The following is a 48,997-nucleotide window of genomic DNA, read 5'->3' as shown; positions in this document are numbered from 1 at the left end:
CTGTCGGGCATCCCGACCGGGCGCCGCCAGCCGGGCGCCGCCGGTAGGGCGCCCTGTCGGGCAGCCCTGTCGGGCGTCCCGGCCGACGGTGCCGCCGACCGGGGCACCGCCGACCGGGCGCCCGCGCCGCGCACCACGCAGCGCGAAGCGTGCCGCGCCGACCGGGCGCCCCCCGCGCTGCGCACCGCGACGTGCCGCGCTGACCGGGCGCCCGCGCCACGCACCGTCGTGCCGCCCCGACCGGGCGGCCCCGCTGCGCGCCGCGCCGGCGCGTCCGTCACAGCCAGCCGGAGCGTTGCGCCTGCAGGGCCAGTTGGAAGCGGTTTGCCGCGCCCAGGCGGGCCATCAGGATCTGGAGGCGGCGGAAGAGCGTGCGGCGGCTGATGGCCAGCTCGCGGGCGATGGTCTCGTCGCTCGCGCCGCCCGCGAGCAGCCACAGCAGCCGGCGGTCGGCGGGCGGCAGGCCGCCCGGGCGGGTCGTGCGGCCGTGGAACGGCAGGGCGTTCTGCCAGGACTGCTCGAACAGCGCCACGAGCGCCGACAGGAGACCGCACGGCTGCACGACCAGCGTGGTGTGGTGCACGTCCGCCTCCTTGATCGACAGCGACACGAGCGCGTACGCCTCGTCGATGATCACGAGCTTTACCGGGACCGACGGCAGCACCCTGGCCTGCTCGCCGGCCTCGACGCACGGTTCGATGGCCTCTTGCAGATGGCCGGGATACTCCAGCGCCGCCCGCGAGTAGATGACCCGCTGCGTCACCCCGCGGGCGAGCGTGGCCAGCGCGTCGTCCGTGGCACCGGGCAGGGGGAAGTACGGCGGCGACTCGAACTGCCGGATCTGCTCGCGGGCGCTCGCCCACGCGTGCCGCATCCTGGGGCCGACGGCGTCCCCGGTGACCACCTCGACGAGATGGTCGTCGTACGCGCCGAGCCGCTGCCGCCGGAACGACTCGAACGCGCCGCCGACCGCGATGCGCGACTCCTCCAGCTCGGCTGCCCGGTGCCGGGCGAGGATCTCCAGACCCGCGGCGGGCGGTACCGGGGCCACCACGTCCGCGCCCTCCTCCGCCGCACTGGCCAGACCGGCGTCGGCCAGCGCGCCGTATGCCGCGTCGAGCTCCGCGCCACCCAGACCGGCCGCCGACCCGATCGCGCTCAGCGGCGCGGGCGCCAGCTCGAGGAGCGCCAGATAGACCCGGACCGCAGCCTCGTCGACGCCAAGCAGCCGAAGGGCCTCGCCGAGTTTCGCGTTCGTCATGCCTCGCATTATCGACCGCCCGCGGCGGAGCGTGGCCGATCAGTGCCAGTGGCACTCCTCGGCACCCAGAGGCCGCCTCGCGGGCTACGGTCCACCGAGGAACCCACCGGGAGGAAGGGGCACGACGTGGCCAAGGGCCGAAAGAACGGGCTGTACGCGGGGATCTCCGAGGAACTGTCCGCACTCATGCGCACGGGGTGGGCGGACACCGAGCGGCACGACCTGGAGCTCGACGAGCAGGCTCCGTACGCGGCTCGCCGCCGCGCCGCGCTCTCCGCGCGCTTCCCCGGCGAACGCCTCGTGATCCCCTCGGGGAACCTCAAGGTCCGCTCGAACGACGACCACTACCCCTTCCGCCCGTACTCCGGCTATGTGCACATGACCGGAGACCAGGCCCGGGACGGCGCGCTCGTCCTCGAACCCCGCCCGGACGGCGGCCATGACGCCTACTGCTACCAGCTGCCCCGGGACGGCAGGGACGACGACGAGTTCTGGACGGGCGCCCACGCCGAGCTGTGGATGGGCCGGCGCCGCTCCCTCGCCGAGGCGGAACGTGTGCTCGGCCTGTCCTGCCGGGACGTCCGCACCGCCGCCCGCGACCTCGCCGCCCTCTCCGGCGTGCCCACCCGGATCGTCCGGGGCGTCGACCCGGCCCTGGAGGCCGCCGTCACCACCGACGAGGAGCGCGACGACGAACTGGAGGAGGCGCTCAGCGACCTCCGGCTCGTGAAGGACGCCTGGGAACTGACCGAGATGCGCAAGGCCGTCGACTCCACCGTGCGCGGCTTCACCGACGCGATCGGGGAGCTGTCCCGGGCGATCGCGTCGTCCGAGCGCTGGATCGAGGGCACCTTCTTCCGCCGGGCGCGCCTGGAGGGCAACTCCGTCGGCTACGGCACCATCTGCGCCGCCGGCGAGCACGCCACGATCATGCACTGGACGGACAACGACGGACCGGTGCGCCCGGGGGAGCTGCTCCTCCTCGACGCCGGTGTGGAGACCCGTAGCCTCTACACCGCCGACGTCACGCGCACCCTGCCCATCAGCGGCACCTTCACGCCCGTGCAGCGCAAGGTCTACGACGCCGTGTACGAGGCCCAGGAGGCGGGGTTCGCCGCGGTGAAGCCGGGCGCCGCGTACCGCGACTTCCACGAGGCCTGCCAGCGCCACATGGCGGCCCGCCTGGTCGAGTGGGGCTTCATCGAGGGACCCGCCGACCGTGCGTACGAACTCGGCCTCCAGCGCCGCTTCACGATGGCCGGCACCGGTCACATGCTCGGCCTGGACGTCCACGACTGCGCCCAGGCCCGGAACGCGGAGTACGTCGACGGGGTGCTGGAGCCCGGCATGGTGCTCACCGTCGAGCCCGGCCTCTACTTCCAGGCCGACGATCTCACCGTGCCCGAGGAATGGCGCGGCATCGGCGTCCGGATCGAGGACGACCTGGTCGTCACCGAGGACGGCCACGAGAACCTGTCGGCGGGCCTGCCGCGGTCCGCGGACGACGTCGAGGCGTGGATGGCCCGGGTCGCGGGCTGAGGAGCGAGCCCTGACAGGTCCCTCGGGAGTTGTCCACAGGTGAGGTGGGAGAGGCCTACGGTGTCGGTGGACGCCGTTAGGCTTCTCGAATGGCCCTTACGGACGCTTCCCCCACGATCTCCGACGACGCATCGCAGGTGCTGCACCGCGTCTTCGGTTACAGCTCCTTCCGCGGCGAGCAGCAGGAGATCGTCGAGCAGGTCGTCGGGGGTGGCGACGCCCTCGTCCTGATGCCGACCGGCGGCGGGAAGTCGCTCTGCTACCAGATCCCCGCGCTCGTCAGATCAGGCACGGGCGTCGTGATCTCGCCGCTCATCGCGCTGATGCAGGACCAGGTGGACGCGCTCACCGCCCTCGGCGTCCGCGCCGGGTTCCTCAACTCGACGCAGGATCCGTACGAGCGGCAGGCGGTCGAGCAGGCCTTCCTCGCCGACGAGCTGGACCTGCTCTACCTGGCTCCGGAGCGGCTGCGCACGGAAGGGACGCAGCGGCTGCTCGACCGGGGCACGGTGGCGCTCTTCGCGATCGACGAGGCGCACTGCGTCGCCCAGTGGGGTCACGACTTCCGGCCCGACTACCTCGCGCTCTCCATGCTGCACGAGCGCTGGCCGAAGGTGCCGCGGATCGCGCTGACGGCGACGGCCACCGAGGCCACCCACGCCGAGATCGCGGCGCGGCTCGGTCTGCAGGACGCCCGGCACTTCGTCGCGAGCTTCGACCGGCCGAACATCCAGTACCGCATCGTCCCGAAGAACAACCCGCTCAAGCAGGTCCACGAGCTGATCCGCACCGAGCACGACGGGGACGCCGGAGTCGTCTACTGCCTCTCCCGCGCCTCGGTCGAGAAGACCGCGGCCTTCCTGGTGGAGCAGGGCATCGACGCCCTGCCGTACCACGCGGGCATGGACGCCCGTGCGCGCGCGGCGAACCAGGCGCGCTTTCTGCGGGAGGACGGGGTCGTGATGGTGGCGACGATCGCCTTCGGCATGGGCATCGACAAGCCGGACGTACGTTTCGTGGCCCACCTCGACCTGCCGAAGTCCGTGGAGGGGTACTACCAGGAGACCGGCCGGGCCGGCCGCGACGGGGAGCCGGCCACGGCGTGGCTGGCGTACGGCCTCCAGGACGTGGTCCAGCAGCGCAAGCTCATCGACGGCTCGGAGGGCGACGAGGCGCACCGCCGCTCGCTCGCCGCCCACCTGGACGCCATGCTCGCGCTGTGCGAGACGGTCGACTGCCGCCGGGTGCGGCTGCTCGCGTACTTCGGGCAGTCGGGCGAACCGTGCGGCAACTGCGACACGTGTCTGACCCCGGCCGAGTCCTGGGACGGCACGGTCGCGGCGCAGAAGCTGCTGTCCACGGTGTGGCGCCTGGCGAAGGAACGGCGCCAGAAGTTCGGCGCCGGCCAGATCATCGACATTCTGCAGGGCAAGAGGACGGCCAAGGTCATCCAGTTCGACCATGACGCGCTGTCGGTGTTCGGCGTCGGGGCCGACCTGAGCACCGCGGAGTGGCGCGGGGTCGTGCGCCAGCTGCTCGCGCAGGGGCTGCTCGCGGTGGAGGGCGACTACGGGACGCTCGTCCTGACGGAGAGGAGCGGCGAGGTACTGGGAGGACGCCTCCCGGTCCCGCTGCGGAAGGAGAAGGCGGTCACCGGGCCGTCCCGGAAAGAGTCCGGTTCGCGCTCCGGGAAGGGCGCCCGCGTGCCGGTCGACCTGCCGGCCGCCGCGGTACCGGTGTTCGAGGCCCTTCGCGCCTGGCGGGCCGCGACGGCGCGCGAGCAGGGCGTCCCGGCGTACGTCGTCTTCCACGACGCGACGCTGCGGGAGATCGCGACCCGGTTCCCGGCCACGGTCCAGGAGTTGGGCACCATCGGCGGCGTGGGCGAGGCGAAGCTCGGCAAGTACGCCCAGGGCGTCCTCGACACCCTGACCGAGTGCAGCGCCCCTGAGCCGGCGCTGGCTGCCCCTCCGGCGCTCGACGAGGAGCCGCCGCTCGACCCGGACGAGGAGATCGAACCGCCCTGGGACGACTGGCAGTAGCGGCCCGTGGGCCCGTGGGGGATGTGTGCCATGGGCACGACAGCCCGGGCGGGTAGTCTCACCCCGGGCGAGCGCGCCGGCTTCGTCGTCCTCGCCTCCACGACCTTCGTGGACGGACGTGAGGCGACGGAGGGACGGAAGCTGTGAGCGGGCCGACGGACCCCCTGGACCCCGCGGTCCCGGCCCACGTTGGCAGGGGCCTTCCGGAGCCCTGGCGGGGCGGGCACGAACCCCGCCTGTGGACCGTGCGCGTGAGCGAGTTCGCGGCACGGGCCGGCGATCTGGCAGCCGTACTCGACGACGGTGAACGGACCCGACTCAGGGGCTTCGTCCGGGCCTCCGACCGCGACCGGTACCGGACCGCCCATGTCGCACTCCGCCAACTGCTCGGCGCCTACCTGGAACGGGACCCGGCGGAGGTGCGTCTCGTCCGCGAGCCGTGCCCCGGGTGCGGCGGACCGCACGGCCGCCCGGCCGTGGCCGCGGACGGTCCCGTACCGCTCCATTTCTCCCTCTCGCACTCCGGCGACGCCGTCCTCCTGGGCTTCGCCGACACAGCGGTGGGCGTCGACATCGAGGAGCGGCCGACCCTCCAGGCCGCGGCCGACGTGGGCGAGGTGCTCCACCCGGACGAGCGCGCCGAACTGGCGGCGCTGCCGCCGGGCGCCCGCCCCGCCGCTATGGGACGCTGCTGGGCCCGCAAGGAGGCGTACCTCAAGGGCGTGGGGATCGGACTCGGAGAACATCCGTCCGTCACCTATATGGGGACGGGGGACACTCCGGCAGCCGTTCCCGGGTGGTCGGTCCTGGACGTGCCGGCCTTCCCCGGCTACACGGCGGCCTGCGCCACGCGCACGACCGACTGACGAGCGGCCGAGAAAGGGGCGGGGCCGAGAGCCGGTACGGCTCCGGGTGGCCCGCCCCGTCCGAAAGGCCAGGCGGAGCCTCAGGCGCCGAGGAACTCCGGGAGGGGCTGAGCGAGCTCCTCGTCCGGGACCACCGTCGTGCCCGGACCGCCCTCGGTGAAGACGCCGCGCAGCAAGGAGTGCGGCACCCGGCCGTCCACGACATGGGCCTTGCGGACACCCCCGCGTACGGCGCGCAGACAGCCCTCCATCTTCGGGAGCATGCCGCTCGCGAGCCCCGGGAGCAGTACGTCCAGTTCACCGGCCGTGAGCCGGGCGATCACCTCGGTGCTGCGCGGCCAGTCCGCGTACAGCCCCTCGACGTCGGTCAGCACCACCAGCCGTTCCGCGCCGAGCGCGACGGCGAGCGCCGAGGCCGCGAGATCGGCGTTGACGTTGTAGACCTCACCGTCGGCGCCGCGCGCGATGGGCGACACGACAGGGATGCGGCCCCCGTCGAGCAGCGCACGGACGGTAGCGGGCTGCACGGCCATGACCTCGCCCACGAGACCGATGTCCACCGGCCGCCCGTCCACCCACGCCGGGCGCTGTACGGCCGTCATCGTGTGCGCGTCCTCGCCCGACATGCCCACCGCGAACGGGCCGTGGGCGTTGAGGGCGCCGACCAGATCCCGCTGGACCCGGCCGGTCAGCACCATGCGGACCACGTCCATCGTCTCGGGCGTCGTCACCCTCAGCCCCGCCTCGAAGCGGACCTCCAGATCCAGGCGGTCGAGCATCGCGCTGATCTGCGGTCCCCCGCCGTGCACGACGACCGGGCGCAGCCCCGCGTGCCACAGCTCCACGACGTCTTGGGCGAACGTCCGGTGCAGCGCGGGGTCCACCATCGCGTTGCCGCCGAACTTGACGACCACGGTGCGGCCCTGGAGCTCCTCCAGCCACGGCAGATCGGCGGACGTCAGGCCACCGGTCCGGTCGTCGGCCCCACCGTTCGCGGGGAATCCACGGTCAGCGGTCACACTCACGGAGCCACTCCATTCGTGGGCAGGCCCCAGCCGTTCCGGCAGGCCGAGGGCGAGATTCATGCACTGCACCGCGCCACCCGCTGTCCGTGTGGGGGGCTGCGGTCACAGGGTCGATGCCCAAGGTCGCCGTCAGGCGGACCCGGTCACGCGTTCCGGTGAACGGCTGGTGGCACGCCGTCGTGCACCGTCTTGCACGAGGCGGTGATGGCGTCAGTGCGCGGAACGGTGGCCGTGACGGGAGCACGAGGGCGCCGTGAGGAGCCGCCGGACCTGCTCCCCGGCCTCGGCCGCGTCCCGGGCCTCGGAGGGGAACAGGATGCGCAGGTCGCAGTGGCCTTCGTGGTACTCGCAGCGCAGGGTGATGCCGTACCGGTCGACGGCGAGCGGAAGGGCCCGCACCACTCCGAACGGAAGCCGTGACCCGGCGCGGACGACCAGGTCCGCCACCATGTCCTCGTGGGCGTCGGCGAGATGCGTGAGCATCGCGGCCTCCTCCACGGCGAGCGGGTCGGGCTCCGCGAGGGCGAACCGGTCGAGGTCGACGTCCTGGGTCCCGGCGGCGGTCCGCAGGGTGACGCGGGCCAGGTCGAGCCGCAGACCGCCGTCCCCGTCCTCCGGGCCGGCGGGTGTCAGCCACCCCGAGATGGTCACCCGGGCGCGCACCCGGTCCCGGAGGGGCGTCGGCGCGATGTCGGTGAACTCGAGGAGGGCGGCGAGGCTGCCGCGCGGGGCGGTGGCGACCTGGGCCGTCAGGGGGCTGTCGGCGTGCGGGGCGAGGAGGATCCGGCCCTTCCGGCCGACGGAGTGCATGCCGATCAGGTCGTAGCACTGCGCGTCCGTGGTGAGGGACAGCGAGACCGCCCGGGCCAGCACGGAGCGCACCTGCTCCGCGGCGGCCTGCTCGTGCGGGGCGTTGTCTGTGGCGGCGCTCAAGGGAACTCCTCGCGGGGTGGCTGCGGATAAGGTAAGGCTAACCTAAGCCACCCTGGAGGGTCCCGTCCAGCCCCAACGCCGCCCGGCCGGCAGGGAGTCCTTCAACGGGGCCAGGGCCCCCGAGTGTCGTGCCGGCGCGCGACGAGGCCGGCGGCCCCCGAGGGGACCGCCGGCCCGTGGGGCTAGAAGACGCTCACGCCGTACGCGCTGAGGGCTTCCGTCACCGGCTGGAAGAACGTGGTGCCACCGCTGGAGCAGTTGCCGCTGCCGCCGGAGGTGAGGCCGAGCGCGGTGCTGCCGGAGAACATCGCGCCGCCGCTGTCACCGGGTTCGGCGCAGACGTTGGTCTGGATCAGGCCGTAGACGATGTCGCCGCCGCCGTAGTTGACCGTGGCGTTGAGGCCGGTGACCGTTCCGCCGTGCAGGCCGGTCGTGCTGCCGCTGCGCTGCACCGACTGGCCCACGTAGGCGTTGCCGGCGCTCGTGATGTCACGGTAGGTGCCGTTGTAGAGGTAGACCCGGCCGTCCGCCGCCGAGGCGTTGGAGTGGCGGATGATGCCGTAGTCGTTGGTCGGGAAGCTGGTACCGGCCCGGGTGCCGAGCACCGTGGTGTTGGCCGAGTTGGTGTACCAGGTGCTGCCGATGTTGGTGCAGTGACCGGCCGTCAGGGCGTAGTAGGTCGAGCCGCTGCGGACGTTGAAGCCGAGCGAGCAGCGCCCGCCGCCCGCGTAGATGGCCTGGCCGCCCGCGATGAGCTTGTTGAACGTGCCGGGCGTCCGCTTGATCTCCAGGTTGGCGGCACGGTCGCCGGCCGCCTTCCTGATCTTGGCGATCTCGGCAGCGGAGACGGTCGAGTCGGCGGTGAGGACGATCTTTCCGGTCGCCTCGTCCGTGTACCACGCGGTGCCGGGCACGTCCGCTCCGCGTACGGCCCGGTCGGTGACGGCGAGTTGGGCGGCGGTGGCCCGGCCGTCCTCGGCAGTCGCCGCGGACGACATGGGGGAGGCAAGCGCTGAGGCGGCGAGCAGCGCTGAGGCCACGGCGATCAGCCGTGCGCCCTTGGCGACGCCGCCGAGGGGGGACAGACGCTTGAGGTTCCTGCATCCTCCTGTGGGGGAGTGGGGGGCTCGCTGGGTGGGCGTGCCCTTGAAGCGGAGCCCGACGGACCGGCGCGGAGGGTGATCCGAGCATGGACCTGTCAAGCTCGACAGGTTGAATCCTCGAATCCGAGCGGCCTCGGCGGCAAGAACGTCTTTCGGCCCATCTACGCGCGTTCATGTGGTTCGAAGCGCGGCCGGTGGCAAGGGCGTCCGGAAGGATCGCCCCGCAGATGGCGCGGTGCAAACGCTTGCGGCAGTTTGCTGACGTTCTTTCAGAAGGGTGCGGTCGGGGGTGTGATGGTGCCGGGATCGTGGGCCGAGGAAGCGGAACGGGCTGTCTCGTTTCTCCTGATCAACAGCCGGACGTACGAGGCTTCCCGCCGTCGGCCGGAACCCCGGCGGCCGGAGCCCCGGGCCCGCGCGGCGGAGGAGTAGCGGGCGCACAGATCCGGCCCCGCCCTCGGGTGGGGTCAGGGGCCCGGGCGGGGTCGAGTTCGGCGCGGACGGGGGGCGTCCACGGCCAGTGGTACAGGCGTGGGGGCCCTCAATGCCGTAATCGTTCCCTCCGTTCGGGCCGGCCGCGTGTCCGGTTCCGGTCGCAAGCCCGACGCCACCCTGCTGTAACGACGTGTCAGATCGCCCCGTACACCGCGTCGATCAAGGTCATCTTCCGCGGGTCGTCGGCGATGCGAGGGCCCATGCGGTTCATCACGTACCCCAGCGAGACCCCCGATTCCGGGTCCGCGAAGCCGCAGGATCCTCCGAAGCCGTCGTGGCCGAAGGCGCGCGGATTGGGGCCGTACGAGGCGTTGGGGCCGCTGAGCCAGAGGCCGAGGGCGCACTCCGTGTCATGGGCGAAGCCCGCGCCGAGCACCAGGTCCCGGCAGGCCCCCTGCCCCTCGCGGGCCCGTTCGGCGGCCGCTTCGGAGAGGAGCCGGTGGCCGCCGGACCGGCCGCGCCCGGCGAAGAAGCCGTACAGTTCGGCGACCGCTCGGGCCGTTCCGTGACCATTGGCCGCTGGGACCTCGGCGGCACGCCACTCGGCGCTGTTGGCCTGAGCGATTCCGACGGGCGGGTTGGCCAGAGCCGCCAGCGCCGCAGGCTCCAACTGGGCGAGGACCGCGGCCTGTTCGCTCGTGGACGCGGCCGGTGGGTGTACCAGCTCGGCTGCCCGGACCGCCTCCTTCTCCGGCAGGCCGATGGTGAAGTCGATGCCCAGCGGCCCGGTGATCTCCTCGTGGAGGAAGGCGCCCGGCAGTCGTCCGGTGATGCGCCGGATCACCTCGCCGACCAGGAAGCCGTACGTCAGAGCGTGGTAGCCGGACCGGGTGCCGGGCTCCCACCACGGCTCCATCGCGGCGAGTCGGCCGGTCGTCAGCTCCCAGTCGTAGAACTCCTCCAGGGTGAGCGGCTCGCGCAGGCCGCTCAGCCCCGCGCGGTGGGAGAGGAGATGGCGTACGGGGAGGGTCTCCTTGCCGGCCGCCGCGAACTCGGGCCAGTACGAGGCGACCGGCGCGTCGAGGTCGAGCAGCCCCCGGTCCGCGAGGAGATGGGCGCAGAGCGCGGTCACGCCCTTGGTCGTGGACCAGACGTTGACCACGGTGTCGCGTTCCCAGGGGCGCGTGCGGGCGGCGTCCGCCCAGCCGCCCCACAGGTCGACCACGGTCTCGCCGTGGATCTGGACCGTGACCGCGGCGCCGAGTTCGTCCCTCGTACGGAAGTTGGCCTCGAAGGCGTTCCGTACGGCGGCGAAGCGAGGGTCGCAGCGCCCTTCGATCGTGGGGGCGGGCGCGGGCGAACGGACCGGGTCGGGCTCGGGCATGACGTCCTCCAAGGGCGCTCGGCGGTTCAGGGCAACGTACCGACTGGTCGGATCGGTGGGAAGGGAGCGCGCACCGACCGCGAACCCGGACCGGGCCCGGCCCAGGCCCCCGCCCCGCCATCCCGGTTCGCCCAGCCGGCCGTGCCGTGTTGCCGAGGCGGACAGCGGCGGGTTGCGTGGGGCCGAGGAGTGGCACCGGAACCCCCGAGCCACGGCAGAAGCGAGGCCCCTCATGCCCGGCTACCCACCGATCGCCGACCACGGACTCATCGGCGATCTCCAGAGCGCCGCCCTGATCTCCGGCGGCGGCGCGGTCGACTGGTTCTGCGCACCCCGCTTCGACTCGCCGAGCATCTTCGCCTCCCTGCTCGACCAGGAGCGCGGCGGCCACTTCACCATCGCGCCCGCCCTGGACGACGTGACCGTCCGCCAGCTCTACCTGCCCGACACGGCCGTCCTGATCACGAGATTCCTCACCCCGGAGGGGGTGGGTGAGGTGGTCGACTTCATGCCGGTGAACGGTCGCCCGGACGTGGCCACCGACCGGCACCGCATGGTGCGGGCCCTGCGCGTGGTGCGCGGGACCCTCACCTTCGACGTCCAATGCAGCCCGCGCTTCGACTACGGCCGCGCACCGCACACGCTCACCCTCGACGGCGCCGCCGCCACCTTCCACGGCCCCGGCCTCGACGTCCACCTGCGGAGCACCGTCCCCCTGGACGCCGACGGCGAGGACGTCCGCGCCACCGTCACCCTCCGGCAGGGCCAGGTCGCGGGAATCGTTCTGGAGACCTCCTCCCCGGGCGCCGCCGCCCCCGCGCCGGTCACCGAGGAGTCACTGAGGGCGGAGATGCAGGAGACCCACGCCTTCTGGCACCGGTGGATCCGTCGCTGCCGTTACCGGGGCCGCTGGCAGCACATGGTCAACCGCTCGATCATCACCCTCAAACTGCTCATCTACGCCCCCACCGGCGCCCCGATCGCCGCCGCCACCATGGGACTCCCCGAACAGATCGGCGGAGAGCGGAACTGGGACTACCGCTACACCTGGATCCGCGACGCGTCCCTCTCCGTACGCGTCCTGCTCGACCTCGGCTACGTCGAGGAGGCCGACGCCTTCCGCCGCTGGCTCGGCGACCGCTTCCGCGCGCCCCGACCGCCCGGCAGCGAGCCGATGCAGATCATGTACCGGATCGACGGCGATCCCCACCTGTCCGAGGAGACCCTGGGGCACCTGTCCGGCTACCGCGACTCCGCGCCCGTGCGGGCCGGGAACGGGGCGGCCGACCAGCTGCAGCTCGACATCTACGGCGAGTTCGCCTACGCGATGACCTCCTCGCCGGATCTGGCCGAGCTCGCCGGCTACGAGGGGTGGAAGGGGTTCGCCGCGCTCCTCGACTGGCTCGCCGACAGCTGGGACCGTCCCGACGAGGGCATCTGGGAGACCCGCGGCGGCCGCCGGGACTTCACGTACAGCCGGGTGATGTGCTGGGTCGCCCTCGACCGCGGTATCCGTCTCGCCACCCAGTACGCCCGCCCCGCCGACCTGCCCCGCTGGACCGCGGCGCGTGACGCGGTCCTCGTCCAGGTGATGGAACGTGGCTGGAATCCCGAGCGCGGGGCCTTCGTCCAGCACTACGGCAGCGAGGTGCTCGACGCCTCCCTGCTGCTCATGCCGCTGGTCGGCTTCATCAGCCCGAAGGCACCCTCGTGGCTCGCCACCCTGGACGCCATGGACCGCGAACTCGTCACGGACAGCCTCGTCTACCGCTACAACCCCGAGGCCTCGCCCGACGGCCTGCGCGGCTCCGAGGGCACCTTCTCCCTCTGCAGCTTCCTCTACGTCGAGGCGCTCGCCCGGGCCGGCCGCCTCGACCAGGCGCGCTACGCGATGGACAAGATGCTGACGTACGCCAACCACGTCGGGCTCTTCGCCGAGGAGATCGGCCCGACCGGCGAACAGCTCGGCAACTTCCCGCAGGCCTTCACCCACCTCTCCCTGATCACGGCGGCCATCGCCCTCGACGAGGAACTCGACAAGGCCGCCGCCCGCGTCTGACCCGGACCACCCGCCCCTAGTCGGGTGAGGCGCGTCTCACCCGGGCGCTCACCCTTGTCTATGCAACGAGTTGCATAGAAGGATTCGGGTGTGGCGATCGAACACGCGATTCTTGTCTCCCTGCTGGAGAAGCCCGGTTCCGGCTACGAGCTGGCCCGGCGCTTCGAGCGGTCCATCGGATACTTCTGGACCGCCAGCCATCAGCAGATCTACCGCGTGCTGAAGCGGATGGAGAGCGAGGGCTGGGTCGACGTCCGGGACGTGCCGCAGCAGGGCCGCCCGGACAAGCGGGAGTACTCCGTCGCGGACCCCGGACGAGCCGCCCTGTCCACGTGGCTGCACGAGCCCATCGAGGCCGAGAGCGTCCGGCACGACCTCGCCGTGAAGATCCGGGGCGCCGCCTTCGACGACCCCGCCGCGCTGATCAGCGAGGTGGAGCGGCACCGGCAGGCGCACACCGAGCGCCTCGCCCAGTACCTCGCGGGCGAGGAACGGGACTTCGGGGACCTCGGAGACCTCACGGGATCGGCGACACCCGGGCCGCCCGACGCGGGGAGGGAACTCCAGCACGTCGTGCTGCGCGGCGGCATCGCGTACGAACGGATGACGCTCGCCTGGCTCGACGACGTCCTCGCCACCCTCCACCGGCTCGGCTCCGAGCGCTGAAGCGTCCCGGACCGCGCCGACGCCACCACCACCCTCACCCCTCTCGTCCACCGGACCGAAAGACGGAGCACATGGCCGACTCGCTGCTGTTCAACCCGCACACCTACGACCCGGCACACTTCGACCCCGAGACCCGCCGGCTCCTGCGCGCCACCGTCGACTGGTTCGAGGAGCGTGGCAAGCGCAAGCTGATAGAGGACTACCGGTCCCGGGCCTGGCTGGCCGACTTCCTCGCCTTCTCCGCCAAGGAAGGCCTGTTCGCGACCTTCCTGACGCCGTCCTCCGCAGCCGAGGGGGAGGGGGACAAGCGCTGGGACACCGCCCGCATCGCCGCCCTCAACGAGATCCTCGGCTTCTACGGACTCGACTACTGGTACGCCTGGCAGGTCACCATTCTGGGCCTCGGTCCCGTCTGGCAGAGCGACAACCCCGCCGCCCGCGCCCGCGCCGCGGAACTCCTCTCCCAGGGCGAGGTGTTCGCGTTCGGCCTGTCCGAGAAGTCCCACGGCGCCGACATCTACTCCACGGACATGCTGCTCGAGCCCGACGGCACGGGCGGCTTCCGGGCCACCGGCTCCAAGTACTACATCGGCAACGGAAACGCCGCCGGGCTCGTCTCCGTCTTCGGCCGCCGCACCGACGTCGAAGGCCCCGACGGCTACGTCTTCTTCGCCGCCGACAGCCGCCACGAGGCGTACCACCTGGTGAAGAACGTGGTCGATTCCTCCAAGTACGTCAGCGAGTTCCGCCTCGAGAACTACCCCGTCGCAGCCGAGGACGTCCTGCACACCGGCCGCGCCGCCTTCGACGCCGCTCTCAACACCGTCAACGTCGGCAAGTTCAATCTCTGCACCGCCTCGATCGGCATCTGCGAGCACGCGATGTACGAGGCCGTCACCCACGCCCAGAACCGCATCCTGTACGGCCGCCCCGTCACCGCCTTCCCGCACGTGCGCCGCGAGCTGACCGACGCGTACGTCCGGCTCGTCGGCATGAAGCTGTTCAGCGACCGCGCCGTCGACTACTTCCGCACCGCCGGCCCCGACGACCGCCGCTACCTCCTCTTCAACCCGATGACGAAGATGAAGGTGACCACGGAGGGCGAGAAGGTCATCGACCTGATGTGGGACGTCATCGCCGCCAAGGGCTTCGAGAAGGACAACTACTTCGCCCAGGCCGCGATCGAGATCCGGGGCCTCCCCAAGCTGGAGGGCACCGTCCACGTCAACCTGGCGCTGATCCTCAAGTTCATGCGGAACCACCTGCTCGACCCGGTCGCGTACGAGCCCGTCCCGACCCGCCTGGACGGCGCCGACGACACGTTCCTCTTCCGGCAGGGACCGGCCCGCGGCCTGGGATCCGTACGCTTCCACGACTGGCGCACCGCGTACGACGCCTACGCCCACCTGCCCAACGTCGGCCGCTTCCGCGAACAGGCCGACGCCCTGTGCGAGTTCGTCGCCACCGCTGCCCCGGACGAGGAGCAGAGCCGCGACCTCGACCTCCTCCTCGCCGTCGGCCAGCTCTTCGCGCTCGTCGTCCACGGCCAGCTGGTCCTGGAGCAGGCGCGCCTCACGGACCTCGACGAGGACGTCCTGGACGAGCTGTTCGCTGTCCTCGTACGGGACTTCTCCGCCCACGCCGTCGAACTGCACGGCAAGGACTCCGCCACCGAGCAGCAGCAGCTCTGGTCGCTGAGCGCGGTCCGGCGCCCGGTCGTCGACGAGGCACGTTCGGGCCGGGTCTGGCAGCGCGTCGAGTCGCTGTCGGGCGCGTACGAGATGGCCCCGTAACGCCGAAAGCCCCCGCCCGCCCTCGGCCTTTCAGAGCCGGGCGGGCGGGGCGAAGGCCGGGCACCTAGCCGATACGGGTCTCCGCGGCGGCGATCCACTCGGCGGCCGGAGTCCTCCTACGAGGGGTACTGCCCGCCGATGCCCTGGCGGTCGGCCTGTTGCGCGATGACCCGGCGGGCCGGGTCGGGGAACCCCCGCTCGATCGCCTCCTGGAGAAGGCCGATCTCTGCTTGGACAGCAGCGTGCTGCTGCGGCGGCAGGGCGTCGAGCAGGCTGTCGAGAAGTGCGCGCAGCCGTCGGCAGATCTGCATGGACGACTGCCCGTAGTCGCGGATCTCGCAGACGGCGAGCTGAAGGTAGTTCTCCCAGTCACGCCCCGGCAGCACGAGCCGCGCGTGCCCGTCGCGATCGGCCAGCACGTAGCGACCGGGGAGGCGCGTGCTGCCGACCGTGTGCAGCAGCGACTCGATGTAGTTGAGCACCTGCACCGCGGTCGTGGGGTCGTTCACCGCGGGGGAGAGGGCCCTGATGGCGACGTCGACGAGGACCCTCAGCGCGAACGCGGGGTCCTGCTCGATGGTGCGCTCGGCCCCGAGGGCGACGCGCGAGGCCACCCGCTCCGGGCCCGGTCGCGACGTGCCCCCGTGGACCTCGACGAGGACCGTGCCGGGGGTGACGAAGTCTCCGATCAGCCGCGTCACGACGAAGACGCAGTCGTGGCGCGCCGCCTCCGCGACCAGCCCGGCCACGTCGAACGCCTGGATGGCTCCGCCGCGTTCGGTACGGACACGCAGCACAGGACCGCCGGACGGCACGGTCCCTCCTCCGCGCGGCGCCGCGCCCCGGATCGCCGAGGACCCGCTCGTGAAGACGGCCTCTCCCATGCGGCAGACCAACTCGGCGATGGCCACCGGTCGGAGACTGTGCGTGAACCGGTTGAGGTAGATGAGCAGGAGCACGAGGCTCACGGCCACCGCCGCGCCGGCCAGGGTCACCCCGAGATCGGGGACGGAGTCGGTCTCGACGCTGCGCAGCAACGAGAACGCAAACGCGAACGTCCCGGTGAAGGTCGCAAGAACCGCCTTCTGCAGCCGGTCCCGGTACCACAGGCGCATATAGCGCGGGGAGAGGGTGCCCGTCGCCTGCTGCACGACCAGGACACCGATGGTGACGACGAATCCGAGCAGCGCCACCATCGCTCCCACGATGGCCGTGAGCACGCCGCTCGCCGTCGTAGCGGAGTAGTGCCAGCCGCTCGGCGGCCAGTCCACACTGTCGGCGGTGAGCGCGAGCTCGGCCAGCAGGGCGCCGAGGACGAGCCCGACCATCGGCACGATCCACAGGCTCGCCTTGACGTACTGCCGCAGCCTGAACCTGTCCGCCCAGGAGGTCAGGACACTCACGTCACGCCCCCTTCACCGGGAGGACTCCGGTGCCACCGTACGGCCGTTCCCGGACCGGCGCAGCGGCAGAGCACCGGTCGCCACCTGGCGCGACTCGCTCGCCAGGACGGGACGAGGCCCTCGGCCTAAGCTGACCGAGTGGCGCCCGGTCCACCTCGGGCGCCGCACAGCGGCGCCCGATCGTCGTCGGTCGGTGCCGAAAGGGGCTGCACGATGGACGACTACCCCCTGATCGAGAACCACGGCCTGATCGGTGATCTGCAGACCGCGGCTCTCGTGACCACCGATGCGACGATCGACTGGTTCTGCTGTCCGCGTTTCGATTCGCCCAGCGTCTTCGGCGCCCTGCTCGACCGGCGGAAGGGCGGCCACTTCACCGTCCGGCCGGCCGCGGACACGTACACCACCAAACAGCTTTACCACCCGGACACCGCCGTTCTGGTGACGCGCTTCATGACCGAGGCCGGAGCCGGCGAGGTGGTCGACTTCATGCCGGTGACCGGCACGACGGCGACCGACCGCCACCGTCTGGTCCGCATGCTGCGCTGTGTCCGGGGCAGCATGACGTTCCAAGGGGAGATCGCCCCGCGCTTCGACTACGGCCGCAAGCCGCACGAGCTGCACATCACGGAGCACGGGGCGCTGTTCACCTCGGAGGACATGGACCTCGCCGTCCACGCCGTCCGTGAGCCGCAGGACGAGCGGCTGCTGAACATCCTCTCGGGCGACAACGACCTGCGATTCAGCCTGACTCTGCAGGCGGGGCAGCAGCGCGGCATGATCATGGAATCGTCCCCCGGCGGGCCGCCGCACGAGGTCCGCGTGGCGGAGTTCGAGCGGCTCTTCGACGAGACAGTCGGCTTCTGGCGTTCCTGGCTGGGCCAGTCCACCTACACGGGCCGTTGGCGGGAGGCCCTGGAGCGTTCGGCCGTGACGCTCAAGCTCATGACCTACGCGCCGACCGGCGCCCTGGTCGCCGCCCCCACGACGGCTCTCCCCGAGCAACTTGGCGGCGAACGCAACTGGGACTACCGGTTCACCTGGATCCGTGATGCCTCGTTCTCGGTGTACGCCCTGCTCGGCATGGGTTTCAAGGAAGAGGCGAAGGCGTTCATCGACTGGCTGCACGACCGGGTGAAGGAGGAGGCGGGCCAAGGAGACGGCACCGGGCCGCTGAACATCATGTACCGCGTCGACGGCTCGTCCGACCTGGTCGAGGAGACCCTGGACCACTGGGAGGGGTACCGCGGCTCGGCCCCGGTCCGGATCGGCAACGGAGCGGCGAGCCAGCTGCAACTGGACATCTACGGCGAGGCGCTCGACAGCATGTACTTCGCCCACCAGCACGGCATGCACCTCGACACCGGGGGCTGGACCGCGCTGCACACGCTGCTCGACTGGCTCGTCGACCACTGGGACCAGCCCGGCGAAGGGCTGTGGGAGACCCGTGGCGGCCGGAAGGACTTCACCTACGGTCGCGTGATGTCCTGGGTGGCCTTCGACCGCGCCCTGCGGATCGCCTACGACGACGGCCGGCCCGCGGCCCGCGGCCGCTGGTCGGACGCGCGTGACGCGATCTACACGCAGGTCCTGAGCCGTGGATGGGACCCGACGAAGCAGGCCTTCGTGCAGCATTACGGCGACGACGTGCTCGACTCGGCGCTGCTGCGCCTGCCGACGGTCGGCTTCATCACGCCGGACGATCCGATGTGGAAGTCCACCCTGGACGCGATGGAGCGTGAGCTGGTCAGCGACAGCCTGGTCTACCGCTACAACCCCGAGGCGTCACCCGACGGTCTGCGCGGCTCCGAAGGAACCTTCTCCCTCTGTACGTTCATGTATGTCGACGCCCTGGCGCGGGCCGGACGCACCGACATGGCACGGCTGGTGCTGGAGAAGATGCTCACCTACGCCAACCACCTGGGCCTGTACTCCGAGGAGATCGCCCTGACGGGACAGCAGTTGGGCAACTTCCCGCAGGCGTTCACGCACCTGGCCCTGATCGACGCGGCGATCACCCTGGACGCGAAGCTCAACGGGGCGCGCGGGGGCGGGACGTAGCCGCGCGGCGACCGCGTACGAGGTTCACGGTCCCTCGGCCGTCGGGACGGAACCGAGGAGGACGACGGTGTCACCTTCCTCCGGTACGGTCCGCTGCCGCTCGGTCACCGGGTCCACCCGGTGGTCGGCCCGCACCACGAAGAGAGTGTCGTGCTCCGGCGGCAGCGGGCCGGAAGCGGGCCGCACGAGGAATCGGGCGCCCCGCTCCCAGCGCTCCGCCAGGACGTGACGGACGAGGGAGCGGCCGAAGAGGATGTCGCCGCCGGTGTAGGGAGCGACCACTCCATGGGCGTCGTGCGGTGGTCCGACCCGGTAGACCGGCCCCTCGACGTTGTCCTGCATCACGACCGAGGCCAGCGCGTTGAAGTCGTCGTCGTCGGTGGCCAGGAACACGGCCGTCACGCCCTCCAGCCGCACCCCGGGGTTGATGGCCGTGGCCATCAGATCGCCCTTGGCCAGGTCGACTCCCGCCTCCCTGATCCGCTCCCGCTCCTCGTCGCGTCCCGCCCACATCAGCACGTCCACTCCCGCGGACCGCAAGGCCTTGCCCAGATCGACCACCCACGGCTCCCCTCCCACCAGGAGAACGCGCGTGCCCGCCGCTGTGACGACGCCCAGCCGTCGGGCCACCGGTGCCGCCGTCAGCGCATACAGCAGTACGGTTCCCACGATCACCAGGAAGGTGACCGGCAGGATCCTCGCGGCCCCGCTGACCCCCCCGCTCGACCAGGTCGGCGGAGAAGGCCGACGCCGTGGCCGCCGCGACGATGCCACGCGGGTCCATCCATCCGATGAAGGCCCGCTCTCCTCGGGTGAGATCCGTGCGCGCCGACGCGGCGAAGGCCACGAGCGGCCGTACCACCAGGACGAGGATCGCGATGAGGGCGAGCGCGGGAAGGAGCACCGGCACCAGGGACGCCGGGGTGACGGTGGAGGAGATGGAGACGAACAGCAGCCCGATGATGAGTTGCACGAGGGTCTCGAAGAAGGGGCGGCGCGCGGGCATGTCGAAGCCCCGGATGTTGGCGACGGCCAGTCCCGCGACGATCGCGGCGATGAGCCCCGTGTCGTCCCGCACGATGTCGCAGCCCGCCGACACACCGATCACCGTCGCGAGTTGAGCCAGTGTGCCAAGCGTCTCGCCGAGCCGCAGGGTACGCAGGGTGAACCACAGCAGCGCGGTGCCGACGACCCCGCCGACCAGCCCGACGGCCAGGCTGAGGACGAACTGGCCCAGCTGGTATCCCCGGCCGATGTCGATCTGGCCCGACGAGGCGACGGCGTGGAAGGTGAGTGCGCCGAGGATGCCGCCGATCGGGTCCGTCAGCGTCCCCTCCCAGATCAGGATGCGCCGCACCTTGTCGCTGGGCCGGACGAAGTCGAGCAGCGGACCCACGACGGTGGGCCCCGAGACGACGAGGATCACGCCCAGCATCGCGGCCACGCGCAGCGGCATGTCGAACATCGCCGGTGACACCGCCGCGGTGACGAGGAAGGTGAGCAGCACGCCGTACACCAGCAGCCGTCCCACGATCCCCCGGGTGTGGCGGGCGAGTTTGCGCAGGTCGAGCCCCAGACCCGCGTCGTAGAGGATCACCGCGACGGACAGCGACACCAGGGCCGAGAAGTCCGGCCCCAGCAACTTTTCCGGGTGGATGACGTCCGTCAGCGCACCGGCGGCGAACCCCACAGGCAGCAGGATGATCAGGGCCGGGACGCGCAGCCTGCTCGCCAGGATCTGCGAGCCGGTGGCGAGCACCACCGTCAGGGCAAGTCCCAGAAGGATCTCGTCGTCGGTCACAGCGGCTTCCTTCGTCGGCGTTCCAGCGTGGGTCCGGGCGGGCGGTCAGCTGTCGCCCGCCGCACCGCCACCGTCCGTGCCGCTTCCGCTTCGCAGTTCGGCGTCGGTGAGTTCCTCCAGCTCGCCGTGGGTGTCCAGCCAGTAGAGGAGGACGACGGCCGGCACGACGAGCACGAGGGCCACCAGGGTGACGATCGCCAGCCACGTCAGCGTGGCGGGTGCGCCCGCGGCGTCGGACACGGTCAGTGACGTGGGTACGAGGTAGGGGCGCTGGGCCATGCCCCAGGCGACGACCGCGCAGGCGACAACCCCGACCGCCGTGACGCGCATCCACGCGCCGGGCGTCCGCAGGAGCAGCCAGACCGTCGCCAGAGCGGCCACTCCGGCGGCGACGACGAAGAGCAGCCCCAGGCCGTGGGTGAGCCCGTGCCACACGTGCGGGGAGTCCTCGTGGGTGACGAAGCCGGTGATCACCGCAAGGACGGTCAGTACGGCGAGACTGCCCAGCGCCCGCCACCTGAAGTAGCCGACCAGTTCGGGCGCCTCGAACCGGCGCGCGTCCCCAGTGAGGAACACCGCGCCGAGGAACGCCGTGGTCGCGATGGCGACCAGCCCGAACACGAGGGAGGTGGGGTTGGACCAGGCGTCCGCCGAGGCCTCGGTGCCGGGCGCCACCCGCCCCGACGCGACCCCGCCGACGGCCGCACCGAGGAAGAACGGCGTGACGACCGAGGAGACCGCGAACACGGCACCGTACAGCCGCCGGCCGACGAGCCGCCGGGAGGGCTTGCGGAACGCGAAACCGGCGCCGCGCAGGACCAGGCCCATGGCGGCCAGCGCCAGCGGCAGCCACATCGCCGAGAACACCGTCTGGAACAGGACGGGGAAACCGGTCCACATGATGACGAGGACGAAGATCAGCCAGACGTTGTTGACCTCCCAGACGGGAGCCATCGCGTGGTCGATGAGCCACCGGGGACGCTTGCCGCGTTCCGCGCCCCCGGCCGTCAGATCCCAGAAGCCGGCCCCGTAGTCCGTGCCGCCCGCGCAGGCGTACGCGGCCACGGCGAGCAGCAGCACGACGGCGATGAGGTCGGCGGTCATGGGCGGCCGTCCTCGGCCGAGCCTGTGGGGAGCGGCGCCCGCGGCCCGTAGGGGGTGTCCGCCTCCGGCGCGTGGGCCGCACCTTCCGCGGCCGCCTGCTCGTCGGCGAGCCGCCAGCGCGTGCGCATCCTGAGCAGGATCACGAGGAACGAGCCGAAGAGGAACACGTACACCGCCATCACCACGCCCAGCGTGATCCAGAGCGTGGTGGAGCGGGTCGAGGTCACCGCCTCGGCGACCCGCATGTTCTGGTAGACGATCCACGGCTGGCGTCCCACCTCAGTGGCGATCCAGCCGCACTCGACGGCCACGACGGAGGCGACACCCGCGCAGGCCGCCGAGCGGTAGAACCACTTCGAGGCGGGCAGCCGGCGGTGCCGCAGCCGGACAAGGCCGTACCAGAGGGCGAGCAGCACCAGGGCGGAGCCGATCAGGACCATGATGTCGAAGGCCCAGTGGGCGATGGTCGCCTGAGTGACCGTCGGCCGCTGGTCCGCCGGGACGGAGGTCAGTCCCACCACCTTCGTGTCCGGACTGAATCCGGCCAGGAACGAGTCGAGCAGCGGGATCTTGATGCCGCCCTCGACGCTCCCGTCCTCCTGCAGACGTCCGAAGATGTACTCCGGCACCCGGGTGTCGGTCTCCCAGACGATCTCCATCGCGGCGAACTTCACCGGCTGCTTGTGGAACACCGACCGGGCGATCGAGTCGCCCAGCACGAACTGCACCAGCGTGGCCACCGCGGCGATGGTGAACGGAACGGCGAAGCCGAGCCGGTGGTAGTGGTCCCGGCGGCCGCGCAGCCAGCCCACGGCGTAGACACCGGCCACCACGAAGCCCGCGGTCAGGATCATCGCCACGACGAAGTGCCAGTACTGCGGCCCGAACATCGGAGTGAAGATCGCCTTCCAGACGTTCACGTCCACCGGGTTGCCCTCGGAGTCGAGGGAGAAGCCCTGCGGCGTGTTCATCCAGGAGTTGGCGGCCAGAATGCCGAACGCCCCCATCAGCGCGGCGGCCGGGAGCGGCAGCCCGAGCAGGAAGTGCGTACGGGGCTTCAGCCGCCGCCATCCGTACAGGTAGATGGCGATGAGCACGGCCTCCAGGAAGAACGCCCAGGCCTCGACGCCGAATCCGATACCGAAGACATCACCCCACCTGCCCATCAGACCGGGCCAGAGCAGGCCGAACTCGAAGGAGAGCACCGTGCCGGTGACGATGCCGAGCGCGAACTGCACCGCCATGACGGCCGACCAGCGCCGCGCCAGGAGCAGCGCCGCGGCGTCCTTGCGGCGCAGTCCGCGGTAGTGCATGACCAGGGTGATGAAGGGAAGGGCCACACCCAGGGGCACCAGGATGATGTGGGACGCCAGGGTGAAGGCCATGAGTTCCCGGGCCGGCAGAAGCTGGGCCGGGGTATCCGCCAGCAGGTGGAACGAGGTGGACATACACGCCTTCGCTGTTCGTGACGGTGACGGAGACGGTGGCGGTGGCGGTGGCGGTCCGGGAGAGGGTCAGCCGCCGGTGGCGAAACCCGGGAAGAGGGTCATCCCGCCGTCGACGTACAGGGTGGTCCCCACCACGTAGTCCATGAGGTCGGAGGAGAGGGCGACCACGGCGTGGGCGATATCCTCCGGTTCGCCGATGCGGTCGTACGGGATGAGCCTCATGAGGTCCTCCCGGGCCTCGGGCGTCTCCCAGGCGGAGCGGTTGATCGGCGTCTTGATCGCCCCCGGGGCGACGGCGTTCACCCGGATCTTCTCCGGTGCGAGCTCCTGGGCCAGGGTCTGCATCATCATCTGCACACCGCCCTTGGACGACGCGTAGTTGACGTGGCCCGCCCAGGGGATGATCTGGTGCACCGAGCTCATACAGACGATCTTCCCGGCGGCCCGGGACACCTCGGGGACCACGCCCCGGCGCCGGAACTCCTTGGCCGCCTCCCGGGCGCACAGGAACTGACCGGTGAGATTGACGTCGATGACCTTCTGCCACTGGGCGAGGGTCATGTCGGTGACCCGGGCGTCCCGCTGCAGCCCCGCGTTGGCGACCAGGACGTCGATGGTCCCGAACTCCTCGACCATCCGGTCCATCATGGCCGTGACCTGGTCCTCCTGGGACACGTCGGCCTCGTAGGCCGCCGCCTTCACTCCGAACGAAGTGATCTCCTCGACCACTTCCTCGGCGGCCTCACGGCCCGTCACGTAGTTCACGACCACGTCGGCCCCGGCCCGGCCCAGACCGATGGCCGTGGCCTTCCCGATGCCCGAATTGGCCCCGGTGACCAGCGCCTTCTGGCCCTGCAGCAGACGTGCGGGGATCACACCCTGCGGTGCCCCCTCGGTGGATTCCACGATGCCCTGCCTCCCTCGCCGTGCGGCCGCGCCCCACCCGGCTCCAGCCGGGCAGGCACGGGGGTCACGCAATCACCGGCCGCGGCGGGCGGCGTGCGGTGAGAACCGCCGTTGGGCCGTCGGGCCGAGCATCTTCGTCCGAACGGACCAGTGGAACCCGGGGCGGCGGCCCTTTGGTCTCAGCCCAGCCGGGCCAGGAGGTGGTCGCCGACCCGCAGGGCATTGGCGATGGCCGTCAGGGACGGGTTGACCGCGCCGATGCTCGGGAAGAAGCTCGTGTCGACGACATAGAGGTTGTCGAGATCGTGGGCCTTGCAGTCGACGTCCAGCGCGGAGGTGGCGGGGTCGGTGCCGAACCGTACGGTGCCCGCCTGGTGCGCCGTGGCACCGATCGGCATGCCCTTGTGGAGATAGATGCTGCGGGACAGCAGGTGATGCTCGTGCATGCCCAGGTGGCCCAGCATGCCCTGGAGCTTGTGCCGCAGCCGCTTCAGGCCTTCGATGTTGTTCTTCTCGTCGAGAGCGAGACGGATGCGGCCGTCGCCGTCGAGCGTGACCCGGTTGTCGGCCAGCGGCAGGTCCTCGCCGCACAGCCAGAAGTCGACGGCATGATGCGCCATCACCTCGAACGGCATGTCCGGGGTGACGGCACCGGCCCACCGCGGGGCCTCGCCGTGGATCTGCTCGGCGTCGGACTTGCCGAGCATCTGGATGCCGCCGAGCGGGAAGTCCCAGTCGTCCGCGCCGAGGTACCAGTCGTGCAGGGCCAGGGTCTTCTGGAACTGGGTGTCGTTGGGCTCTTTCGACACCGCCATCAGGGCCAGGTTGTTGTGCCGCATGTAGTAGCGGCCGACCACGCCGGAGCGGTTCGCGAGACCGCGCGGATGGTGCTCGTTCGCCGAGGCCAGCAGCAGAGCCGCGGAGTTGACCGCCCCGCAGGACACGACCACGACATCCGCCGTGAACCGGACCTCCGAACCGTCGGGGAGGCGGCCGACGACCGCGCTCACACTGCGTCCCGTCGCGTCGGTCTCCAGGCGGACCACGTGCGTGTCCGTGACCAGCTCGACGCCGGGGTGTTCCAGGGCCGGCTCGACACAGATCACCTCGGCGTCAGACTTGCCGCGCACCAGGCACGGAAAGCCGTCGACCCGGTTGCACCGGATGCAGACACTGGAGTGGGCGGCCCTGCCGCCGTCCTCCTGACTGAGATTGACGCCGATCGGCAGGTGGAAGGGGAGCAGACCGCGCTTCTCGAGGTCGTGGCTCAACTGCTGGATGCGCGGCTCGTGCTCCACGGGCGGATGGGCGTACTGCGCGCTCACCGCACCCTCGGTCGGATCCTCGCCGTGCCGTCCGTGGACGAGGTAGAGGTGCTCGGCCTGCGTGTAGTACGGCTCCAGATCCTCGTACCGGATCGGCCAGGCGGGCGAGAGGCCGCCGTGATGACGCAGTTCGCCGAAGTCCTCGGGCCGCAGCCGGAAGAGGGCGGCGCCGTAGAACTTGGTGTTCCCGCCGACGTAGTAGTTGACCTCGGGCGGGAACTCGCCGCCGTTCTTGTCCAGCCAGAACTCCGGCGCCCGGTACTTGCCCTTGACGAACACCGCCGTCGAGTCCCAGTTGTCCCGCTCACGCGGCAGGTAGCCGCCGCGCTCGACAAGGAGGACGCGTTTGCCGGACGGGGCGAGCCGATGGGCGAGGGTGCCGCCGCCGGCGCCGGTCCCGATGATGATCACGTCGTAGTGCGGGGCGTCGCCCAAGGCGACCACCGTCCTTGCAGCTCATGGCCCTGCCCTGGCGCCCAGGACCTGTTCCTCCGCGGCGCGGAGACCCTGTCTCCGCGCCCAGACGAACGTATCCGCCCTCCTGTTGGACGGCGACCGGAGGACGCCGCGGCCGCGCTCCTCGTACGGGACTCACAGCACCGCGATCGGGTTCACGGGCGAGCCCGTGGCTCCGGGCAGCCGCAGCGGGGCGACCACGCACAGGAAGCTCCAGCGCCCCGTCTGCGCGCAGACCGGGGCGAGGTCCTCGAACTGCAGATAGTCCATCAGATGGATGCCCAGAGCATGGATCGCCAGGACGTGGACCGGGAAGGAGATGTCGTCGACCGCGCTGGGCGCGGTGTCGTTGTTGCCGTCCCCGCCCAGGACCGCGACCTCCCGCTCGGCCAGGAACTCCACGGCGGTCGGGTGGAGGCCGGCCCGGGCCGTCGACGCGTCCCACGGTCCGAGGTCCGTACGGCGGAGGCGATGCCCCACACGGACGAACAGCAGGTCCCCCGGCCCGACGTGGACCCCCTGCGCACCCTCGGCGGCCGTCAGCTCGTCCGATGTCACATGGTCGCCCGGCTCCAGCCACGGCACGCCACGCAGCCGGGGAATGTCAAGGAGCACGCCGCGCCCCACGATGCCCTCGGCCCCCAGATCCACGGAGAGCGCACGGGCGCCCTCGGCGGTCACGCTGCTCGCCGGCACCCCGCCGTACAGCGTCCCGTCGAACACCACGTGGCACAGGGCGTCGAGATGGCTGTCCGCGTCCCCGTGCACGTTCATGGCGAAGCGGTCGGTGGCGAAGTGCAGCCCGTCCGCGCGGAGATCGGCCGGCGCGGGCCCGGTCATCCGGTGCACCGCGGGCTCGGGGTCGTCGGGACCCGGCACCGTCTCGATCGGAGCGGCCAGCGACACCGTGCGGCCGAGGCGTACCTCCGCGGCGGCGGCCACGATGCGCTCGGGCGTCAGGTGGCGCAGCGCGCCACGCCGGCTGTCCACCGTCGACCGCGCCAGTTGCTCGTAGAGCTCCCGGAATGCGTGCGCGCTCATGCCGGGGCGGGCGGTGCGGACGTCAGTCCCTCAGTGGCTTGGGGGCCACGCACAGCGCCCAGATGACCACGACGTCGAGCGCGATGATCAGCAGCGCCCAGCCGGGGGTGTAGGGGAGCCACATGAAGTTGGCGATCATGCTGAGACCGGCCAGTGCCACACCGACGCCCCGGGCCCAGGTTGCGCCCGTGAACAGGGCGAGGCCGGCCAGCAGGATCACGACGCCCAGGATGAGATGGATCCAGCCCCATCCGGTGAGGTTCATCTTGTAGACGTAGTCGCGGGTGGCGAAGAAGACGTCGTCCTTGGCGATGGCCGAGATGCCTCCGAGCAGCATCATGATGCCGCCGAAGACCATCATCACGGCGGCGAACACCAGCCAGCCGCTGCCGCGCGCCGTCTCTTTCCGGCCTGGATCGCTCACATGAGTGGTCATGACAGGCCCTCCCTGTCGAGTCGCGTACCTTCCAATCTGACCCCGAGCCTCCCCTGCCGCATGTCGACGGGTCGAACCGGAAGTGCGTGGGCGGCTCCACGGTGCTGGAATGGACGGTGACGATCAGCGCCGGGGCGCCGGCGTGGGGACCGAACCAGGCGAGGAGTCAGCATGAGCGTCGACGACATCTCCGAGATGGGACCTGTCGACTACCTGATCTTGGAGTTCCCCGGCAACCGCATGACCGGCGAAGGCCTGCCACTTCTGCTGGATCTCGTCGACCGCCACATCATTCGCATCCTCGACCTGTCCTTCATCCGCAAGGACGCGGACGGTACGGTCAGCGCGCTGGAGATCGGCGACTTCGACGGCGACGGCACACTCGACCTCGCCGTCTTCGACGGAGCCTCCTCGGGCCTGCTCGGCGAGGACGACCTCCAGGAGGCCGCGGCCGTCCTCGAACCCGGCAACTCCGCCGGCGTCCTCGTGTACGAGAACGTGTGGGCCGCGCCGCTGGCAGCGGCTCTGCGCCGCAGCGGGGCCCGGATGGTGGCCAACGGACGGATCCCGGTCCAGGACCTCCTGGCGAGCCTGGAGGCAGCCGAAGCCGGGTCCGCCTCCTAGCGGCCGACGGCCGCCTCGACGACAAGGACACGTGTCATGCCAGGTCTACTCCGCGGCGTCGCCCGCACTGCGGTCATCTCCGGCACCGCCACCGCCGTCTCCAACCGTGTCTCACGCCGCCAGGCGGGCCGGTGGGCACAACAGGAACCACCACAGCCGAGCTACAGCGCCCCCGCTCCCGCCCCCGCACCGGCCGCGGCGCCCTCGATGGACGAGAAGATCGCTCAGTTGAAGGAGCTCGGGCAGCTGAAGGAGCAAGGAGTGCTCACCGAGGCCGAGTTCGACGCGCAGAAGAGCCGCATCCTCGCACTCTGAGCGCCCTGAAGACCCTGAACGCCTGTGGGCCCGTCAGTCCCACCAGAACGTCCAGCTGTGCTCGCCGATGAGGCCCTCGGCGTACGCCTCCAGGGTGCCGGGGCCGCTCTGCAGGACGTTGTCCGGGCAGAACGCGAAGTGCTCCGCCGCTGTCTCCTCGGCCTCCTTGAGCGTGGCGGGCGGGGCGGCCACGGAGACGACCAGCATGTCGAAGCCGAGGCCGACGACGCGTATGCCGAAGCGGTCCTCCCAGGAGCGGAGGACCGCACACAGGCGCGCGGTGTCGTTCTCGTGGTTCATCGGACCCGTCCAGCCGACAGCGGCCGGGATGTCGGCGCTGCGGCGGGCGGAGACGAGCGCGAGACGCGGGTCCTTGAACCAGGAGGGGCACTCGGCCGTCAGCGCGTCAGAGGTCTGCGCGGCCCGCAGGTCCGGGGTGGCGGTGGCGGCAGGCGTGGCCGTGCAGAGACCGGGCCACGCCTCGTCCTCCGCCGCGTACTCCTCCCAGTACGCGGCGAGGATCTCGTCGGGGTCGTGGTCGCCCGGGTACGACACCTCGCCCGGCATCAACTCCCATGTCTCGGGCCCGCCCTGACCACCACCGAGATCCACGAGCACGGGCAGCAGCCCTACGCGGGCGGCCGGGGCTCCCAGCCCCGACCAGGTGCCCGGAGCGGCGGTCGTGCCGGCATGCCACAGCAGGGGCTCGTGCCACGGGCCGTCGTCGGTCGCGTCTATCAGACGCCCGGGCGGAAGCTGAAGGCCGAGGGAGCGGCCGCTCGGGTCGGTGGCCAGCTTGGGCAGCGCGTTGGGAAGAGTCGCCATGTCAGTGACTGTAGGGGCAGCCACTGACAACGGAGTTGTCACCGGCGCCCCCCGATGCGGACCCCCTCAGACGGCGGGAGGCGGCAGCTCCTGTTCTGCCCAGATGGTCTTGCCTCGCAGGCTGTAGCGGCTGCCCCAGCGGGTCGTGAGCTGGGCCACGAGGTAGAGGCCGCGTCCGCCCTCGTCGGTCAGGAGTGCGCGGCGCATCCGGGGGTGCGTGGCGCTGGGGTCGGACACCTCGCAGATCAGGCGGCCCGCGCGGATCAGCCGTACCTTGACCGGGCCGCCGGCGTACCGGATGGCGTTGGTGACCAGTTCGCTCAGGACCAACTCGGTCGTGAAGACCAGCTCTTCCAGTCCCCACGCGCGCAACTGCGTCGCGGCGGAATCCCGCACCGAGCCCACCGCCGCCGGATCGGCCTCGACCTGCCAGGCAGCCGTGTCCTCGGCCGGTACGGCCCGGGTACGGGCGAGCAGCAGGGTGACGTCGTCTCCGAGTCCTGCGGCGGGGCGGCCCGTGACGATCTCCCGGCCCAGGTCGCGCAACGGCCCTGTGAGGGCGCCGGGTCGGGCCAGGCGACCGGCCAGTTCGGTCATCCCCGTGTCCAGGTCGCCGTCCCGGTTCTCGATCAGTCCGTCGGTGTAGAGGGCGATGACACTGCCGGGCGCCAGATCGACCTCCGTCGTCTCGAAGGGCAGACCCCCGACGCCGAGCGGCGGGCCCGGGTCGACCGGCAGGAACTCCACGTTGCCGTCCTGGTCCGCCACCGCGGGCGGGGGATGGCCGGCGGATGCCACCACGCAAGTCCGGGACACCGGGTCGTAGATCGCGTACGCGCAGGTCGCTCCGATGGGTGAGGAGGGATGGCGGCCCCGCCAGCCTTCGTCCTGGTCGCCCCCGGTGTCGTCGACGGCCACGTCCTCGGGTTCGGCGACCAGCTGGGCGACCAGGTCGTCCAGGTGCGTGAGCAGCTCGTCGGGTTCGAGGTCGAGGTCGGCGAGCGTGCGCACGGCCGTGCGCAGCCTGCCCATGGTGGCGGCGGCCTCCAGGCCGTGTCCGACGACGTCCCCGACGACCAGCGCGACACGCGCGGAGGACAGCGGAATCACGTCGAACCAGTCTCCGCCGACGCCGGTCGCCGTGTCGGCGGGGAGGTAGGCGGCGGATGTGGTCGCCGCCTCGGTCTCGGTCTGTGTGGGCGGCAGCATGCTGCGCTGCAGGCCGACGGCCGCCCGGTGCTCGCGGGTGAAGCGGCGGGCGTTGTCCAGAGCCAGGGCCGCGCGGTCGGCGATCTCGCGCAGCATGTCCCGGTCGGCCGATGCGTACGGGCCACGGTCGGAATGCCGGCCCAAGGACACCCGTCCGAGCATGATGCCCCGCGCCCGCAGAGGGGCGGTCATGCTCATCGGGTAGCCCCCGACCCCCGCCTCGGCCCCCGCCCCGACCCCCGCCTCATCCCGCGCTTCCGCCTCCGCCCCCGCCCCGACGTCGGCCGCGGGCCCGGCGCCGACTCCCGTCGGGACGGCGACGCGTGCGTGGTTCGAGGCGGGCAAGGCGGCCCCGGCGGCAGGCCGTCCCGCGACGGCGGTACGGCGCAACAGCAGCCGGCCTTCCCCGTCGGGCACCGGCTCCTCGCCCACCGACACGGCGTCCGCGATCTCCACGACGGCGATGTCGCCGAGGCCGGGTACCAGCGCATCGGCCAGTTCCCGGCCCGTGTCCGCGACCGACAGCGAACCGCCTACGGAGGCCGTGGCACGGTGCAGCAGCGCGAGGCGCTCGCTCGAACGACGCAGCTCGGTGACGTCCGTGAAGAGCGCGGTGACGCCAAGCACCTCCCCGCCGGGGGCCTGCAGCCGGAACGCCGAGATCATGATGATCACCCCGCCGGCGGGATCCTCGATGGTCCGCAGCAGCTGCTCCGCCCCGATCAGCGGCCGGCCCGTGCGCAGGACCTCGCGCAGCTTCTCCTCGACCGCCGTCGCGTCCCCGGGCCACAGGAAGTCGCCCAGACTCCGGCCCCGCAGGTCGGACGGCACGCCGGTGTACGGAAGGAGGTGGGTGTTGGTCCGCAGCAGCCGGAGTCCCGGGTCGAAGACGGCGAGCCCCACCCGGTCCTGGAGGAACAGCTCCCCGACGAACGCCTGGTCCTGGTACCAGCGCGTGGCGAGTGCGGCCGGGGCGGCCAGGACGAGGCACGCCGCCTCTCCTTGCTCCGCGCTGCCCGTGAGGTCGAACGTCTGGAAGACGACGGGCAGGTCGTCGCCCTCGCCCGTGCGCAGCACCGCCTCGCCGCGCCGTTCCCCTCTCGCGTACGCCTTCATGAGCGCTGCCCAGGACGTGGGATCGGCGAGGAGGGCGCGCGCCGGACGGCCGACGACATCCGCGGCGGATCGGCCGAGCAGCGCCCGGGCCTCCGGAGTCCAGCCATTGATCCTGCCCCGGGCGTCGAGCAGCGCGCCGGCGGTGTCCTCGGAGAAGGGCAGGAGGCCGTCACCTTCGACCGGGGTGTCGTTCACGGTGCCGCCTCCTCTCCTCTGTCGGATCCGCCGTCCTCTCCGCCGTCCTCGCGGCCGTCTTCGTGGCTGGACGGGGGCCTGGCCCTCGCCATCAGGAGCGCGACGTCGTCATGGTCGTCGGGGTGCCTGAGCGCGCCGAGAAGGAGATCGCACGTCTCCTCCAGGGGAAGGGAGGACGCCTGGGTGAGCAGGTCGGTGAGGGCTGCGAGCCTGACGTCGATGTCCTGGTCCCGGGTCTCGACCAGACCGTCCGTGTACAGAACCAGTGCGTCACCCGCGGCGAACGGGATCTCCTCGGTCTCGAAGGGGACGCCGCCGACGCCGAGAGGCGCGCCCGTGGGCAGGTCGAGCAGGCGGGCCGCCAGGCCGGAGGGTACGTGGACGGGCGGAGGATGGCCGGCGCAGGCGAGACGGCAGCTTCTGCTGTGCGGGTCGTACACGGCGTACACGCAGGTGGCCATCGCGTCGTCCAGATCGGCGGCCGTACGGTCCAGCTGGGTCAGGACCACGGCCGGTGCGAGGCCGAGTCCGGCGAGCGTGCGCGCCGCGGTGCGCAACTGCCCCATCGTCGCGGCCGCGTTGATGCCGCTGCCCATCACATCGCCGACGACCAGGGCCGTCCTGTCGTCGGGCAGCGGGATGGCGTCGAACCAGTCACCGCCGACCTCGACCGCCGCCGACGCGGGCTGGTAGCGGTAGGCCACGTCCAGCCGGTCCAGGCGCGGCGGACCGTGCGGCAACAGATGGCGCTGGAGGGCCAGGGCGGCCTGGCTCTGGTGCCGGTACCAGCGGGCGTTGTCGATCGCGACGGCCGCGCGGGCCGCCAGCTCCCCGGCCAGCAGCACGTCGTCCCGGTCGAACGGCACGGAGTTGCGGGCGCGTTTCAGGTCGAGCACGCCGAGGACCACACCGCGGGCGAGCAGGGGGACGGCGAGGTAGGAGTGGATGCCCGCTCGCCGCAGGAGCGCGGCGGAGGATTCGTCCCGGGCGATCCGGGTCAGGTCACCCTCGGTGACGTGTTCGACGAGGACCGGGCGGCCGGTCCGGGCGCACCGGGTGACCAGCCGCTCCGTGTCGTAGCGGGCCGGTGCGCCGACCGGGTCGGCGGCCTCCAGAGCCGGGGTCGGGTACGCGGTCTTCACCGCGAGCGCGCGGAACACCGCCGGCCCCGAGTCTCCTCTGCTTCCCCGGGGATGCGGACCGGCCAGGATGTCCTCCAGGACATCGACGGCCGCGATGTCGGCGAACTCCGGCACCACGAGGTCCGCCAGTTCGTGCGCGGTCAGGTCCAGGTCGAGCGTGGTGCCCACGCGTTCGGAGGCGTCCGCGACCACGGCGAGGCGGCGCCTGGCCCGTGCGGCCTCCAGGGCCGCGTGGTGCTGGTCGGTGATGTCCACGACCGAGGCGGCGACCCCGGTGACCGGCTGCCCGGGGGTCTGCAGACGGTAGAGCGACATCGACCACACCTGCTCCCTCCCGTCGGCGCCGACGGGCCCGCGCAGGGTCCTGGCGAGGACCGGCATCCCGGTCTCAAGCACTCCCCGGAGCTCCGACTCCAGCGCGTCGATGTCGGGCGACACCACCGCCTCCCGGAAGGTACGGCCCAGATGGCCGGCGGCGGGCCGGCCGTCGATCCGTTCGAGCGCCGGGTTGACCAGGACGAAGCGGAGATCGGTGTCCAGGACGGCCAGGCCGATCGGGGAGTGGGCGACCAGCCGGGACGAAAGGGAGAGGTCCTGTTCCATGCGTCGCACGGTGGCCCGGTCCGAGGCCAGCATCAGCGCGTAGAGCCGCCCCTGGTCGTCCTGGAGGCGGGTGTTGCGGAACTCGACCGGGACCGTACGGCCGTCCTTGTGGCGTACCGGGAAGACGCCGCTCCACGGCCCGCCGCCCGCCATCACGCGCTCGAAGAGGGACAGCACCAGGTGCCGGTGACGCTCCTCGACCAGGAGCCGGGCGGCCGGCCGGCCCAGCGCCTCGGCCGCCGGATATCCGAAGACCGCCTCCGCCTGCGGGCTCCACAGCACGACGTGGCCGCTCGCGTTCAGTACGACGGCGGCCACCCCGAGTACGTCGAGAAGACCGCCCGGTTCCATGGTGGGGTCACCGCCCGCCGGATCCGGGCCGGCTGGAAAGGCCGCCGCGCTCATCCAGACCGCATCCCTCCTCCACCCCGCCCTCACGGGTCCCCTCCATCATCCCGCCGCCGGAGCGGACCGCCAGTCGTCATGCCGGTCCGCGCGCGTCCGTACGGCGGCCCCGTCCGCGCGCGTCCGTACGGCGGCCCCGTCCGCGCGAGTTCGTACGGCGGCGCACGTCATTCGCTCATGTGTTCGGTTCCGTGGTTATCCTGGGACCATGACCACGGCACGACCGGACATCCCCGGCCTCCAGGGCTCCCTGGGCCTTCAGGGCTCCCTGTTCGACCAGGGCGACGATCCCCGGCCCGGCCCGCTCGTCGGCATCAGGCGGACCGCGCTGGCCGGCGGGGCCTGGGTCGATCATCTGCCCGGCTGGTTCCAGGGCGCCGACGCGCTGTTCGAGGAGCTGGCCCGGCGGGTGCCGTGGCGCGCCGAGGAGCGCAGGATGTACGACGACGTGGTCGCCGTACCCCGTCTCCTCGCGTACTACCGCGAGGGCGAGCCCCTCCCGCACCCCGCCCTCGCCGAAGCCCGCTCCGACCTCAGTGGCTACTACGCGCCCGAGCTCGGCGAACCCTTCGTCACCGCCGGCCTCTGCCTCTACCGCGACGGACGTGACAGCGTCGCCTGGCACGGCGACCGGACCGGCCGCTCGTCCCGGCAGAACACGATGGTCGCCATCCTCTCCCTCGGCGACCCGCGCGACCTCGCGTTCCGCCCGCGCGGTGGCGGCCCCGTCGCGCTCCGGCTCCCGCTGGGCCACGGCGACCTGGTGGTGATGGGCGGCTCGTGCCAGCGCACGTGGGACCACGCGATCCCGAAGACGAGCCGCGCGGTCGGGCCCCGCATCAGCGTCCAGTTCCGCCCCCGCGGCGTCGGCTGAGTCACCTGCCGTGCGAGGCCCACGGGCCGCTCGGCATCACGTGTCCGTCGGGGGGAACACGCAGAACTCCCGGCCGTCGGGGTCGGCCATCACCACCCAGTCGACCTCGCCCTGGCCGATGTCGACACGGGTCGCCCCGAGGGAGACGAGACGGTCGACCTCGGCCTGCTGATCCCCGCCGGCGGGTGGGGCGAGGTCGAAATGCGGCCGGGTCTTCCCGGCCTTCGGCAGCAGCGGGGGACCGCCCCAGGTGACCTTCGTACCGCCCCGCGGCGATTGGATCGCGGTCTCCTCGTCCTGGTCCCAGACCAACGGCCAGCCCAGCGCCTTGCTCCAGAAGTAGCCGACCTCCTGCGAACCGTCGCACGCGAGCGCGCCGATGAAACCGCAGTCGGCGAGGAACGCGTTGCCCGGCCCGATGACGCAGAACTCATTGCCTTCGGGGTCGGCGAGCACGACATGGCCCTCCTCCGGGAGTTGACCGATGTCGATGTGGCGGGCGCCGAGTTCGAGGGCCCTCGCCACCACATCCTGCTGGTCTTCGAGAGAGGTACTCGTCAGGTCGAAGTGCATCGGGTTCTGACCCGTCTTCGGCTCCTGGGTCGCGACGAAGCGGATCCGGAACCCGCTGTCGTCGCTCGGCAGGAGCACGATGCCCCCGTAGGGGTCCTCGGCCGTCTCCCTGCCCAGGACGCCGGCCCAGAAGCGCGCGAGGCGGGACGGGTCGTGCGCGTCGAAGCAGAGCGCATGGAGGTGGGACGTCATCCCTCGGTCTCCGATCCGCCGACGCGCCGCCCCGGCCGTCGATCGGCAGTGCGGTCCGCCGGCAAGCAGGCTGTCAGGTCGTGGCCGGAGCCTGCCCCCACGGAGTCCCGCGGTCAACTCATTAACCGGCCGGCGGCATCGCCACCGGCCGGTTCCACGAGGGGTGTTATACGGACCCGGTCCGGCGGCCGCCCTCCGGGACGACCAGCGGGGTGCCCGCGACGGGACAGGGGATGACCGCGGCGCGCAGGCCGAAGACCTCCTGGACCAGGCCGGGGGTGACGATGTCCGACGGGGCGCCCGAGGCGATGACGCGGCCCTCGCGCATGGCGATGAGGTGGTCGGCGTAGCGGCAGGCGAGGTTCAGCTCGTGGAGGACCATCACCACCGTGCGCCCGTCGGAGCGGTTGAGTTCCGCGACCAGTTCGAGGACGTCGACCTGATGGGCCAGGTCCAGATACGTGGTCGGCTCGTCGAGCAGCAGCACCGGGGTGTCCTGGGCGAGAGCCATCGCGATCCACACCCGCTGGCGCTGGCCGCCGGAGAGTTCGTCGATGGACCGGGTGGCCAGGTCCGCGGCTCCGGTGGCCGACAGGGCCGCGTCGACGGCCGCCTCGTCGGCGGCGGACCACTGGCGCCACCAGCGCTGGTGCGGGGTGCGGCCGCGGGCCACCAGATCGCGGACCGTGATGCCGTCGGGCGCACTCGGGCTCTGCGGCAGCAGGGCGAGCCGGAGCGCGAAGTCGCGGGCGGACAGGCCCGCTATGTCCTCGCCGTCCAGGTGGACGGTGCCGCCGGACGGCTTGAGGAGCCGGGCGAGGGCGCGCAGCGCGGTCGACTTGCCGCAGGCGTTGGGGCCGACGAGCGCGGTGACCCGGCCCGCGGGGATGGTCAGATCGAGTTCCTCGGCGACGACCCGGTCGCCGTACCCGAGGCGCAGGCCGGTGCCGTTCAGGGCGGCGATGGCTTCGGTGAGCTGTGAGGTCATGTCAGCCTCCCTTTCCGGCCCGGTTCGTACGGGCGAGGAGCAGCAGCAGGTAGGGGGCGCCGACGGCGCCGGTGAGCACGCCGACGGGCAGTTCGATCGGGGCCAGGACGGTCCGCGCGGCGAGGTCGGCCAGGATGAGCAGGACGGCGCCGGTGAGCGCGCTGCACACCATCGGGATGCCGGGGGTGCCCGCGAGGCGGCGGGCGATCTGCGGCGCGCCCAGGGCGACGAAGGCGATCGGTCCGGCCGCGGAGGTGGCGATCGCGGTCAGGCAGGTGGCGAGGACGAGCAGCGCGACACGGGCGTACCGCAGCGGGACGCCGAGGCTGCGGGCGGTGTCGTCGTCGTACTGCAGGAGCTGGTACGGGCGGGCCAGCGCGATCGTCAGCGGCAGCAGGAGCGCGAGGGCGAGCCCGGCCCACTGGACGTGCTCGTAACCCCGGCCGTTGAGGCTGCCGGTGAGCCACACCATGGCCCGGGACGCCTGGTCGATGTCGGCGCGGGCCAGCATCCAGCGGGTCAGGGCGACGAGCGCGCCGTTCGCGGCGATGCCGACCAGCACGAAGCGGTAGCCCGTGATGGTGCCGTCCCGGAAGGCCAGCAGGTAGATGAGGGCGGAGGTGAGCAGCGCGCCGACGAGAGCGCCGAACGGTACCGCGCCGAACGTTCCGGCTCCCGCGGCGGTCACTCCGCCGATCAGGATGGCCCCCACCGCTCCGACGCCGGCGCCCGCCGCGATGCCGATGAGGTCGGGGCTGGCGAGCGGGTTGCGGGTCACGGCCTGATAGACCGCGCCGGCCAGACCGAACGCGGCACCGACCAGGATGGCGGTGAGGGCGCGCGGCAGCCGCAGTTGATGGACGATCAGGTCCGAGGCGCCGCCGCCGGTGCCGAGAACGGCGCCCAGGACCTCGTCCACGGGGATGGCGTACGTGCCGAGGGACACCGAGGCGACGAGCCCCCCGAAGCCGACGAGGACGAGCCCGGCGACGGTGAGCGCCACTCGGAGGCGCAGTGCCGCGCCGAAGGGCCCGATTTCCATGCGCAGGGTGCTCATCGGGTGTGCTCCTTGAGCTTGCCGCGCTTGACCAGCGCCGCGAGGAACGGGGCGCCGAGCATCGCGGTGACCACTCCCGCCTCGAGTTCGCCCGGGCGGGCGACCATGCGCCCGACGACGTCGGCGGACAGCATCAGGGCCGCGCCGCCGACGGCCGAACAGGGCACGAGCCAGCGGGCGTCGGGCCCGGTGAACGCGCGCACGACATGGGGGACGACCAGGCCGATGAAGGTGACGGGCCCGGCCGCGGCGACGGCGGCACCGGTGAGCAGGATGACCGCGAGGGCGCCCAGCGCCCGGGTGGTCCGGACCCGGGTACCGAGCGTGGTGGCGAGGTCGTCGCCGAGGGCGAGGGCGTTGAGCCGGCCGCTGAGCCCGATCGCGAGCGCCAGGCCCACGACGACGAACGGCAGCAGCTCCAGGCCGAGTCCGGCGTCACGGCCGGCCAGCGAGCCGACGGCCCAGAAGCGGTACTGGTCCAGGGTGCGGACGTCGAGCAGGACCAGCGTGTTGGTGCCGGCGTCGAGGAGAACGGTGACGGCCGCACCGGCCAGGGCGAGCTTGGCGGGCGTGGCCCCGCCGTACCCGGTGCCGCCGACCGCGTAGGCGAGCAGGCCTGCCAGTGCTCCGCCGAGGAAGGCGAACCATATGTACTGGTATGAACTGGTCAGCCCGAGCGCTCCGATGCCGGCCGCGACGGCGAACGAGCCGCCCGCGCTGATGCCGATGAGACCGGGATCACCCAGCGGATTGCGGGTGATGTCCTGGGCGACGGCTCCGGCCGCCCCGAGGGCGAGGCCGACGAGGAGGCCCAGGAAGGTCCGGGGCATGCGCAGTTCGCGGACGACGACCGCGTCCCCGTCCGTTCCGCCGGTGAGGGCGTGCAGGACGTCGGAGAGCGGGACGGACTTGGTGCCGATGGCGAGCGAGGCGCACGCCGCGGCGACAAGTGCGGTCACGAGGAGGGCCGCGACGACGGCGCGCGTGGCAATGCGCGGGGTGCGGTGGGGTGGTGGGGTGGACGGGGGCGCGACAGCCGCCCCTTCGGCGACGGGCTTCACAGACACCTGCACAAGGTAAGGCACACCTAACGGATGTGTGTACGTCCACCCCTCCGTGTGGATCCGGTCACGGACAGGCGCTATATTCACACCGCCGTCAAAGGTAAGCCTTGCCTAAGCACCACTCCGTGCATTGGAGATTCATGAACACCCTCATCCAGCGCCGTCGTCCCGGCCGCTTCGCTGCTGCCGTGCTCACCGCAGCCCTGGCCTTCTCGGTGGCCGCCTGTGGTGGCGGCACCACCGACAAGCCGGCCGCCGACAAGCCGGCCGCCTCGGCCGACGCGAGCTTCCCGCGCACCATCACCCACGACAAGGGCAAGACCGAGATCAAGTCGAAGCCCAAGCGCGTGGTGGCGCTGGACAACAGCCTGGTCGAGGCCGTGGTCGCGCTGGACGCCCCGCTGGTGGGCGGCATCGGCTCGTACCGTGACCAGAAGGGCTTCCCCCCGTACCTCGGTGACGCGGTGAAGGGCACCAAGGACGTCGGCCCGATCGACAGCCCGAACCTGGAGGCGATCGCCGCCCTCCAGCCGGACCTCATCGTGTCGGCGACGGTGCGTCACGAGGACCTCTACGACCAGCTCAACAAGATCGCGCCGACGGTCTTCGTGAAGACCACCGGCCCGATCTGGAAGGAGAACGTCACCTTCCTGGGCACGGCGCTGGGTGAGGAGAAGAAGGCCGCGGACAAGCTTGCCGCGTACACGACGCGCGCCAAGAAGATCGGCGACGCGATCAACGCCAAGAACCCCAAGCAGACCTACTCCATGGTCCGCTTCCTGGACGGTCCGACGCGCATCTACCTGCCCAAGACCTTCAGCGGCATCATCCTGACCGACATGGGACTCGCGCGGCCTGCCAACCAGCAGGACCAGAAGGAGTTCAACATCGAGATCAGCGAGGAGCAGATCGCGCAGGCGGACGCCGACCACATCTTCATGACGACCTTCTCCGGCGGTGAGGAGCGCAAGAAGAAGTTCCTCGCCAACCCGCTGTGGAAGCGCCTCAACGCGGTGCAGAAGGGCAACGTCCACGAGGTCGAGGACGCTGTCTGGATGACCTCGGTCTCGCTCCAGGGCGCCGACCTGGTGCTCGACGACATGGCGAAGATCTTCAAGGTCGACGCGGCGAAGTAGTAGAAGTAGTCGGGTAGTTGTCCGGCTGGGCCGGTGTCGGCGGCGTACGAGAGCGTACGCCCGCCGGTGCCGGCCCGCCGCCGTCTCCGGGGCGGACGACGCAACGGCCGTCGTACACGAAGGCCTCAGCCCTCGTCCTCGAGCCGCCGCAGCCGCTCGGCGTCGCAGGTCCGCGGGCACGTCAGGCAGGCCCGGTCCGGAGCGATCGTGTAGTACAGGCAGCAACCGAGGCGTGTGCGGGTCGGATAACCGCGCCCGTCGCGCCCCGCGAGACGGCGGAAGTCGGCGCCGCCGGGGAAGGGCGCGATCGCCGTCGGAAGGAGCTCGGTCGCGGCCCGGACCGCCCGTTCCTCCTGGTCGAGAGCCCGGCCGAGGTACCAGATGCCGGAGAGCAGATCGTCGGCGACCATGCCCCACAGGGCGCGCGGCCCGCGCCGGACAGCCGGTCCGAACGCGGTCAGCAGAGGCCGTACGTGATCGACGACCGCGGCGCGCAGTTCGGCGCGGAGCTCCTCCTCGTGGCCCACGATCCTGGCCCCCGCCGTCGCCGCCGGGTCGGTCGGCAGGCAGGCGAAGTCCTGCCCGGGCACGATGCCGTACGAACCCGTCGTCAGATCAAGGCGGATGTCGCACGGCCGGACACGGGGCACGCGGCGGTCCAGGTACCAGGCTCCGCTCATCAGCAGGCTGACGGACCAGAGGTAGTCGTGCAGCGCCCGTGAGGCCGCGACATCCCTGCGGGGGGCGTGGTCGTGGCGTGCGCCGATACGGGCCGCAAAGGAGTCGACGAAGGCGTCCAACGCGCCGGGCGAGCCGGTCAGTTCCGCGCCGTCGAGCACGCGCGCGGAGGGGTCCTCCGTGGCGGAGTCGTCCATGGCGTTGCCGGGTGCGAGGACCCGGGCGTCGAGCGCGTCGCAGACGGCCGTGACGCGCCGGTACGAGTCGGCGAGGACCGGCTCGACACGCTCGACCGTCCCCGCTGTGGCGGTCCACAGCCCCTTGCTCATCGGCGCTCCTTGCACTCAAAAGTGAGGTCAGGCTTACCTTACCGGTTTGTTGGATCAGTGAAGATCGACACGCCAATCGGTCGACGCCGGGGCCAGGTTGAAACCTTAGGCATGGCTAACCTAAGCTGGCGTAGCGGTGTGGCGGAGCGCGGCCGTGCCGCTACCACCCGTACCCGACCCGAAAGGGCCTGGCATTCCATGCGGCTGTACCTGCTCGCCCTGAACCCCACCGACTCGGTCACCGAGGGGTTCCTCCCCGCAGCAGCCCGGCTCGGTCTCGACGTCACCATCCTGACGGACCAGCCGGACTCGCACCGCCGGACGTATCCGGACATCGAGACGCTGGAGTGCGACGTACGCGACTTCCGCGCGGTCATCACGCGGATCTCGACCCACCACCGGCCCGACGCGGTGTTCACCAACAGTGATCACCTCCAGACTCAGGCCGCCCTGGCGGCCGAGTACTTCGGCCTCCCCGCCAAGAGCTGGCAGGCCGCGCTGCGCGCCAAGGACAAGGCGCACATGCGCCGTCACCTCACCGCGACCGGCGCCGACACGGTGTGGTCGGCCGAACTCCCGGCCGGACAGGACCCGTCCGCTGCGCTGACCGGTCTCGACGTGCCCTACCCGTGCGTCGTCAAGCCGCGCGAAGGCGTCGCCAGCGAGGACGTGGTCCTGGTCCACAGCGCGGAGGAACTCCTGCTGCGCTGCAAGGAGATACAGGCCCGGCGGCCCGAGGCGCCGCTGGTCGTCGAGGAGTACCTCGCCGGCGAGCTGTACACCCTGGAGACGCTCGGCGACGGCCAGGTCCGGCACGTCCTCGGCGGATTCCACACCGAGCTGTCGCCGCCGCCGTACTTCATCGAGGAGCGGCTGACCTTCGTCCCCGCCCACCCCGAGCCGGTCGTCGACCAGATCCTCGCCCAGCTCGACGCCCTCGGCGTCGGCTTCGGCGCCTGCCACACCGAGTTCGTCGTCCACGAGGGCCGCGCCCGCATCATCGAGGTCAACTACCGGGCCATCGGCGACCAGTGCGACCTCCTGCTCGCCCAGCTCCTCGACATCCCGCTCTTCGAGCACATCCTGCGCACCCACCTCGGCGAGCCGCTCCCCGCGGACCTCGGCGCCCGCACCGACGGCGCCGCCCGCCTCGAATACCCCTGCGTCGAGAGCGCCGGAACCCTCGTGTCCTGCCCCGCCGCCACCGACCTCGAGACGGACGGCGTGAAGCTCACGTACCGTCCGCTGCGCGACATCGGCGAGCGGCACGAGCTGTACCACACCAACCGTGACTACCTCGGCGTCCTGCGCGCCACGGGCACCGACCAGGCGACCGTCGACCGGGTCGTCGCCGACTTCCTGGCCGCGCAGCGCTGGGAGATCGCGCCGTGACGACCACCACCGCCGAAGCGGTGACGTCCGCCGAGCGGGATCTGCTCCTGCGGGTGCTGTCCGCGCTGCTGCGCGAGGACGTCGTCGGGCTTCGCAGCCGAAGCGTCCTCGTACAGCGGGCGGACGGCCCCTGGCTGCGCCGGGAAACCGACGGCGACGCCCTGCTGCTGCCCGTCGCCGAGGACGGCTTCCAGAGCGCGTACGCGGCCCGGCTGCCGCTGCTCGTCCGGGAGTCGGACGGACACCCGCTCACCACGTACGACGAGATCGTCGGCGCCCTCAAGGAGCTGGCCGAGCCCGTCGACCACCCCGGCTTCGACGCGTTCACGGAGGAGTGCCGGCAGACACTGGCCACCATGCGGCTGCACGAGCGGACCATCGAGGAGACCGCCGAGCTGCTGACCTCCCGCCACGGGGACGACCCCGCCCGCTGGACCGGATACGCCGCAGGGCTCGCGCACGACACGCTCGCCGCGCGCCTCGACCATCCCGTGTACCCCACCGCGCGGGGCCGGTCCGGGCTCACCGACGACCAGGTACGGGCGTACGCACCCGAGTTCCACCCCCGCTTCTCCCTGCACTGGGTCGCTCTCCCTCACGAGGCCGTCACCGTGCCGGGCGGCGCCGCGAACCTGCCCGCCACCTGGCCCTCGCCGGCCGACCTCGGCCTGCCGGAGGAGCTCTCCCGCACCCATCTCGCGCTGCCCGTCCACCCGTTGACGGCCGGGGCGCCGCTGGATGAGGCCCTGCGGGCGGCCGGCCTGCACGAGAGCGCGGTGGTCGCACCGCGCCCGTACCTGGAGGCCGTACCGACGCTGTCCATGCGGACGGTCGCCCTGGCCGACGATCCGTCCCTGCATCTCAAACTGCCGTTGGCGACCGCGACGCTGGGCCTGCGCAACCGGCGCACCATCAAGCCCGGGACCCTCGTGGACGGCGCGGCGGGGCAGCGGCTGCTCGAGACCGTGATCTCCCGGGAGCCCCGGTTCCGCGAAACGATCCTGCACGCGGACGAGACGGTGTACGCGCACGCCGGGCACGAGCTGCTCGCCGTGCTGTGCCGCCGCTACCCGGCAGGCCTCGACAACGCCGTCGTCGTCCCCCTGGCGGCGCTACTGGGCGAGGCCCCCGGCTGCCGGCTGGTCATCGACCACCTCGCGGACCGGTTCTACGGCGGGGACCCGACGGCCCTGCTCGACGCCTGTCTCACCCTGCTCCTCGACTGGCAGACCACGCTCTTCGGGTACGGCATCGCCCTGGAGTCCCACCAGCAGAACATCTCGCTCGTCCTGGACGGCGCGGCGGACGGCCGCCCACGCCTCCGGCTGCTCCTGAAGGACAACGACGGGCCGCGCGTCAACACCCGCCGCCTGCACGAGACTCTGGGCTCCGACGCACCCGACGCGGCGGAGTTCGACGACGCCCGCATCTTCGGCGACGACGACCGGGCCGTCACCGACCTGTTCACCACGATCACCGTGCACCTGTGCGCGGGCGCCTACGCCTTCGGCCTCGCCCGGCACGGCCGCGCCCCGCTCACCACGCTGCTCCGGCTGGTACGGGACCGGCTCACCGAGGCCGTTGAACGTCTCGGCACCCGGCCGGGCGAGCCCGGCGTCGTCCTGCGCGCCCAGGTCCTGGACGCCCCGGAGCTGCCGGTCAAGGCCATGGTCACCGCCGGAACGCTGCTGTCCAAGGAGCGGTCGGGCGCCGCCGACATCAACAAGCACTACACCTCCGGTCCCAACTATCTGAGGACGGTGCAGGAATGAGTGCCACCGCCGCCCCACCGGCCGGCAGTACGGGCGCCACCTCCGCGCCCGCGCCGGACCACGTACTGGCCCGCCGCCAGGTGCACGCCGTGGCCGGATGCTACTTCGTGGCGTCGTTCGCCGCCCTCGGCCTGCCGCCCTTCCTGACCGAGATCCTGCCGGGGCTCGGCGACACCACCGCCCGCTGGGCGGGGGTGCTCTACATCGTCCCGACCGTGTTCGGCGCGGTCGGCGCACCCCTGTGGGGCCGGCTCGCGGACCGCTACGGCCGCAAGCGGCTCCTGCTGCGCGCGCAGCTCGGGCTCGCCGTATCGTTCCTGCTCGCCGGCTGGGCCGACTCGCTCGCCACCTTCACCGCCGCGCTCGTCCTCCAGGGCATCCTCGGCGGCACGTTCGCCGCGTCCAACGGCTACCTGGGCGCGGCGCTCGAGGGCCCGGACCTGTCGAAGGCGCTCACCCTCATGCAGGGTGCGGCCCGCGCCGCCCTCGTCTTCGCGCCGATCGTCGTCGGCTCCCTGTCGCCCTGGCTCTCGCCACACCGGCAGTACGCCCTGCTGGCCGTGCTGCCGCTGGCCGCCGCCGTGCTGATCTGCGTCCTGCCGGAGTCGCGAGGCGGGCGCGCCGCGACGAAGGCGTCCGATGCCTCCGATGCGACAGGTGCGTCGGACGCGACGGCGGAGGTGTCCGGGGAGAAGACGCGTGCGCCCCACCCGGCGACCCCCCTCCGGGCCCTGTACGCCCTGGAGTTCGCCTTCGTCTTCTCGACCGTCATCTCCTTCCCGTACCTCATCTCGCTCATCGAGGAGCGGCTGCCCGGGACCTCCCCGGGCGTCTCCGGAATCCTCTTCGCCCTGCCGCACCTGTGCTACCTGCTCACGGCGCTGGCCGTGCACAAGGCGTTCCACCGCCGCCCCCGCCTCGGGCTCGCCCTCGGCTTCGTCTGCATCGCGCTCGGTCTCGCCGGGCACGGCGTGGCCCTCTCGCTGCCCACCCTCACCGCCGTACGCCTCGTCCTGGGCGCCGGCCTGACCCTCGGGCTCGTCTGTCTCTCTGTGCTCGCCGCCGACTGTGCCAAGGGCCGTGCCCCCGGCGGCATGTTCGGCTCGCTCGAGTTCTTCTCGAAGGCCGGCGCCGTCGCGGCCGGAGTGGCCGCCGCGGTCGGCAACAGCTACTTCGGCCCGTCCGCCCCCGTCCTCACGGGCACCGCCGTGGCCCTGGCCACGGTCATCCCCGTCGCCCTGCCCCTTGTGAACCCCCTCCGCACTCGCTGGAGCCGTTGATGTCGCTGCCCCCATTCCTCGGCACTGTCCGCCACCCAGCCGTCTCCGCCGGCCTGCCCGACGCCGACGCGGTCGTGGCGCACACCCTCCTCAACTGCCTGCTGCGCGAGGTCTCCGGCCCGGAGCACCAGACCGCGGTGACCGACGGCCACCTGCTGCTGCGCCTGCCCCGGCGCGGGGTGCTGCTGCGCGTGGCGCTGCGCCGTACGTCGCTGCTGGGCGCGCACCGCTTCACCGGCCCGGTCCAGGAGCAGCGCGACGGCGACTGGGCGCGGATCGACTGGCAGCGGCTCGCCGAGTACGTCCAGGACGAGCTGTCGCTGCGCACGGGCGTCCGCAACGAGGAGTTCCTCGACCAGATCGTCTCCAGCCACCAGGCCGTCACCGCCGCGCTCGCCGTCCGCGCGGCGGGTGCGGAAGGGCAGCAGAGGGAGCCGGAGGAGCAGGAGCTGGAGGAGCGGGAGCTGGAGGACACCTACCTCGCCTCCGAGCAGTCCCTCCTCTTCGGCCACCGCTTCCACCCAACCCCGAAGGCCCGTACCGGCGACGCCGCCTCCTGGCTGGCGTACGCCCCCGAGGTCGGCGCGTCCTTCCCGCTCCGCCACCTCGCCGTCCGCGCCGAGCTGATCGCCGAGGAGTCCTCGGACCCGGCCGCCACCGCACCCCTCGACCGGCTCGGCGACGGGGTCCCGGAGGGTTACCGGCTGCTCCCCGCGCACCCGTGGCAGTACGAGATGCTGAGCGGTCACCCCGCGCTGCGCGAGGCGCTCGACCGGGGCGACATCCTGGACCTCGGGCCCGCCGGCACGCCGTTCGCGGCCACCGCGTCCGTCCGCACCCTCTACGACGGCGACACGTTCCTGAAGTTCAGCCTGAACGTCCGCATCACCAACTGCCTTCGCAAGAACGCGAGTTACGAGCTGACCGGCGCCGTCGCCCTGACCCGGCTGCTCGCGCCCGCGCTGAACGACCTCACCGAACGGTTCCCGGGCAGCGCCATGCTCCGCGAGCCCGCCTACCGCAGCCTCGCCCTGCCCGGCCCCGACGGCGCGCCGGACCGCACGCTGCTCGAAGGCTTCGGCGTGATCGTCCGCGAAGGACTCTCCGCACGGCAGCTCCCGGGCACCACCCCGCTCCTGGCCGCCGCCGTCGCCGACGAGTACCCGAGCGGGCCCGGCCACATCTCGCGCCTCCTCGACGGAGCAGGCCCGGGCACCGCGCTCGCCTGGTGGTCCGCCTACCTGAAGCTGCTCGTCCCGCCCGTCCTTGCCGCATACTTCGACCACGGCCTCGTCCTGGAGCCCCACCTGCAGAACGTGGTCGTCTGCGTCGACGACGACGGCATGCCCGCCCAGGTCCTCTTCCGCGACCTGGAGGGCACCAAGCTGCTCCCCGAGCACCACGCCGACACCCTCGCCGCGCTGCCCGCCGAGGTCGCCGGCCCCATGACGTACGACGCGGAGCGCGGCTGGGACCGCGTCGCGTACTGCCTGTTCATCAACCACATCGCCGAGATGCTGGCCGCCGTCGCCGATCTGCACCCCGAGACGGAACCGGCCCTGTGGTCGCAGGTCCGCGCCACCCTCCAGGCGTACGCCGACCGCCACGGCTGCCCGCCCCGGCTCGCCGCGCTCCTCGCCGGCGTGCCGCTGCCGGCCAAGGCCAACCTCCTCACCCGCTGGGAGCGCAAGGCCGACCGCGAGGCCGGCTATGTCCGCCTGCCCTCCCCTTTCGCCGAGGACGTCCTGTCCGGAGCGGTCGACGACTCGTGGAGCCACGCCCGATGACACCCCCCACCCGAGCGGTGCGCGCACGCATCCTCGACATCGCCTCCGACAGCCTGCCCGCCTACGTCTACGACCTGGCGGCGCTGCGCGAACACGCCGCCGCCGTGCGGGCCGCGCTGCCCGAGCGCGTCGAGCTCTACTACGCGGCCAAGGCCAACCCCGAACCGGAGCTCCTGGCCGCGCTCTCCCCGTACGTCGACGGGTACGAGGTCTCTTCCGGCGGCGAACTCGCCCACGTGGGCCGGGCCGTGCCCGGTCGCCCCCTCGCGTTCGGCGGCCCCGGCAAGACCCCGGCCGAGATCGCCGCGGCCCTGGAACTGGGGGTCGAGCGCTTCCACGTCGAGAGCCTGTACGAGCTGCGCGTACTGGCAGGCCTGGCCGCCCGCCTCGCCCCGGACACGCCCGTCGGTGTCCTCCTGCGGTTCAATCTGCCGCTTGCCGCCGCCTCCCTGGAGGGCAGCTCCCTCGCCATGGGCGGCCGGCCGACGCCCTTCGGCCTCGACCCCTCCGACGCCGACACCGCCGTCACTCTGCTCACCGACGGCACGCTCCCGCACCTGCGGCTCCTGGGCGTCCACGCCCACCTCGCCAGCGGCCTGGAGGCCGAGGAGCAGATCGCGGTCGCGGAGTCCGTGGTCGACTGGGCCACCGGACTCGCCGCCCGCCACGGCGTCCGCCTCGCCGAGGTCAACGTCGGCGGCGGCATGCACGTCGACTACACCACCCCCGACCGCCGGTTCGACTGGTCCACCTACGGCAAGGGCCTCGCCCGGCTCGTCGAGGAGCACCCGGACCTGGTCCTGCGCATCGAGCCCGGGCGGGCGCTGACCGCCTACTGCGGCTGGTACGCCACCGAGGTCCTGGACGTGAAGCGCAGCCACGGCGAGGACTTCGCCGTCGTACGCGGGGGCACGCATCACCTGCGCACGCCGGCGACCAAGGGCCACGACCAGCCGTGTGCGGTGCTGCCCGTGGACGCCTGGCCGCACCCGTGGCCCCGCCCCGCCGCCGCGGCGGACGCGGTCACCCTGACCGGTCAGCTGTGCACCCCCAAGGACCTCCTCGCCCGGCACGTTCCGGCGCCGGGTCTGCGGGCGGGCGACAGGGTGGCGTTCGGCCTCGCGGGGGCGTACGCGTGGAACATCTCGCACCACGACTTCCTCATGCACCCGCGGCCCGGATTCCACTTCCTCGGCTGACGGAAGCGCTGTTCTGAGAAACCGAAACGGCGGGACAGACCGGGCGCGCCCCCGGTCTGTCCCGCCGTCTTTGTCCGCTGCCTCAGGCGGGTTGGGTGGAGGTCAGGCTCCGTGCGGATTGCGGTGCCAGGGCCCGCTCGGCCAGGTAGCCGAACAGGAGCCCGTGCGCCGCCCACAGCACGGCCTGGGTGCCGATCGAGGCGAGGCGGAACTCCCACAGGTCGGCGGCCGGGAAGCCCTCGGGGATGTTGTCGCCCTGTGGCAGGAACACCATCGCGACCGCGATCGCCGCCACGAAGGCGACGCCGCCGGCGATGGCGGCGTTCCAGTTGCCCCACGCGGGCGCCAGACGACGACCGAGCAGGACAGCGGCCGTCCCAAGGAGCAGGCTCAGCGCGATCATCCCGACGAACAGAACGGTGCGCTCGTTGAGCGTGCCCGGGTCGCCCACGGCCGGCGGATTCGCCGGGTACTTCAGGGTGGGGATCAGGTACGCGAGGAAGAACCCGGCGAGAGCGGTCAGCGCCGCCGTCGCCCGGGCGCCGAACCGGCCGACCCGGCCCAGCGCGAAACAGAACGCGAGCGCCGCGACCCCGCCGATGGCGACGCCGAAGACGAGGACACCCGTGGCGAGCCCCGCCGTGGACTGCACGGAACGGCTGACGAGTTCTTCGCCGCCGTGCTCATGGGAGTGGGCGTCCTCGAACGCGATGGCCGCGTTCACCGGTCCTTCCCCGACGAGGTAGGCCCAGACGAACGCGAGGAGGCCGGCGACGACGCCGGCGAGCATGCCGCGCACCAGCAGGGTGCGCGCGATGGCGGAGTTCATGAGTTGAGTTCTCCGTCAGTGGCAGGGGAAGCCGAGGAGGTGGCGGGCGTCGTGCACCCACTCGTGGACGCCCTCGCCGGAGACCAGCGCGGTGGCGCCCTGCTCGGCGCCGACGAAGTAGACCAGGATCAGCGTGAGGACACCGATGAAGACGGCCCAGGGGGCGAGCGTCCGCAGCGGCAGGGGCGTGAGGGCCTGGGTGGTGGGGGTGGGGGCAGCGGTGGACTGCGCCATGGCGAGACCTCCTCGGGAACATCGCGTCCCGCATCGTGTGGAGCACGCGACGACAGCGTTGGGTCTGACTCACCACCACCTCCTTGGGGAGG

General features: G+C 72.0%; 39 protein-coding genes and 1 pseudogene. 16 read left to right on the top strand and 24 right to left on the bottom strand.

Annotated features, from left to right (window positions below; genetic code table 11):
- Positions 1 to 277: 277 nt before the first annotated feature.
- The gene (locus ACZ4VI_RS01570; protein WP_467995596.1) at positions 278 to 1,261 is read right to left on the bottom strand and encodes a LuxR family transcriptional regulator; all 984 of its coding nucleotides are present in this window, start codon (positions 1,259 to 1,261) and stop codon (positions 278 to 280) included.
- A 126-nt stretch (positions 1,262 to 1,387) separates the two neighbouring features.
- Between ACZ4VI_RS01570 and ACZ4VI_RS01565 the strand changes: the two genes are divergently transcribed.
- From ACZ4VI_RS01565 to ACZ4VI_RS01555, 3 genes are all read left to right on the top strand, one after another.
- Positions 1,388 to 2,800 carry an aminopeptidase P family protein gene (locus ACZ4VI_RS01565; protein ID WP_467995594.1) on the top strand — a complete coding sequence of 471 codons (1,413 nt, stop codon included), beginning with the start codon at positions 1,388 to 1,390 and terminating at the stop codon, positions 2,798 to 2,800.
- 89 nt (positions 2,801 to 2,889) lie between these two features.
- Positions 2,890 to 4,842 carry a DNA helicase RecQ gene (gene recQ, locus ACZ4VI_RS01560; protein WP_467995592.1) on the top strand — a complete coding sequence of 651 codons (1,953 nt, stop codon included), beginning with the start codon at positions 2,890 to 2,892 and terminating at the stop codon, positions 4,840 to 4,842.
- A gap of 251 nt (positions 4,843 to 5,093) precedes the next feature.
- The gene (locus tag ACZ4VI_RS01555; protein WP_467995590.1) at positions 5,094 to 5,708 is read left to right on the top strand and encodes a 4'-phosphopantetheinyl transferase family protein; all 615 of its coding nucleotides are present in this window, start codon (positions 5,094 to 5,096) and stop codon (positions 5,706 to 5,708) included.
- A gap of 80 nt (positions 5,709 to 5,788) precedes the next feature.
- Here ACZ4VI_RS01555 and argB read toward each other — a convergent pair whose 3' ends face one another.
- The 4 genes from argB to ACZ4VI_RS01535 all read right to left on the bottom strand — a co-directional run bounded on the left by argB (position 5,789) and on the right by ACZ4VI_RS01535 (position 10,588).
- Positions 5,789 to 6,595 carry an acetylglutamate kinase gene (argB, locus tag ACZ4VI_RS01550; protein ID WP_467996262.1) on the bottom strand — a complete coding sequence of 269 codons (807 nt, stop codon included), beginning with the start codon at positions 6,593 to 6,595 and terminating at the stop codon, positions 5,789 to 5,791.
- 348 nt (positions 6,596 to 6,943) lie between these two features.
- Positions 6,944 to 7,666 carry a DUF2470 domain-containing protein gene (locus ACZ4VI_RS01545; protein WP_467995588.1) on the bottom strand — a complete coding sequence of 241 codons (723 nt, stop codon included), beginning with the start codon at positions 7,664 to 7,666 and terminating at the stop codon, positions 6,944 to 6,946.
- A gap of 182 nt (positions 7,667 to 7,848) precedes the next feature.
- The gene (locus ACZ4VI_RS01540; protein WP_467996260.1) at positions 7,849 to 8,715 is read right to left on the bottom strand and encodes a S1 family peptidase; all 867 of its coding nucleotides are present in this window, start codon (positions 8,713 to 8,715) and stop codon (positions 7,849 to 7,851) included.
- 682 nt (positions 8,716 to 9,397) lie between these two features.
- Positions 9,398 to 10,588, bottom strand: a complete 1,191-nt coding sequence (locus ACZ4VI_RS01535; RefSeq protein ID WP_467995586.1) for a serine hydrolase domain-containing protein — start codon at positions 10,586 to 10,588, stop codon at positions 9,398 to 9,400.
- A gap of 232 nt (positions 10,589 to 10,820) precedes the next feature.
- Here ACZ4VI_RS01535 and ACZ4VI_RS01530 point away from each other — a divergent pair, with 232 nt between their 5' ends.
- The 3 genes from ACZ4VI_RS01530 to ACZ4VI_RS01520 all read left to right on the top strand — a co-directional run bounded on the left by ACZ4VI_RS01530 (position 10,821) and on the right by ACZ4VI_RS01520 (position 15,106).
- Entirely contained in the window at positions 10,821 to 12,647 is a 1,827-nt protein-coding gene (locus tag ACZ4VI_RS01530) for a glycoside hydrolase family 15 protein (RefSeq protein ID WP_467995584.1), read from the top strand.
- Between the two features lie 90 nt (positions 12,648 to 12,737).
- Positions 12,738 to 13,313 carry a PadR family transcriptional regulator gene (locus tag ACZ4VI_RS01525; RefSeq protein WP_467995583.1) on the top strand — a complete coding sequence of 192 codons (576 nt, stop codon included), beginning with the start codon at positions 12,738 to 12,740 and terminating at the stop codon, positions 13,311 to 13,313.
- A 71-nt stretch (positions 13,314 to 13,384) separates the two neighbouring features.
- Complete coding sequence (locus ACZ4VI_RS01520) at positions 13,385 to 15,106, top strand: acyl-CoA dehydrogenase family protein (RefSeq protein WP_467995581.1); 1,722 nt, start codon at positions 13,385 to 13,387, stop codon at positions 15,104 to 15,106.
- Positions 15,107 to 15,222: 116 nt separating this feature from the next.
- Here the strand turns inward: ACZ4VI_RS01520 and ACZ4VI_RS01515 are convergent, their stop codons facing one another.
- On the bottom strand, positions 15,223 to 16,509 hold the full coding sequence (locus tag ACZ4VI_RS01515; protein WP_467995580.1) for a DUF2254 domain-containing protein: 1,287 nt from the start codon (positions 16,507 to 16,509) through the stop codon (positions 15,223 to 15,225).
- A 213-nt stretch (positions 16,510 to 16,722) separates the two neighbouring features.
- Here ACZ4VI_RS01515 and ACZ4VI_RS01510 point away from each other — a divergent pair, with 213 nt between their 5' ends.
- A complete protein-coding gene (locus ACZ4VI_RS01510) occupies positions 16,723 to 18,570 on the top strand; it encodes a glycoside hydrolase family 15 protein (RefSeq protein ID WP_467995579.1) in 1,848 nt (615 codons plus the stop codon).
- A 24-nt stretch (positions 18,571 to 18,594) separates the two neighbouring features.
- Here the strand turns inward: ACZ4VI_RS01510 and ACZ4VI_RS01505 are convergent, their stop codons facing one another.
- From ACZ4VI_RS01505 to ACZ4VI_RS01470, 8 genes and pseudogenes are all read right to left on the bottom strand, one after another.
- Entirely contained in the window at positions 18,595 to 19,239 is a 645-nt protein-coding gene (locus ACZ4VI_RS01505; RefSeq protein WP_467996293.1) for a hypothetical protein, read from the bottom strand.
- Positions 19,240 to 19,363: 124 nt separating this feature from the next.
- A pseudogene (locus tag ACZ4VI_RS01500) lies at positions 19,364 to 20,329 on the bottom strand (cation:proton antiporter domain-containing protein); the annotation flags it as partial.
- Between the two features lie 87 nt (positions 20,330 to 20,416).
- Positions 20,417 to 21,475, bottom strand: coding sequence for a cytochrome d ubiquinol oxidase subunit II (locus ACZ4VI_RS01495; RefSeq protein WP_467995578.1), 1,059 nt, complete (start codon positions 21,473 to 21,475; stop codon positions 20,417 to 20,419).
- The gene (locus ACZ4VI_RS01490; RefSeq protein ID WP_467995577.1) at positions 21,472 to 22,923 is read right to left on the bottom strand and encodes a cytochrome ubiquinol oxidase subunit I; all 1,452 of its coding nucleotides are present in this window, start codon (positions 22,921 to 22,923) and stop codon (positions 21,472 to 21,474) included. The genes ACZ4VI_RS01495 and ACZ4VI_RS01490 overlap by 4 nt, the downstream gene beginning before the upstream one ends.
- Positions 22,924 to 22,989: 66 nt before the next feature.
- Positions 22,990 to 23,829, bottom strand: a complete 840-nt coding sequence (locus ACZ4VI_RS01485; RefSeq protein ID WP_467995575.1) for an SDR family oxidoreductase — start codon at positions 23,827 to 23,829, stop codon at positions 22,990 to 22,992.
- Positions 23,830 to 24,008: 179 nt separating this feature from the next.
- On the bottom strand, positions 24,009 to 25,589 hold the full coding sequence (locus ACZ4VI_RS01480) for a GMC oxidoreductase (protein ID WP_467995574.1): 1,581 nt from the start codon (positions 25,587 to 25,589) through the stop codon (positions 24,009 to 24,011).
- Between the two features lie 156 nt (positions 25,590 to 25,745).
- Positions 25,746 to 26,651 carry a cyclase family protein gene (locus tag ACZ4VI_RS01475; RefSeq protein WP_467995573.1) on the bottom strand — a complete coding sequence of 302 codons (906 nt, stop codon included), beginning with the start codon at positions 26,649 to 26,651 and terminating at the stop codon, positions 25,746 to 25,748.
- Positions 26,652 to 26,673: 22 nt separating this feature from the next.
- Positions 26,674 to 27,087 (bottom strand): DUF7144 family membrane protein, encoded by a 414-nt coding sequence (locus ACZ4VI_RS01470; protein ID WP_467995572.1) that lies wholly within the window; start codon positions 27,085 to 27,087, stop codon positions 26,674 to 26,676.
- Positions 27,088 to 27,258: 171 nt separating this feature from the next.
- On the opposite strand from ACZ4VI_RS01470, the gene ACZ4VI_RS01465 reads away from it, so the two are divergent.
- Both ACZ4VI_RS01465 and ACZ4VI_RS01460 read left to right on the top strand, forming a co-directional pair.
- The gene (locus tag ACZ4VI_RS01465; RefSeq protein WP_467995571.1) at positions 27,259 to 27,711 is read left to right on the top strand and encodes a DUF6325 family protein; all 453 of its coding nucleotides are present in this window, start codon (positions 27,259 to 27,261) and stop codon (positions 27,709 to 27,711) included.
- Between the two features lie 36 nt (positions 27,712 to 27,747).
- On the top strand, positions 27,748 to 28,026 hold the full coding sequence (locus tag ACZ4VI_RS01460; protein ID WP_467995569.1) for an SHOCT domain-containing protein: 279 nt from the start codon (positions 27,748 to 27,750) through the stop codon (positions 28,024 to 28,026).
- A 33-nt stretch (positions 28,027 to 28,059) separates the two neighbouring features.
- On the opposite strand, the gene ACZ4VI_RS01455 is transcribed toward ACZ4VI_RS01460, so the two are convergent.
- From ACZ4VI_RS01455 to ACZ4VI_RS01445, 3 genes are all read right to left on the bottom strand, one after another.
- The gene (locus ACZ4VI_RS01455) at positions 28,060 to 28,851 is read right to left on the bottom strand and encodes a DUF4253 domain-containing protein (protein WP_467995567.1); all 792 of its coding nucleotides are present in this window, start codon (positions 28,849 to 28,851) and stop codon (positions 28,060 to 28,062) included.
- 66 nt (positions 28,852 to 28,917) lie between these two features.
- Positions 28,918 to 31,371 (bottom strand): SpoIIE family protein phosphatase, encoded by a 2,454-nt coding sequence (locus tag ACZ4VI_RS01450; RefSeq protein ID WP_467995566.1) that lies wholly within the window; start codon positions 31,369 to 31,371, stop codon positions 28,918 to 28,920.
- Complete coding sequence (locus ACZ4VI_RS01445) at positions 31,368 to 33,521, bottom strand: SpoIIE family protein phosphatase (RefSeq protein WP_467995565.1); 2,154 nt, start codon at positions 33,519 to 33,521, stop codon at positions 31,368 to 31,370. Before ACZ4VI_RS01445 ends, ACZ4VI_RS01450 begins: the two co-directional genes overlap by 4 nt.
- 208 nt (positions 33,522 to 33,729) lie before the next feature.
- Between ACZ4VI_RS01445 and ACZ4VI_RS01440 the strand changes: the two genes are divergently transcribed.
- Positions 33,730 to 34,395 (top strand): alpha-ketoglutarate-dependent dioxygenase AlkB, encoded by a 666-nt coding sequence (locus tag ACZ4VI_RS01440; protein ID WP_467995564.1) that lies wholly within the window; start codon positions 33,730 to 33,732, stop codon positions 34,393 to 34,395.
- Between the two features lie 36 nt (positions 34,396 to 34,431).
- Here ACZ4VI_RS01440 and ACZ4VI_RS01435 read toward each other — a convergent pair whose 3' ends face one another.
- From ACZ4VI_RS01435 to ACZ4VI_RS01420, 4 genes are all read right to left on the bottom strand, one after another.
- On the bottom strand, positions 34,432 to 35,160 hold the full coding sequence (locus tag ACZ4VI_RS01435) for a VOC family protein (protein ID WP_467995562.1): 729 nt from the start codon (positions 35,158 to 35,160) through the stop codon (positions 34,432 to 34,434).
- 166 nt (positions 35,161 to 35,326) lie between these two features.
- Positions 35,327 to 36,148, bottom strand: a complete 822-nt coding sequence (locus tag ACZ4VI_RS01430; RefSeq protein ID WP_467995560.1) for an ABC transporter ATP-binding protein — start codon at positions 36,146 to 36,148, stop codon at positions 35,327 to 35,329.
- Position 36,149: 1 nt separating this feature from the next.
- Complete coding sequence (locus ACZ4VI_RS01425) at positions 36,150 to 37,205, bottom strand: FecCD family ABC transporter permease (protein ID WP_467995559.1); 1,056 nt, start codon at positions 37,203 to 37,205, stop codon at positions 36,150 to 36,152.
- Positions 37,202 to 38,272: a FecCD family ABC transporter permease gene (locus tag ACZ4VI_RS01420; protein WP_467995558.1), complete on the bottom strand. Its 1,071-nt coding sequence runs from the start codon at positions 38,270 to 38,272 to the stop codon at positions 37,202 to 37,204. Before ACZ4VI_RS01420 ends, ACZ4VI_RS01425 begins: the two co-directional genes overlap by 4 nt.
- Positions 38,273 to 38,409: 137 nt before the next feature.
- Here ACZ4VI_RS01420 and ACZ4VI_RS01415 point away from each other — a divergent pair, with 137 nt between their 5' ends.
- A complete protein-coding gene (locus ACZ4VI_RS01415) occupies positions 38,410 to 39,405 on the top strand; it encodes an ABC transporter substrate-binding protein (RefSeq protein ID WP_467995556.1) in 996 nt (331 codons plus the stop codon).
- 125 nt (positions 39,406 to 39,530) lie between these two features.
- Here ACZ4VI_RS01415 and ACZ4VI_RS01410 read toward each other — a convergent pair whose 3' ends face one another.
- On the bottom strand, positions 39,531 to 40,412 hold the full coding sequence (locus ACZ4VI_RS01410) for a (2Fe-2S)-binding protein (protein WP_467995555.1): 882 nt from the start codon (positions 40,410 to 40,412) through the stop codon (positions 39,531 to 39,533).
- A gap of 198 nt (positions 40,413 to 40,610) precedes the next feature.
- Here ACZ4VI_RS01410 and ACZ4VI_RS01405 point away from each other — a divergent pair, with 198 nt between their 5' ends.
- Genes ACZ4VI_RS01405 through ACZ4VI_RS01385 form a run of 5 tightly spaced genes read left to right on the top strand, consistent with a single transcriptional unit; the run spans position 40,611 to position 47,842 of the window.
- A complete protein-coding gene (locus ACZ4VI_RS01405) occupies positions 40,611 to 41,804 on the top strand; it encodes an ATP-grasp domain-containing protein (RefSeq protein WP_467995554.1) in 1,194 nt (397 codons plus the stop codon).
- Positions 41,801 to 43,576, top strand: a complete 1,776-nt coding sequence (locus ACZ4VI_RS01400) for an IucA/IucC family protein (protein WP_467995553.1) — start codon at positions 41,801 to 41,803, stop codon at positions 43,574 to 43,576. Before ACZ4VI_RS01405 ends, ACZ4VI_RS01400 begins: the two co-directional genes overlap by 4 nt.
- Positions 43,573 to 44,856, top strand: coding sequence for an MFS transporter (locus ACZ4VI_RS01395; protein ID WP_467995552.1), 1,284 nt, complete (start codon positions 43,573 to 43,575; stop codon positions 44,854 to 44,856). Before ACZ4VI_RS01400 ends, ACZ4VI_RS01395 begins: the two co-directional genes overlap by 4 nt.
- On the top strand, positions 44,856 to 46,643 hold the full coding sequence (locus ACZ4VI_RS01390) for an IucA/IucC family protein (RefSeq protein WP_467995550.1): 1,788 nt from the start codon (positions 44,856 to 44,858) through the stop codon (positions 46,641 to 46,643). The genes ACZ4VI_RS01395 and ACZ4VI_RS01390 overlap by 1 nt, the downstream gene beginning before the upstream one ends.
- Entirely contained in the window at positions 46,640 to 47,842 is a 1,203-nt protein-coding gene (locus tag ACZ4VI_RS01385; RefSeq protein WP_467995548.1) for a type III PLP-dependent enzyme, read from the top strand. The genes ACZ4VI_RS01390 and ACZ4VI_RS01385 overlap by 4 nt, the downstream gene beginning before the upstream one ends.
- Positions 47,843 to 47,924: 82 nt before the next feature.
- Here ACZ4VI_RS01385 and ACZ4VI_RS01380 read toward each other — a convergent pair whose 3' ends face one another.
- Both ACZ4VI_RS01380 and ACZ4VI_RS01375 read right to left on the bottom strand, forming a co-directional pair.
- Entirely contained in the window at positions 47,925 to 48,671 is a 747-nt protein-coding gene (locus ACZ4VI_RS01380) for a CbtA family protein (RefSeq protein ID WP_467995547.1), read from the bottom strand.
- 15 nt (positions 48,672 to 48,686) lie between these two features.
- Positions 48,687 to 48,905: a CbtB domain-containing protein gene (locus ACZ4VI_RS01375; protein ID WP_467995545.1), complete on the bottom strand. Its 219-nt coding sequence runs from the start codon at positions 48,903 to 48,905 to the stop codon at positions 48,687 to 48,689.
- Positions 48,906 to 48,997 lie beyond the last annotated feature (92 nt).

It is taken from the genome of Streptomyces sp. NPDC029169 (genome assembly GCF_055563935.1).
This window is presented reverse-complemented; position numbering and strand designations above follow the sequence as displayed.

Bases quoted from the DNA above. Each gene is read 5' to 3' on its own strand.
- ACZ4VI_RS01570 (WP_467995596.1), bottom strand. From the start codon at position 1,261: ATGACGAACGCGAAACTCGGCGAGGCCCTTCGGCTGCTTGGCGTCGAC.
- recQ (WP_467995592.1), top strand. From the start codon at position 2,890: ATGGCCCTTACGGACGCTTCCCCCACGATCTCCGACGACGCATCGCAG.
- argB (WP_467996262.1), bottom strand. From the start codon at position 6,595: ATGGTGGACCCCGCGCTGCACCGGACGTTCGCCCAAGACGTCGTGGAG.
- ACZ4VI_RS01535 (WP_467995586.1), bottom strand. From the start codon at position 10,588: ATGCCCGAGCCCGACCCGGTCCGTTCGCCCGCGCCCGCCCCCACGATC.
- ACZ4VI_RS01530 (WP_467995584.1), top strand. From the start codon at position 10,821: ATGCCCGGCTACCCACCGATCGCCGACCACGGACTCATCGGCGATCTC.
- ACZ4VI_RS01520 (WP_467995581.1), top strand. From the start codon at position 13,385: ATGGCCGACTCGCTGCTGTTCAACCCGCACACCTACGACCCGGCACAC.
- ACZ4VI_RS01510 (WP_467995579.1), top strand. From the start codon at position 16,723: ATGGACGACTACCCCCTGATCGAGAACCACGGCCTGATCGGTGATCTG.
- ACZ4VI_RS01495 (WP_467995578.1), bottom strand. From the start codon at position 21,475: ATGACCGCCGACCTCATCGCCGTCGTGCTGCTGCTCGCCGTGGCCGCG.
- ACZ4VI_RS01490 (WP_467995577.1), bottom strand. From the start codon at position 22,923: ATGTCCACCTCGTTCCACCTGCTGGCGGATACCCCGGCCCAGCTTCTG.
- ACZ4VI_RS01475 (WP_467995573.1), bottom strand. From the start codon at position 26,651: ATGAGCGCGCACGCATTCCGGGAGCTCTACGAGCAACTGGCGCGGTCG.
- ACZ4VI_RS01470 (WP_467995572.1), bottom strand. From the start codon at position 27,087: ATGACCACTCATGTGAGCGATCCAGGCCGGAAAGAGACGGCGCGCGGC.
- ACZ4VI_RS01465 (WP_467995571.1), top strand. From the start codon at position 27,259: ATGAGCGTCGACGACATCTCCGAGATGGGACCTGTCGACTACCTGATC.
- ACZ4VI_RS01460 (WP_467995569.1), top strand. From the start codon at position 27,748: ATGCCAGGTCTACTCCGCGGCGTCGCCCGCACTGCGGTCATCTCCGGC.
- ACZ4VI_RS01455 (WP_467995567.1), bottom strand. From the start codon at position 28,851: ATGGCGACTCTTCCCAACGCGCTGCCCAAGCTGGCCACCGACCCGAGC.
- ACZ4VI_RS01445 (WP_467995565.1), bottom strand. From the start codon at position 33,521: ATGAGCGCGGCGGCCTTTCCAGCCGGCCCGGATCCGGCGGGCGGTGAC.
- ACZ4VI_RS01440 (WP_467995564.1), top strand. From the start codon at position 33,730: ATGACCACGGCACGACCGGACATCCCCGGCCTCCAGGGCTCCCTGGGC.
- ACZ4VI_RS01435 (WP_467995562.1), bottom strand. From the start codon at position 35,160: ATGACGTCCCACCTCCATGCGCTCTGCTTCGACGCGCACGACCCGTCC.
- ACZ4VI_RS01430 (WP_467995560.1), bottom strand. From the start codon at position 36,148: ATGACCTCACAGCTCACCGAAGCCATCGCCGCCCTGAACGGCACCGGC.
- ACZ4VI_RS01425 (WP_467995559.1), bottom strand. From the start codon at position 37,205: ATGAGCACCCTGCGCATGGAAATCGGGCCCTTCGGCGCGGCACTGCGC.
- ACZ4VI_RS01415 (WP_467995556.1), top strand. From the start codon at position 38,410: ATGAACACCCTCATCCAGCGCCGTCGTCCCGGCCGCTTCGCTGCTGCC.
- ACZ4VI_RS01410 (WP_467995555.1), bottom strand. From the start codon at position 40,412: ATGAGCAAGGGGCTGTGGACCGCCACAGCGGGGACGGTCGAGCGTGTC.
- ACZ4VI_RS01405 (WP_467995554.1), top strand. From the start codon at position 40,611: ATGCGGCTGTACCTGCTCGCCCTGAACCCCACCGACTCGGTCACCGAG.
- ACZ4VI_RS01395 (WP_467995552.1), top strand. From the start codon at position 43,573: ATGAGTGCCACCGCCGCCCCACCGGCCGGCAGTACGGGCGCCACCTCC.
- ACZ4VI_RS01390 (WP_467995550.1), top strand. From the start codon at position 44,856: ATGTCGCTGCCCCCATTCCTCGGCACTGTCCGCCACCCAGCCGTCTCC.
- ACZ4VI_RS01385 (WP_467995548.1), top strand. From the start codon at position 46,640: ATGACACCCCCCACCCGAGCGGTGCGCGCACGCATCCTCGACATCGCC.
- ACZ4VI_RS01380 (WP_467995547.1), bottom strand. From the start codon at position 48,671: ATGAACTCCGCCATCGCGCGCACCCTGCTGGTGCGCGGCATGCTCGCC.
- ACZ4VI_RS01375 (WP_467995545.1), bottom strand. From the start codon at position 48,905: ATGGCGCAGTCCACCGCTGCCCCCACCCCCACCACCCAGGCCCTCACG.